At 33.5% G+C, this 57,671-nt stretch carries 57 protein-coding genes and 1 pseudogene; 51 read left to right on the top strand and 7 right to left on the bottom strand.

All coding sequences use genetic code 11. The features are described 5' to 3' along the window. Window positions 1-23 precede the first annotated feature (23 nt). The 5 genes from K9V48_RS05660 (at window position 24) to K9V48_RS05640 (ending at window position 6,345) form a co-directional block, all read left to right on the top strand. Window positions 24-980 (top strand): ROK family glucokinase, encoded by a 957-nt coding sequence (locus K9V48_RS05660; RefSeq protein ID WP_224137635.1) that lies wholly within the window; start codon window positions 24-26, stop codon window positions 978-980. Between the two features lie 460 nt (window positions 981-1,440). Continuing rightward, window positions 1,441-3,345 carry an LTA synthase family protein gene (locus tag K9V48_RS05655; RefSeq protein WP_224137633.1) on the top strand — a complete coding sequence of 635 codons (1,905 nt, stop codon included), beginning with the start codon at window positions 1,441-1,443 and terminating at the stop codon, window positions 3,343-3,345. A 157-nt stretch (window positions 3,346-3,502) separates the two neighbouring features. Continuing rightward, entirely contained in the window at window positions 3,503-4,627 is a 1,125-nt protein-coding gene (locus tag K9V48_RS05650) for a M14 family metallopeptidase (RefSeq protein ID WP_224137631.1), read from the top strand. Between the two features lie 278 nt (window positions 4,628-4,905). Beyond that, window positions 4,906-6,012: a YqgU-like beta propeller domain-containing protein gene (locus K9V48_RS05645; protein ID WP_224137630.1), complete on the top strand. Its 1,107-nt coding sequence runs from the start codon at window positions 4,906-4,908 to the stop codon at window positions 6,010-6,012. A 15-nt stretch (window positions 6,013-6,027) separates the two neighbouring features. After that, entirely contained in the window at window positions 6,028-6,345 is a 318-nt protein-coding gene (locus tag K9V48_RS05640; protein WP_224137628.1) for an MTH1187 family thiamine-binding protein, read from the top strand. Between the two features lie 106 nt (window positions 6,346-6,451). Here K9V48_RS05640 and K9V48_RS05635 read toward each other — a convergent pair whose 3' ends face one another. Further along, window positions 6,452-8,437, bottom strand: coding sequence for a methyl-accepting chemotaxis protein (locus K9V48_RS05635; protein WP_224137627.1), 1,986 nt, complete (start codon window positions 8,435-8,437; stop codon window positions 6,452-6,454). A 172-nt stretch (window positions 8,438-8,609) separates the two neighbouring features. After that, entirely contained in the window at window positions 8,610-8,783 is a 174-nt protein-coding gene (locus K9V48_RS05630; RefSeq protein ID WP_224137625.1) for a DUF2759 domain-containing protein, read from the bottom strand. Window positions 8,784-9,020: 237 nt separating this feature from the next. On the opposite strand from K9V48_RS05630, the gene K9V48_RS05625 reads away from it, so the two are divergent. Then, window positions 9,021-9,653 carry an MBL fold metallo-hydrolase gene (locus tag K9V48_RS05625; RefSeq protein ID WP_224137623.1) on the top strand — a complete coding sequence of 211 codons (633 nt, stop codon included), beginning with the start codon at window positions 9,021-9,023 and terminating at the stop codon, window positions 9,651-9,653. A 220-nt stretch (window positions 9,654-9,873) separates the two neighbouring features. On the opposite strand, the gene K9V48_RS05620 is transcribed toward K9V48_RS05625, so the two are convergent. Further along, entirely contained in the window at window positions 9,874-10,122 is a 249-nt protein-coding gene (locus tag K9V48_RS05620) for a DUF2626 domain-containing protein (protein ID WP_224137621.1), read from the bottom strand. Between the two features lie 592 nt (window positions 10,123-10,714). Here K9V48_RS05620 and comGA point away from each other — a divergent pair. The 8 genes from comGA to K9V48_RS05580 all read left to right on the top strand — a co-directional run bounded on the left by comGA (window position 10,715) and on the right by K9V48_RS05580 (window position 14,981). After that, window positions 10,715-11,782 carry a competence type IV pilus ATPase ComGA gene (gene comGA / locus K9V48_RS05615; RefSeq protein ID WP_224137760.1) on the top strand — a complete coding sequence of 356 codons (1,068 nt, stop codon included), beginning with the start codon at window positions 10,715-10,717 and terminating at the stop codon, window positions 11,780-11,782. Beyond that, window positions 11,772-12,806 carry a competence type IV pilus assembly protein ComGB gene (comGB, locus tag K9V48_RS05610; protein WP_224137619.1) on the top strand — a complete coding sequence of 345 codons (1,035 nt, stop codon included), beginning with the start codon at window positions 11,772-11,774 and terminating at the stop codon, window positions 12,804-12,806. Before comGA ends, comGB begins: the two co-directional genes overlap by 11 nt. Before the next feature lie 9 nt (window positions 12,807-12,815). Next, window positions 12,816-13,130, top strand: coding sequence for a competence type IV pilus major pilin ComGC (gene comGC / locus K9V48_RS05605; RefSeq protein WP_224137617.1), 315 nt, complete (start codon window positions 12,816-12,818; stop codon window positions 13,128-13,130). Then, window positions 13,108-13,560, top strand: coding sequence for a competence type IV pilus minor pilin ComGD (gene comGD, locus K9V48_RS05600; protein WP_224137610.1), 453 nt, complete (start codon window positions 13,108-13,110; stop codon window positions 13,558-13,560). The genes comGC and comGD overlap by 23 nt, the downstream gene beginning before the upstream one ends. Then, entirely contained in the window at window positions 13,547-13,876 is a 330-nt protein-coding gene (comGE, locus tag K9V48_RS05595; RefSeq protein WP_224137609.1) for a competence type IV pilus minor pilin ComGE, read from the top strand. Before comGD ends, comGE begins: the two co-directional genes overlap by 14 nt. After that, a complete protein-coding gene (gene comGF / locus K9V48_RS05590; protein WP_224137608.1) occupies window positions 13,797-14,300 on the top strand; it encodes a competence type IV pilus minor pilin ComGF in 504 nt (167 codons plus the stop codon). Before comGE ends, comGF begins: the two co-directional genes overlap by 80 nt. Continuing rightward, complete coding sequence (comGG, locus tag K9V48_RS05585; protein ID WP_224137607.1) at window positions 14,297-14,674, top strand: competence type IV pilus minor pilin ComGG; 378 nt, start codon at window positions 14,297-14,299, stop codon at window positions 14,672-14,674. The genes comGF and comGG overlap by 4 nt, the downstream gene beginning before the upstream one ends. A 115-nt stretch (window positions 14,675-14,789) precedes the next feature. Next, entirely contained in the window at window positions 14,790-14,981 is a 192-nt protein-coding gene (locus K9V48_RS05580) for a YqzE family protein (protein WP_224137606.1), read from the top strand. Between the two features lie 211 nt (window positions 14,982-15,192). Here K9V48_RS05580 and K9V48_RS05575 read toward each other — a convergent pair whose 3' ends face one another. Further along, complete coding sequence (locus K9V48_RS05575) at window positions 15,193-15,507, bottom strand: DUF3889 domain-containing protein (protein WP_224137605.1); 315 nt, start codon at window positions 15,505-15,507, stop codon at window positions 15,193-15,195. A 93-nt stretch (window positions 15,508-15,600) separates the two neighbouring features. On the opposite strand from K9V48_RS05575, the gene K9V48_RS05570 reads away from it, so the two are divergent. Then, a complete protein-coding gene (locus tag K9V48_RS05570) occupies window positions 15,601-15,840 on the top strand; it encodes a YxzE family protein (RefSeq protein ID WP_224137604.1) in 240 nt (79 codons plus the stop codon). Further along, window positions 15,837-16,436 carry a YgaN family protein gene (locus K9V48_RS05565; RefSeq protein WP_224137602.1) on the top strand — a complete coding sequence of 200 codons (600 nt, stop codon included), beginning with the start codon at window positions 15,837-15,839 and terminating at the stop codon, window positions 16,434-16,436. The genes K9V48_RS05570 and K9V48_RS05565 overlap by 4 nt, the downstream gene beginning before the upstream one ends. Window positions 16,437-16,466: 30 nt before the next feature. On the opposite strand, the gene K9V48_RS05560 is transcribed toward K9V48_RS05565, so the two are convergent. Together K9V48_RS05560 and K9V48_RS05555 are read right to left on the bottom strand one after the other, a co-directional pair. Further along, entirely contained in the window at window positions 16,467-16,604 is a 138-nt protein-coding gene (locus K9V48_RS05560; RefSeq protein WP_224137601.1) for an anti-repressor SinI family protein, read from the bottom strand. Then, window positions 16,597-16,980: a helix-turn-helix domain-containing protein gene (locus K9V48_RS05555; protein ID WP_224137599.1), complete on the bottom strand. Its 384-nt coding sequence runs from the start codon at window positions 16,978-16,980 to the stop codon at window positions 16,597-16,599. Before K9V48_RS05555 ends, K9V48_RS05560 begins: the two co-directional genes overlap by 8 nt. Window positions 16,981-17,519: 539 nt before the next feature. On the opposite strand from K9V48_RS05555, the gene K9V48_RS05550 reads away from it, so the two are divergent. The 23 genes from K9V48_RS05550 (at window position 17,520) to K9V48_RS05440 (ending at window position 40,754) form a co-directional block, all read left to right on the top strand. Continuing rightward, window positions 17,520-18,260, top strand: coding sequence for a YveK family protein (locus tag K9V48_RS05550; protein ID WP_224137597.1), 741 nt, complete (start codon window positions 17,520-17,522; stop codon window positions 18,258-18,260). Next, window positions 18,250-18,921: a CpsD/CapB family tyrosine-protein kinase gene (locus K9V48_RS05545; protein WP_263432735.1), complete on the top strand. Its 672-nt coding sequence runs from the start codon at window positions 18,250-18,252 to the stop codon at window positions 18,919-18,921. Before K9V48_RS05550 ends, K9V48_RS05545 begins: the two co-directional genes overlap by 11 nt. Before the next feature lie 245 nt (window positions 18,922-19,166). Then, window positions 19,167-19,325, top strand: a complete 159-nt coding sequence (locus tag K9V48_RS05540) for a hypothetical protein (protein ID WP_224137596.1) — start codon at window positions 19,167-19,169, stop codon at window positions 19,323-19,325. A gap of 18 nt (window positions 19,326-19,343) precedes the next feature. Further along, window positions 19,344-21,167, top strand: a complete 1,824-nt coding sequence (locus K9V48_RS05535) for a polysaccharide biosynthesis protein (protein WP_308012507.1) — start codon at window positions 19,344-19,346, stop codon at window positions 21,165-21,167. Window positions 21,168-21,187: 20 nt separating this feature from the next. Then, on the top strand, window positions 21,188-22,069 hold the full coding sequence (gene galU, locus K9V48_RS05530; RefSeq protein ID WP_308012506.1) for a UTP--glucose-1-phosphate uridylyltransferase GalU: 882 nt from the start codon (window positions 21,188-21,190) through the stop codon (window positions 22,067-22,069). A gap of 52 nt (window positions 22,070-22,121) precedes the next feature. Further along, window positions 22,122-23,276 carry a glycosyltransferase family 4 protein gene (locus K9V48_RS05525; protein ID WP_224137594.1) on the top strand — a complete coding sequence of 385 codons (1,155 nt, stop codon included), beginning with the start codon at window positions 22,122-22,124 and terminating at the stop codon, window positions 23,274-23,276. Next, complete coding sequence (locus K9V48_RS05520; RefSeq protein ID WP_224137593.1) at window positions 23,261-24,370, top strand: glycosyltransferase family 1 protein; 1,110 nt, start codon at window positions 23,261-23,263, stop codon at window positions 24,368-24,370. The genes K9V48_RS05525 and K9V48_RS05520 overlap by 16 nt, the downstream gene beginning before the upstream one ends. A 5-nt stretch (window positions 24,371-24,375) precedes the next feature. After that, window positions 24,376-25,257, top strand: a complete 882-nt coding sequence (locus K9V48_RS05515; protein ID WP_224137754.1) for a glycosyltransferase family 2 protein — start codon at window positions 24,376-24,378, stop codon at window positions 25,255-25,257. 29 nt (window positions 25,258-25,286) lie between these two features. Further along, window positions 25,287-26,357, top strand: coding sequence for an EpsG family protein (locus K9V48_RS05510; RefSeq protein WP_224137591.1), 1,071 nt, complete (start codon window positions 25,287-25,289; stop codon window positions 26,355-26,357). A gap of 11 nt (window positions 26,358-26,368) precedes the next feature. Then, entirely contained in the window at window positions 26,369-26,515 is a 147-nt protein-coding gene (locus tag K9V48_RS05505) for a YwzD family small protein (RefSeq protein ID WP_224137589.1), read from the top strand. 13 nt (window positions 26,516-26,528) lie between these two features. Further along, the gene (locus tag K9V48_RS05500) at window positions 26,529-27,137 is read left to right on the top strand and encodes a sugar transferase (protein WP_224137587.1); all 609 of its coding nucleotides are present in this window, start codon (window positions 26,529-26,531) and stop codon (window positions 27,135-27,137) included. A gap of 1 nt (window position 27,138) precedes the next feature. Further along, on the top strand, window positions 27,139-28,113 hold the full coding sequence (locus K9V48_RS05495) for an ATP-grasp domain-containing protein (RefSeq protein WP_224137753.1): 975 nt from the start codon (window positions 27,139-27,141) through the stop codon (window positions 28,111-28,113). Further along, window positions 28,103-28,819 carry an HAD family hydrolase gene (locus tag K9V48_RS05490; RefSeq protein ID WP_224137585.1) on the top strand — a complete coding sequence of 239 codons (717 nt, stop codon included), beginning with the start codon at window positions 28,103-28,105 and terminating at the stop codon, window positions 28,817-28,819. The genes K9V48_RS05495 and K9V48_RS05490 overlap by 11 nt, the downstream gene beginning before the upstream one ends. Continuing rightward, window positions 28,797-29,981, top strand: a complete 1,185-nt coding sequence (locus K9V48_RS05485; protein ID WP_263432734.1) for a DegT/DnrJ/EryC1/StrS family aminotransferase — start codon at window positions 28,797-28,799, stop codon at window positions 29,979-29,981. The genes K9V48_RS05490 and K9V48_RS05485 overlap by 23 nt, the downstream gene beginning before the upstream one ends. Window positions 29,982-30,030: 49 nt before the next feature. Next, the gene (locus K9V48_RS05480; RefSeq protein WP_224137583.1) at window positions 30,031-30,774 is read left to right on the top strand and encodes a glycosyltransferase family 32 protein; all 744 of its coding nucleotides are present in this window, start codon (window positions 30,031-30,033) and stop codon (window positions 30,772-30,774) included. A 9-nt stretch (window positions 30,775-30,783) separates the two neighbouring features. Continuing rightward, window positions 30,784-31,977 (top strand): glycosyltransferase, encoded by a 1,194-nt coding sequence (locus K9V48_RS05475; protein ID WP_224137581.1) that lies wholly within the window; start codon window positions 30,784-30,786, stop codon window positions 31,975-31,977. A 15-nt stretch (window positions 31,978-31,992) separates the two neighbouring features. Next, the gene (locus tag K9V48_RS05470) at window positions 31,993-33,030 is read left to right on the top strand and encodes a glycosyltransferase family 2 protein (protein ID WP_224137579.1); all 1,038 of its coding nucleotides are present in this window, start codon (window positions 31,993-31,995) and stop codon (window positions 33,028-33,030) included. Next, window positions 33,027-34,196 (top strand): glycosyltransferase, encoded by a 1,170-nt coding sequence (locus tag K9V48_RS05465; RefSeq protein WP_224137577.1) that lies wholly within the window; start codon window positions 33,027-33,029, stop codon window positions 34,194-34,196. Before K9V48_RS05470 ends, K9V48_RS05465 begins: the two co-directional genes overlap by 4 nt. Window positions 34,197-34,210: 14 nt before the next feature. Beyond that, window positions 34,211-35,329, top strand: coding sequence for a polysaccharide pyruvyl transferase family protein (locus K9V48_RS05460; protein ID WP_224137576.1), 1,119 nt, complete (start codon window positions 34,211-34,213; stop codon window positions 35,327-35,329). Continuing rightward, entirely contained in the window at window positions 35,326-36,528 is a 1,203-nt protein-coding gene (locus tag K9V48_RS05455; RefSeq protein WP_224137575.1) for a glycosyltransferase, read from the top strand. The genes K9V48_RS05460 and K9V48_RS05455 overlap by 4 nt, the downstream gene beginning before the upstream one ends. 182 nt (window positions 36,529-36,710) lie before the next feature. Then, window positions 36,711-38,252, top strand: a complete 1,542-nt coding sequence (locus K9V48_RS05450) for a lipopolysaccharide biosynthesis protein (RefSeq protein WP_224137573.1) — start codon at window positions 36,711-36,713, stop codon at window positions 38,250-38,252. Window positions 38,253-38,457: 205 nt separating this feature from the next. Next, window positions 38,458-39,546 carry an acyltransferase family protein gene (locus K9V48_RS05445; protein ID WP_224137571.1) on the top strand — a complete coding sequence of 363 codons (1,089 nt, stop codon included), beginning with the start codon at window positions 38,458-38,460 and terminating at the stop codon, window positions 39,544-39,546. A gap of 305 nt (window positions 39,547-39,851) precedes the next feature. Beyond that, window positions 39,852-40,754: a beta-1,6-N-acetylglucosaminyltransferase gene (locus tag K9V48_RS05440; RefSeq protein WP_224137569.1), complete on the top strand. Its 903-nt coding sequence runs from the start codon at window positions 39,852-39,854 to the stop codon at window positions 40,752-40,754. Window positions 40,755-41,291: 537 nt separating this feature from the next. Here the strand turns inward: K9V48_RS05440 and K9V48_RS05435 are convergent. Further along, window positions 41,292-43,442, bottom strand: a complete 2,151-nt coding sequence (locus K9V48_RS05435; RefSeq protein ID WP_224137567.1) for a right-handed parallel beta-helix repeat-containing protein — start codon at window positions 43,440-43,442, stop codon at window positions 41,292-41,294. 418 nt (window positions 43,443-43,860) lie between these two features. Here K9V48_RS05435 and galE point away from each other — a divergent pair, with 418 nt between their 5' ends. The 12 genes and pseudogenes from galE (at window position 43,861) to K9V48_RS05375 (ending at window position 56,929) form a co-directional block, all read left to right on the top strand. Next, a complete protein-coding gene (gene galE / locus K9V48_RS05430; RefSeq protein WP_224137565.1) occupies window positions 43,861-44,910 on the top strand; it encodes a UDP-glucose 4-epimerase GalE in 1,050 nt (349 codons plus the stop codon). Between the two features lie 279 nt (window positions 44,911-45,189). Beyond that, window positions 45,190-45,543, top strand: coding sequence for a DUF5658 family protein (locus K9V48_RS05425; RefSeq protein ID WP_224137563.1), 354 nt, complete (start codon window positions 45,190-45,192; stop codon window positions 45,541-45,543). Between the two features lie 834 nt (window positions 45,544-46,377). Then, window positions 46,378-48,321: an asparagine synthase-related protein gene (locus tag K9V48_RS05420; RefSeq protein WP_224137562.1), complete on the top strand. Its 1,944-nt coding sequence runs from the start codon at window positions 46,378-46,380 to the stop codon at window positions 48,319-48,321. A gap of 4 nt (window positions 48,322-48,325) precedes the next feature. Further along, complete coding sequence (locus tag K9V48_RS05415; protein ID WP_224137559.1) at window positions 48,326-48,451, top strand: paeninodin family lasso peptide; 126 nt, start codon at window positions 48,326-48,328, stop codon at window positions 48,449-48,451. 469 nt (window positions 48,452-48,920) lie between these two features. After that, window positions 48,921-50,867, top strand: coding sequence for an asparagine synthase-related protein (locus K9V48_RS05410; protein WP_224137557.1), 1,947 nt, complete (start codon window positions 48,921-48,923; stop codon window positions 50,865-50,867). Between the two features lie 21 nt (window positions 50,868-50,888). Then, window positions 50,889-50,975: pseudogene (locus tag K9V48_RS05405) on the top strand (paeninodin family lasso peptide); the annotation flags it as partial. 164 nt (window positions 50,976-51,139) lie between these two features. Continuing rightward, window positions 51,140-52,096: an HPr kinase/phosphorylase gene (locus K9V48_RS05400; protein ID WP_438803868.1), complete on the top strand. Its 957-nt coding sequence runs from the start codon at window positions 51,140-51,142 to the stop codon at window positions 52,094-52,096. Next, window positions 52,089-52,385, top strand: coding sequence for a lasso peptide biosynthesis PqqD family chaperone (locus K9V48_RS05395; RefSeq protein WP_224137553.1), 297 nt, complete (start codon window positions 52,089-52,091; stop codon window positions 52,383-52,385). The genes K9V48_RS05400 and K9V48_RS05395 overlap by 8 nt, the downstream gene beginning before the upstream one ends. Window positions 52,386-52,459: 74 nt before the next feature. Continuing rightward, entirely contained in the window at window positions 52,460-52,891 is a 432-nt protein-coding gene (locus K9V48_RS05390; protein WP_224137750.1) for a lasso peptide biosynthesis B2 protein, read from the top strand. Then, window positions 52,884-54,086, top strand: coding sequence for a nucleotidyltransferase domain-containing protein (locus K9V48_RS05385; RefSeq protein ID WP_224137552.1), 1,203 nt, complete (start codon window positions 52,884-52,886; stop codon window positions 54,084-54,086). Before K9V48_RS05390 ends, K9V48_RS05385 begins: the two co-directional genes overlap by 8 nt. Next, complete coding sequence (locus K9V48_RS05380) at window positions 54,083-55,882, top strand: ABC transporter ATP-binding protein (protein WP_224137551.1); 1,800 nt, start codon at window positions 54,083-54,085, stop codon at window positions 55,880-55,882. The genes K9V48_RS05385 and K9V48_RS05380 overlap by 4 nt, the downstream gene beginning before the upstream one ends. 72 nt (window positions 55,883-55,954) lie before the next feature. After that, window positions 55,955-56,929: a metallophosphoesterase gene (locus K9V48_RS05375; protein ID WP_224137549.1), complete on the top strand. Its 975-nt coding sequence runs from the start codon at window positions 55,955-55,957 to the stop codon at window positions 56,927-56,929. Window positions 56,930-57,671 lie beyond the last annotated feature (742 nt).

The raw sequence follows: 57,671 nt of genomic DNA, 5'->3' as shown, positions 1-57,671 counted from the left end.
AAGTGAGAGAAGGTTGATTATTAGTGAATGAGCAATGGCTAGTTGGTGTTGATTTAGGCGGAACAACGATTAAAATGGCGTTTATCGACTATTACGGTCATCTGAAAGAGAAATGGGAAATCCCAACTGATAAAACAGGAAAGGCAATTACAACTGATATTGCCAAAGCCATCGATGCAAAACTTTCTGAACTAGGATACACAAAAGATAAGCTCATTGGGATTGGAATGGGTGCACCAGGGCCTGTTAATACAGAAAGTGGACTCGTGTACAAAACGACAAACCTTGGTTGGACAAACTATCCGTTAAAAGACCATTTAGAGTTAGAAACCGGTTTGGCGGTTGTGGTTGATAATGATGCAAATATTGCGGCAATCGGTGAGATGTGGAAGGGCGCTGGAGATGGCGCGAAAGACTTGATTTGTGTAACACTAGGAACCGGTGTTGGTGGAGGACTTATTTCGAATGGTGAGGTTGTCCATGGTGTGAATGGCGCAGGCGGTGAAATTGGTCATATAACTGTGGTTCCAGAAGGTGGTGCTCCTTGTAATTGTGGAAAAACAGGATGTATTGAAACAATTGCTTCTGCAACAGGAATTGTAAGAGTTGCGAAAGAAAAGCTTGCTACAGCTGAAAAGACAAGTATGCTTCACTCTATTTCAGAGATTACCTCAAAGGATGTATTTGATGCAGCAGACAAAGGTGACTCCTTGGCAGAGGAAATTGTAGATTACGTTACTTTCCATCTCGGGTTAGCCCTTGCTCATATCTCAAATGGATTAAATCCAGAAAAAATTGTGATTGGTGGCGGAGTTTCAAAAGCGGGAAATCATTTGGTCACGAAAGTAGAGCACTATTTTAAACGGTTTGCCTTTCCGAGGGTAGCTGAAGGTGCTACAATTACGATTGCCACTCTCGGAAATGATGCTGGTGTCATCGGTGGAGCGTGGTTAGTTAAAACAAAGTTAGCAAAGAAATAAACGTTGTTTCATTTCATATAGAAAACTCAATAATACGTACTTCTTAAGTTTGTAGCGAATGCCATACGCTACAAACTTTTTTATTTTATAGCGCGTACTATAAAATTTTTGTACTGTGGCTAAGCGCACGCCATCCAGCGCTTAGCCCATCGGCGTCATGCGCGTCTTATGTCTGCCTTAGGATGATCAAGGAGCTTGTGCTTTTGTTATGTAATATTCTGAATTTTAGAACTTCTATAAAATACGGAACTTTTTAACGTTTCATACGTCTAATAATAAGACGATCAGAATAAACTTAAAACTATAATTTTAACAGTCTATTGTTAGGGGAATATTAATAATGATTGATTTTTTGTAAAAGAAGTATTAAGATATGATTTAGTTATCACGGTATTAACTAATAAATGGAATTATAGAGAAATAATAGCGTTATTGGCACAAGGGGTGGGGAGGTAAATTCATGGGCAAGAAATCTTTTTCGAAAATTTATTTTTTACTGTTAGCAACACTATTTATGTGGGTCAAAACTTATGTTGTCTATAAAACTAGCTTCGATATTAAAATTGAAAACTTTACACAAGAGGTTATTCTATTCATTAATCCAATCAGTTTCTTGTTATTTATTTTCGGAATCGGTTTATTTATGAAAGAAAAGAACAGAAACCGTTACATATTTGGCGTAAGTATTTTTGTAACCATCTTATTACTAGCAAATATGGTATTTTATCGCTTCTATAATGACTTTCTAACAATTCCAGTCTTATTTCAGACAAGCAATATGGGGGATTTAGGAAGTAGCATTGGGGGCTTATTCTTACCGAGCGATCTTTTAATGCTAGTTGATCTTGCTGTATTATATTGGTTATTAAAAAAACCAACCTTCAAGTCTTCATCTCGCTTAACAAGAAAAGAAAGATCAGCCTATTTCTTGTTAGTTGCAGCAATCTTTTTCTTTAACCTAGGATTAGCTGAAACAGAGCGACCACAATTATTAACTCGTACATTTGATCGTGAAATGCTTGTGAAAAACATCAGTATTTACAACTTTCATATTTATGACGGCTTTTTACAATCCAAAACATCTGCTCAACGTGCGTTAGCAGATAGCAATAGCTTAGTTGAAATTGAAAACTATGTGAATGCAAATCGTAAGGATCCTAAAGACGAATTATACGGAGTCGCAGAAGGCCGCAACGTGATCTTAGTTTCGTTAGAGTCATTACAATCCTTTCTGATAAATGAGAAGTTAAATGGGGAAGAAATTACGCCTTATTTAAATGATCTAATTGAGGAAAGCTATTACTTTGAGAACTTTTACCATCAAACAGGTCAAGGGAAAACCTCAGACTCAGAGTTTATCGTTGATAACTCCTTATATCCACTAGGCCGTGGAGCTGTTTACTTTACAAATAGTAGTAATGAATACAAAGCAACACCAGAGATTCTTAAAGATTATGGTTACTATTCAACAATCTTTCATGCAAATAATAAAAGCTTCTGGAACCGTGACATCATGTATGAGACATTAGGGTATGATCGTTTCTTTGATGTCAATTCGTATGAAGTAACAGAAGAAAATTCAATTGGTTGGGGTTTAAAGGATGTCGATTTCTTTGAACAAACTGTTCCAATTATGGATGAACTACCACAACCATTCTATACAAGACTAATCACACTAACTAATCACTTCCCATTTGAATTAGGGGAAGAGGATAAACTGATTGATGAGTTTGATTCAAACAGTAAAACATTAAATCAATATATCCCAACAGTTCGTTATTTAGATGAAAGTATCAAACATTTCTTTGAAAAATTAAAAGAAACCGACGTTTATGATAACTCGATTATTGTCTTATATGGCGACCATTATGGTATTTCTGAAAACCATAATGCAGCAATGGAGAAGTTCTTAGGGAAAGAGATTACACCTTTTGAAACGATTCAACTACAACGTGTTCCATTTATCGTTCATATTCCAGGTGTAACGGATAAAAATCCACAAACGTTCACAAAGGTTGCAGGCCAAATTGATATTAAGCCTACAATTATGAGTTTGCTTGGAATTGATACAAGTGAGCAAATTCAGTTTGGTACAGATGTTTTCTCCGATGATAAGCTTTCATTTACTGTATTAAGAGACGGAAGCTTTATTACAGAAAATAATGTCTATACTCGTGGTGTTTGCTATAACAAAGCTACGGGAACAGAAGTAGATCTAGCTGTTTGTGATCCATTTATGGAAAAAGCAAAGCAGGAACTTAGCTACTCAGATGAAATCATCTATGGTGACTTACTAAGGTTCTATGGCAATGAAGTAGAATCTGTAGACGGTCAAAAACAAGAAGTATCAACTGAAACACATTAACAACTAGAGCTGGCTCGAGTAAGGACATTTCCTTGACAAAGGGAGGTTTTTAGCGAGTCAGTTTTTTTGTCCGAAAATGACTCATCCATTATCGTAACAACAATTCACCGCTCACCACATATGCTATTAAGAAATGAGTGTTGGGAGGAATAAGATAATGAAGATTAGGACAAAAAAATCCATTTCATTAGATGAACTTGCGGCACAATTGAATATTCATAAAGAAATATTAATAGATTGCAACCTGCATGAAAAACTTGAAAGAGGATTAATTGAAGAAAATACACAATTAAATCTACCTTTTCATACGAATATCATGAATAAAAAGAGCGAAAGTGTCCATTTTTTGAACGATCAGAATTCTATGATACATGATCACATCCAACATGATACACTTCTAAAGACAAGGAAACCTTATGATTCCCAGATTCTTTACAAAGACATTGATAAGCTACTCATGATGTATCCATTTATTAAAAAAGAAATTATCGGATATAGTGTATTAGGGAATCCAATTATTGAATTAATAATTGGCAGAGGGATGAAAACGATTCATATGAATGGTTCTTTCCATGCGAATGAATGGATAACAACAAGTATCATGATGCATTGGCTTCAAAACTATCTCAATGCATTAGTAACAGGTGAACAGTTTGGCGGGTTTGATTGTATTTCTTTTTATCGAGATACGACAATCTCATTTGTTCCGATGGTAAATCCTGATGGTGTAGATCTAGTAGTAAATGGATTACCTGCTAACATCACTTACCATTCATTTCTTTTAGATATAAATGACCAGAGCCTTGATTTCTCCCAATGGAAAGCGAACATACGTGGAATTGATTTAAATAACCAGTATCCAGTTAATTGGGAAATTGAAAAAGAGCGGAAGATTCCAAAATCCCCAGCACCACGTGATTATCCAGGAGATGCGCCATTAACAGAACCAGAAGCGATAGCACTTGCTGAGCTCGTTAAGAAGCGTAATTTTGACCGGCTGCTTGCTTTTCATACCCAAGGGGAAGAAATATATTGGGGGTACTTAGGAAAAGAACCTGAAGAAGCAGAGCCAATTGTAAACGAATTCGAAAAAATGAGCGGATATCGAGCTGTTCGAGATATTGACAGCCATGCTGGATTTCGTGATTGGTATGTCAACGATTGGCGAAAACCGGGGTTTACAGTTGAATTAGGTAAAGGTGTAAATCCATTACCATTTTCTGACTTCGATGAGATCTATCGTAAAAGTAAGGGGATCTTTTTAGCTGCACTATATAAGTAGCGATTGTTAACAATTTGGAGCAAGATTTTGAAGGTTTTCTGGCACCTTCTCTTAAATATGAAAAGCTGAGATAAATGAAACAAAACCCATTTAAAAACGTATAACAAGTAGAGTGTTTTATTGAGAGAGACGAATTGAATTTTATCCCGCATTAACTGGCAGTTTTACCCCCACCTCTTGTTTAATGGATCAATGAACTAGGTGGGGGTAAAAGCTCGTAAAAGCTAAGGTAAGTCTCGCTTTATAAACAAAAAAGGGGCGGGGGGAAAAGAGAGTTGATGAGATTAACTAAATTTTTTTATTTTCTTATGTTAATCGTGCTTTTTGGTGCAGGTTGTAATCCATCTCATCAGCCAGAGCAAAATAGAGAATCTTCATCTATGAGCGATCATCAACTAACGGAAAGAAATTTCGTTGAAGAGGAGGTAAAATTGCCGCTAGAGTTAAATGAAGGTGTTTTTCATTCTGTTGCTGATTGGAAGGATGCCGACACGATCTTTTATATTACAAATGAGGCAGAAGGGTCTGTCGTTCATACATATAATCTATTCACAGGTGAGTCGTCATTATTTTTTGAAGCTGAGGCACCGATTGTCCAATTTGAAGCAAATGCAGAGCAGAATTTATTTCTTGTCCATACTAGTCCATCAAGCTATGAAGCGGAATTGATCATATTGGATTCAAAAGCAAATCGTACATTTAGCACGAAGATTGAATCGAATGAGTTAGAATATACATGGGACCAAAACAATCCTACTCAACTGTTTATTTCAAGCTTCAATGAAGATTGGTCATTCCAAACCTATATTATTAATGTTGCGGAAAAGACCATCGCGAATAATCAGATTGAAATGCCATTTATTCAATGGTTAAATGATGATGAACTATCTTATTTGAAATGGGATCAAGATGCACCTTCATTAACTGCACCACTATATATTTACAATCATGAAAACGACCAAGAAACGCTACTTGCCAATAATGTCGTGTCTAATACGAATTTTATGAATGAAATCTCAACAATTGAATTAGTTGACGAAGACGGAGCAGCTTCTGTAAAGTTTTATGATCTGATTGACAAAAAACTTCTAACAGAAATGCCTACACATCTAGTCGCGCAATATTCTGATTGGGCTATTCCATATCACGATATGAACGATAGAAAATCTATTTATTATATGTTTGAAGGAAATCAAGCTCAAAAAGCTTTTTCACTTATTTCGTTTGATCTTGAGACAAAGGAAAAGAAAACCATCATCGAAACGATTGAAAATCTACCATTCAAATTATCTCCAAACGGAGCATTCGCTTTATACGGTGCAAGATTTGAAAATCTTATTCAGTTAGAAGACAATACGATTATGCAACTTATTAAAATGAAGTAGAAAGGATGAAATCAAATGGCAATCGTAGATGTAACAGTCATTCCACTAGGAACTGAAAGTCCAAGCGTAAGTAAATATGTAGCAGACATCCAACATATCTTGAAAAAGTATGAAAATGAGGGTAAAATTACGTTTCAATTAACACCGATGAACACAATTATTGAAGGTGAACTGCCAACATTATTTGAAGTGATAGCAGCAATCCATGAAGCACCTTTTAATAAAGGAATTCAAAGGGTTGCAACAAATATTCGTATCGACGATCGACGTGATAAAAAGTCAACAATGGCAGGAAAACTTGAAAGTGTAAATAAACATCTAAACACAAATTAATAAAAAATGGCTGATTGGAATAAGTCCAATCAGCCATTTTGCTTATCCGCCCCAGCGATAAATGGGAAAGGGAAGGTTTGAATGCAAGCCTTCCCTTTTCAACAATTTACTTTGCTTCAATTTTGAATAAACTAATTTCATTTTGCAATTGTTTCGAAATATCTTGTAAATCAGTGGCAAGTTGACTTAGCTGTTCAATCGAAGCAGTTGTTTCTTCAATAGATGCAGATACTTCCTCCGTCCCAGCAGCAGTTTCTTGGCTAATCGCTGTTAGCTGTCCAGCTCTTGATCTGAACAAATGTGATTGACCATCAATGTGATCGACTACTTCTGAGATTGCTTCAAATTTGCTATAGGTTTCAGAAATAGTCTTGGTAATAGAGTGAAAAGCTTGCTCTGTATCAGTAACTGCATGATTTTGAGCGTGAATTTGTTTGTTTGTATGTTCAATTAATTGCACAGTGTTCATGGTATCTGATTGCATAAAACCGATTAATGAAGATATTTCTTTTAAGGAATTCTCCGTTTGCTCTGCAAGCTTCCGCACTTCATCTGCAACTACTGCAAAACCTTTCCCATGTTCACCTGCACGAGCGGCTTCAATCGCAGCATTTAAAGCTAATAAATTGGTTTGCCCAGCAATTGCGGTGATTTTATTAACAATCTCACTCACTTCTCGGGACCGTTTATCCAAGGATTGAACTGCTTGATCCATTTGCCCAGCTAAATCGCGTGTGATATCAAATTGATTTTTTAACTCCGTCACTTTGCCAATTCCCTGTTCAGAAACATGGAGCATTTGTTTGGAATCTTCTTGTATCATTTTCGTGTTTTTATCGAGTTCACTTACTTTTTCTGTTACATTCATAATGGCCGTTTCATTATCTTGAAGAATTTCAGCTTGGTCTGACGTCCCACCTGCAATTTGTTGGATTGTAATCGCAACTTCATTAGAAGCAGCTGTATTTTCTTCCGCGCTTGCTACAAGTGTCATTGATGAATCCGTCACTTTTTCGGAAATAGTCCGGATCGATCTGAGCATTCCTTGTAGTTTATGGACCATTCCATCAAAATTACGGGCGAGCTGACCAATCTCATCAGAACGGTTTATGTCTGATGTCATAGTTAAGTCACCATTCGCCATTTTCTGAACAGTCGTATTTAATCGACTAATTGGCTTCGTTATCGATTTTGCAATGAAGATTGATAATATGACAGCTAGGATTAGAATTGCCGCTAGTGTAGTTAAAATCGGCAATAGAGATGCGTTAGAACGGGATTCTGCTTCGCTACTGTCAAGTAACCCAACTATTTTCCATTGTGTAGTAGGATTCGTCGCATATCCAAAAATTCTGTCTTTTCCATCAAGGTTTCCAGTTAAAGATCCAGTTTCATTGATCATTTGTTGATAAATTTTTTCTCTGCTAAAATCCTGTGTTACTTTTGATTCATCTGGATGGGCAAGAATATGTCCGGTTTGATCGACGATAAAAGCAAAGCCTGTCTTTCCGAATTTTGTCTTATTAATTAGGTCGGTTAATGTCTGTATACTAATATCGATTCCCATCACTCCGATAAGAGTGTTATTGTCATAGACTGGCTTAGTCAGGGTAATAACCGTTTGGTTGGTGGCAGAATCGACATATGCTTCAGTCCAAGTGATTGCTTTATTTTCAACCGCTTCCTGATACCATGGTCGTTCTCTAGGATCAAAATCGGCGCCTAGATCGGCTTTGGGATAAATGGTGAGAGCACCGGCTTCTTCTGCAAAATAAGCACTAATAAATGCTTCATTAAATGTTTTTGATTCAACAAGTATTTTCATAAGCTCTTCTTGATCATTTATACCTGTTACGTTGCTTGAAATACGGTTAATTTCAGCCTCTGTTTCGTTGAAGAATAACTCAAACGTATCATTTAATGCAAGTGTGGATTTATTTACATTGGTTTCAAAATCCTTCGTTATAGCAGTAAAATTAAAATAATGGTTGACTGTTGTAAGCAGAAAACAACTTATTATGATAATGAGAATGAAAGGCAATAGTATCTGCCGTTGTAATGTTTTTTCGTACCAATGTTTACCTTTTTTCATACCGATATCTCCTTGAATAAAATAGTCTCTTAATATATCGGCATAATTTGATCAATCTTTAATTTGAATTTCGGTCGGACAGTGAAAAATCCCTTAGCAGATTAGCTAAGGGATCGTTTCATTTCCTAGTGTATACGTCCAATATTTGTAACAAGATGATTACGATAATCTGTTAATGCACTGTCGGGAAACCATTATTTAAGAGAGTCATGACTGTAAACCATCCAAATACAGTAAATGTTCCGAACGCAAATAATATACCGAGAATATTTTTTTCTTTTAGTGAACGAAAGAATCCAAAAATTGCAAGAATCGTAATAAGACTGAAAATAACCATTAAGCCCATTTAAAAGCCCCCTTACCTTATGTAGATCATTTTACTTGAATTGCAAAATAGATATGCAAGATACAAGCAAGTCCTTCTAATATTTTAAACGTTTTCATAATGTTTGTCGAGTTCAATTTCCAATTATATCTATATTATGACCAGTGAACGAAAAATGAATTCAAGGGATTAATGGTATCTAATGTCATTTGAGTAGTGTAAAATATAAGCAATGAAATGATATTTGGAGGAATAAACATGAAGTGGAGAAGATTACCATTAGGACCGATTCAAACAAACTGCTATTTATTTTCAAATGATGAGAAAGAATGCCTCGTCATCGATCCAGGTGGGGACGCAAACAAGTTAATTAGCATTCTACAGCAGCAACACTTAAAGCCGGTAGCAATCTTACTTACACACGCACATTTTGATCATATAGGTGCAGTAGATGAAATTCGTAACGAATGGAAGATTCCAGTATACGTACATAAAAATGAAAAGGATTGGCTTACAAATCCTTCGTTAAATGCCTCACAAAACTTTATGGGAGGTGCTGTCACAGTATCAGAAGCTGATGAATTAATTAAAAGTGAAGGAACACTTACGATTGGCAGCTTCTCATTACAGGTTTATGAAACACCAGGTCATTCTCCAGGAAGTGTATCGTATTACTCTGCGGAAGCAGGTCTTGTTTTCTCGGGAGATGCGTTATTTGCAGGGAGCATTGGCCGCACAGATTTACTAGATGGAAATCATGATCAGCTAATAAAAAGTATTCAAGATAAGCTCCTCACTTTACCTGAAGATACACTCGTATTGTCAGGTCATGGACCAGAAACGAGCATTGAAGCAGAGATGGAGAGAAATCCGTTTTTAAATGGCTTTTAAGAACAAAAGCGGAAGCGCCTTGATCAGCCTAAGGCAGGCATAAGACGCGCATGAATAGAAAAGGCGTTCTTTGCCTTCAATTTATGCGTGGCTTATGACCCCGAGGGGCTAGGCGTTGGAGCTGGATGTCATGCACTTATCCATAGTACAAGAATTTTATAGTAAGCTAAACAATCAAAAAAGCAGGTAGTCCCGATAAGGAACTACCTGCTTTTTTGAATTAATGCCCAACTGCCTGACCAGGAATCATCATAAATGTTGTCCAATACGTAAATCCGACAAAGAAAACCGTTAAGTAGGCACCGAAAATATAAATGTACATGCGTTCGGATAAATTTAAATAGGATAAAAAGACGAAAAATCCAGTTTGTCCGAAAAAGAGTAAGGAAGTAGTCTTCATGTCACCAAGATAAAACATAACAGCGAAGATTCCTGTCCAGAAACCTAGCACTCGGAACATTCGATCCATATGTATCCCTCCTTTATTGGCTCTGCAGCTGTATTATTGCCCTGTTATCAGGTTCAAATTACATCTTCGAAAAAAATGATAGCGTTTAATAAAATGGAATTGTCATAGAATTCCATCCCTCCCATTATTATAATGTACCCTTTGTCTACTTGTAAATAGCGTTTACATTTTACTATCAACAAACTCGGGAAATTGCTAAAGTAAAACTCATCTTTCTATAAAAGGGTAAAATTTGTTAACAGAAGTTCGTACATCAGTCCAAACCAACTCATTATACTTGGAATAGGATAGAAGAGAGAGAAATGTAGTTTACCTTATATGTTCAAATATTTCCACCCTACATGATAGCAATAGTCGAACAAGCTTCCAAACATGGAGGCGTTTGAACCTTTTCTTGTAATTGAGAAGGTTTTTTTATTTTGTTTAAAATCTAGCTTTTACATACCATTTACACCACAATTGTACCTCTTTTGAACATATTCCCGCCACATAATGAAAATATCCCCACACAAACCCTCAATTTCTCAAGGTGATAAACCTTCTAGCATTTTGTACAATGAGTTTGCATGAGTAATAGAGAGGAGATGAGATGATGCAGACGATTGAACAAATAAGTGAACGAATTATCGAAGAAGCTTGTGCATTACGTGCATCTGATATACACATTGTCCCAAAGGAACAAGAAACACTTATTCAATTCCGTGTGGATGATGACTTAATTGAAAAGCATTCGATGAAAAAGGAGGTTTGTGAACGAATTATCTCGCATTTGAAATTTCTTGCCTCGATGGATATTGGCGAGAGAAGGAGACCGCAAAACGGTGCACTTTCCATTTCAACGACAAATATTAATGTTCATTTACGATTATCAACACTACCGACCATTCATGAAGAAAGCCTTGTGATCCGAATTTTACCTCAAGAGAAAATTCCACCGATAACACAGCTATCACTCTTTCCTGCAACGACAAATAAGCTACTCTCAATCCTAAATCATTCACACGGTCTGATGATATTCACTGGTCCAACCGGCTCGGGCAAAACGACCACACTTTATTCTCTTATCCACTATGCCAAACGCCATTTTAATCGAAATATTATTACGTTAGAAGACCCTGTTGAAACAAAAAGTGAAGAGGTCATGCAGGTTCAGGTAAATGAGAAAGCTGGTATTACGTATGCTGCTGGGCTAAAGGCAATTTTAAGACATGATCCAGACATCATCATGGTAGGTGAAATTCGCGATCGAGAAACTGCCCAGATTGCGATACGAGCGAGCCTAACAGGACATTTAGTATTATCTACAATGCACACAAGAGATGCAAAAGGTGCGATTTACAGGTTACTCGAATTTGACGTTAGTCTATCCGAAATTGAACAAACATTGATTGCTGTGTCTGCTCAACGATTAGTACAGCTCAAATGCCCGTTTTGTGAAGGGGCATGTTCACCTTATTGTAAAAAGCTTAGGGAAAAAAGGCGTTTGAGCATTTATGAGTTACTTTATGGCAAAAATCTATCAGCTGTCGTGAAAGAAGCTAAGGGAGAAGCAGCGTCATATTATTATCCAACTTTAAAGGACGTGATAAAAAAAGGAATTGCGCTCGGGTATCTTTATCCTAATTCATACGATCGCTGGGTGTTCCATTATGAAGATTAATCAAAAATGGACTTTAAAGGATCAAGCAGCGATCTTAAAAAGGTTAAGCAGCATGCTTGAGAAAGGGTACACATTGAATGAGGCACTAAACTTCCTTTTCGTAAATGAAAAAGGGCGCAAAAAGGAAGATTTATTTGCATGTATGACATTGCTCTCATCAGGACATTCCTTTCGAAAAGCCCTTACAAATCTGCGTTTTCATCGGGATGTATTGAGTTATTTATACTTTGCTGAACAGCATGGTGATATGGAATTTGCCTTACGAGAAAGTAGCGAAATCCTTCACAAAAAAATGACTCAACTCGAAAAATTAACGAACCTTCTTCGCTATCCAGTCTTTCTAATCATCACTGTTAGTATTATTCTATCAATCGTCCAAGCCGTCATTACCCCACAGTTTCAACAACTGTACGATTCAATGAATATTGAAGCATCATTTTTCTCGCTTTTTTTACTTTTCGTTTTTACCACAATAAAGTGGCTGGGCATAGGAATTATTGTCTTCGCTGTCGTTGTTCTTTTCTATTATTTCGTTTCCTATAAGAAAAAAACGATTGATGCCCAAATGAGGGTATTACTCAAAATCCCGATTGTAAATAAAATTTTTATCATGTTCCATAGCTATTTTTTTGCGCTACAGCTCAGCAATTTGTTAAGAGGCGGAATGTCGACGTTTGAAAGCCTAAAAATATTTGAAACGCAAAACATTTTACCATTCTATCGAATTGAAGCATCACATTTAATTGAAAATTTACGAACAGGTGCACATCTTCACCAAATAATTGCAGACCGAGAATTTTATGAAAAAGAGCTTTCTCTTGTTATTCTCCATGGTCAAGCGAACGGGCAGCTAGCAAGGGAGCTATATATGTATAGTCAATTCGTGATTGAAAAACTTGAACATAAAATCGTTAAAGCGATGACAATTATCCAACCGACTATTTATTCATTTGTAGGAATCGTCATTTTATTCGTCTATTTATCGATGCTATTACCAATGTACAAAATGATGGAAAACCTATAGGAGGAGCCCATGAAAAATCAAAAAGGTTTTACTTTGATCGAAATGTTAATTGTTCTTTTAGTTATATCAGTCCTGTTGCTCATTACCATTCCGAATGTAACAAAACATAATGCAAGTATCCAAGAGAAGGGATGTGATGGATTAATTAATATGGTTCAAGCCCAAGTAACGGCTTATCAAATTGATAACAAAAAAGTTCCATCTGTCGAAGAGCTAGTGTCAGAAAAATATTTGCGTGCAACACCAGTTTGCCCTAATGGAAATGGTGTAGTGATTTCCACAGACGGTGAGGTTACTGAAGGTGGACCTGCATCAGAAGCATAAAAAAAATGGCTTTACACTGCTAGAATCACTACTCGTCCTATCAATCGTTAGTATTATGAGTTTAGTCCTCATTACAAATATCGTTCCGATTCATCAGAAAAAGGTGATTGAATCATTTTTAACTCAATTTGAAAAAGACCTCATGTACGCACAGCAATTCGCATTAGTAAATGAAGAGTCTGTTTACTTGTTAATTAACGCAAATCAGCAACAATACGATGTTAAATCAACTAGTAGAAGTACACCTTTTTTTAAAAGGAACTATTCTTCTGACATCGTGATTGAAGGTTCTGCTCTTTCGAATCGGATTATCTATAATAGCAACGGCTCGATTCAAAAAAGTGGAACGATCTATATCTATTATAAAAAAAGTACATACAAAGCGACTTTTTATCTGGGGAAAGGGAGGTTTAAGATTGAAAAATTGTAAAGGATTTGCTTTGGCAGAAACCATTGCTGCGTTCAGTATGTGGAGCATAATCGTTACGATCCTCATCCCTCAGCTCGTCCTCTTAACACAAGAAAGAATAAACACTCAACAATCAACCAACGCCTATAAAATTCTCTATGAAAAAACACAGCAAGTCATACTTGATGAAAAGCCAATGTTTGATGAAGAAATTGTCCATGAGAATGTAACTTACATGATCATTTGGGAGGAGGAAAATGACTATACAAAAGCTTGCTTGCAATGGACTAACCTGTATAAAAAAGAAGAATCAATTTGCTTTCTTTTATCAGAATGAACGTGGTTACACCTTGTTAAATTTACTGCTGTCCTTCTTGATCTATTCAATCATTATCTCTTCGCTCACAATGATTCTGCACTTCCTACTTGCAAATTCGCAACAACCGAATGATTTAAAGCCATATGAATGGGAGTTGTTTGTCATTCAATTGCATAGAGAAATGAAGGAATCGAGGAATATTACTGTCACTGAATCAGCACTTTCATTTACAAATAAACAGGGCCAGCTTGTCAATATTAATCGATACCAAAACCTAATTCGGAGACAAATAGGTGGACAAGGACATGAGATATTTTTACTAAAAGTGCAAAGTGTTTCATTTAAACAGGAGAGCTCAGGTGTTCGAATACACGTCGTAAGTGAAGCAGGAAAGGACTACAGTCACATGTTTCGAACCTTCAAGGACAGAACAGGCGTATGAAGAACGAAAAAGGATTTATTTTCCCAACAACAATGGTTATGGTTCTATTCTGCTTGTTAATTGTTGGACACATCGCAACGAATTTGATAAGTGATAAGCAATTTTATGCTGAAACAGAGCAATACTATTTACTAGAAAATTTAATGCAGCTTGCGGTCGATCAATCCCTAATGGAAATCAAAAGTGAAACAACGACAACAAATGAAACAACAAAAAATACCTTGAATGGAAGCTTCACATATACAATTAGAGAAAATCTTCCTAACATTTTTGAAGTACAGCTTTCATGTGCAACAAAGGAGAATAAGACATATACAGCATCATATCAATATGATAGTACATCAAATGAAATGATTTCATGGTCTGAGTATTAATCATTCTCATATCTTTCTTTTTAAGACACTTAGTAAAAAGCATTGAAAACTCGATTAAAATTGATCGTTATTGGAAATAATTAGTGGTAAGAATAATAATTGAGGTGTTTGTACCTTGTCAACAAATGATTATGTGAAATACGTGACACAACAAATCGTAAAGTATATGGATACACCAAAGGAAACCCGCAAACAGCAACGTGAAGAACGGAAGCAAGTTGAAACCTCTTCTTCGTACTACAGCAACAGGTGGTTAGGTATTATACCATTTTCAATTAAGCTCATAATGAATAAGCGGAAAAAATAACGTTTGAGTGCAGCACAATTTCTAATTATGAAATTGTGCTGTTTTTTTATCTTGCTAGCCGCCATTAGAGGAGAAAGGACGCCACTAATGGAATTCTCGCGTTATAAAAAATGCTGACCTATTTGATATTCATACATTAGTTGTGTAGAACATCAAACAGACCAGCATTTTTACGAATATCTCCGCAGCACTGTCTATTGTTATTTTCACTCTAAGCTTCCGGAATGACCTGAACCTTTTTAATCTCACCTGTAGAAGAATCAAAGGTAATGGTCGTATAAACGGCAAAATCCTCCATGCCTTCCCTTAATGTGAAACGGTATTGCTTAACGGTTATATCCTTCTTTTCCTGATCCCAAATTTTTTGGGAAAACAATACTTGTGAAAGAGGATAACGTTTTTTCGTTTCCTTTACAGCATAATCCTCCCAAGACTTTTGGGAAACAGCATGAACTTCAGGCGTAAATAAACCATGAGTAGCTGTAATACCGTATAATAAACTTAGTAGAAATATCCATTTTTTCACTGATGAACACCATCCTTATTAGTATTTATTACCAAAAGTAAGGAGGGTATACATTGTTTAAAAGCTTGAGAATATTTTTTAGGGGGAATCACAATGACTGGCATTATAATAACGTTCTTATTTATTATGGTACTTTTTATCATGATTGGAATCGGAATTAGCTCAAAGTCGAGGGGGAATGTAAAATCGCGAAAGGATCATTCGACTTTCATTCCACCATATATCATTGGGGATTCAGACCATAAGCATAGTCAGGATCACCATGATTCCAATGATTCATCGGGTGGTTTTGGTGACTCCAGTGGTGATGGAGGAGGAGGTGGAGGCGATTGAGAACATTATTATTCGTCCTTACTTTTTTGCTGATAGCAGGCTGTTCGAACGACGAAACAAGTTCATCAGATGTAGAGGCAATGAAAATTTCTCCTACTGAATATACAAAAAGAGAGACATTATTGATTGAAGGGCTAAGTGGCCAGGAAGTTTTAGGCTATGATGTATCAGCGATTCCAAGTGGTCATTTGTTCCATATCATTGTTGAACATTATCATGATGGAGTAAAACAAGAAAATGTTGCAGAAAGCGCTGATACAATTTTAGATGATCAAGAATTAAAATCAATCCTCTTAACAAGGGAAAAAACGGATAAGACTTTTTCAGTTAAAGCATTAACTTATTATGGCGATGGGTACAATAGAATGGCGTCAAATGGTGAATACGAAGAGGCTAACTCATCCGCAATTTTCGAAAAGCTTGAAGAGGAGGTCACCTTCAAGCTAAATGAACAAGTCATTATTGGCATGACAATTGAAGATGATGGCGATGAATTGACGAGTGGAGTATTACAAGAGGACGATCCAAGATTCCAAGAAAGTATCAGTAAGTACCAAGACGTCTTCGTTTATAAAATCTTCGTTTCAAAAGAATAACAAGAAGGTCGTCTGATGACGGCCTTCTTGTTATTTCAAAGCGTTTCCATTTTGAAGGAAGTGTTGAACCTCTTCAAAGGATAATCCAAGCTGTTTTGCTTCTATCATTAATTCGATCCATTCCTGATCTAAAAGGTTTGTTTGAGAGAACTCCGTGACTTCAATCATTTAGCTTATCCTCCTGGCTACGATTCGTAGAGTCTGGCTTTGCTTCCTTCCATTTTTTAAACTTTAAATAATCGCGAAATTCCTTAAAATCTTTTTTGCTCATTCCTTCATTAATGGCTTTGTTTAATAAATTGCTCCATTCATCATCAAAAACGAAATCCTTTGATTGTACGTCTGAAGACGAAGTCCCTAACAACCCTTCAACATCTGTTTCAAGTGATGAAGCGATCTTTTTTAAAAATTGAAGCGAAGGATTTTTTTGTACATCACGTTCAATGTAACTTAAATAAGATTTCGACACACCAGCTAACTCAGCTAATTCACTAATCGAATATCCTTTCTCCTGCCTCAACTCCCTTAAACGTTCTCCAACCATATACGGTCTCCTTATCTTCTAATACAAAAATATAGTTCCTCGCCATTCATTATATGAAACAATTCGTTCTTAATAAAATAATGAGAAGATATGAAAAGAAGAGGTATTAGGAGAAAAATAGGGGAAATTGTTCTTTTTAACGAAAAAACAACGGAATTTCAGAGTTTTTAAAAATAGGTAGAATAGCATATATTGGTAGAAGGTTAATTATTTGTTTGAAAGCATATAAAAGAACAATCTATTAGTCGTAAACACTGTGATACCAATATAAAACGATTAAGAGGTAGCTTTGTTTTTGCATAGTAAAATAGTATGGACTAGTATTCTATGCAAAAGACGTGAAAGTGAGCAATTGTTGATTTTATGTAAAAATTATTAACAATACGCAAAAAATATTGACTTGTTCTTTATAGTGAACTATTCTTGATTATAGAACGAAGAGCACCTTTTTAGGGGTTTAAATAAATGAATTGAATTTGGATTTCTAACGTTATTCGTTCTTTATCAAGAATAAACTTAATGAGTGGGTGAATAGTGTTATGTCTAGCTTTCATGAGCTTGAGGATAAACATTTAGGAGAACGTAAGCAAGCAAAGGAAATCAATTTAAAAGACATTGTTGAAGTATTAAAAAGATATGTATGGGCTATTGTACTAATCACAATCCTTGCAACATCAGCAGGAGCATTATACTCCAAGGCTACCTACGCTCCTATGTATCAATCAACAGCAAGAGTTATTATTGGAGCAGATAGTACATTAATTACAACATTAAAGGTAATCATCCAAGACACAACTGTTTTGGAAAAGGTTGTGAATAAGTTAGATTTACCATATCCTCCAGAAACCTTAAGTAGCAAAATAAGTGTTGGCAGTATCGAGAATTCTCAGGTTGTAACGATAACCGTATTTGATTCAAATCCAGAACAAGCAGCAATACTTGCAAATTCGGTAGCCCAAACATATAAAGAAGAAATACCAAGTATTATGAATTTCGAAGATGTAAGGTTATTATCTGATGCTAAGGTCGATCCAAACCCGATTAATCAGGATCAAAATCGGACAATCATTCTTTCATTAATAGGTGGGCTTGTCATTGGAATAGGGTTCGCATTTTTACTAGATTCGTTAAATGATAGTGTAAGAAAAGAGGATGAAGTCGAAGAATTATTAGGCATTCCAGTGTTAGGATCTGTCTCGAAAATGAAAAAGAAAAATATGCAAAAAAAGATAAAAAAGAAAACTAGTTTTGAAAATAGGAGTGGGACACTTGGTTCTTAATTTGAATTCAAAGAAGACTTTAAAGGAAATGACAAAGCGCCATTTTGTCTCACATACGAATCCCGATTCGCAAATCGCAGAGCAATTTCGGACAATCAGAACGAATATTCAATTTCTATCAGTTGACGGTTGTAAACATAAAATGTTAATTCTTACTTCACCATCATCTGGAGAAGGAAAGACAACGGCAGCCATAAATTTAGCAATCTCAATTTCTCAGCAAGGAGACAGAGTATTGTTAATTGATGCTAATTTACGAAGACCCACACTACATACATCATTCAACTTAAAAACCTCCTATGGTTTAACCGATATTTTAATGGGACGCAAAACATTAGAAGAATCCGTATTTCAAACTAAAATCGGAAGGTTAGAAGTTTTAACAAGCGGCTTAATACCTCCAAATCCAACAGAATTAATCGGTTCAAAGGCAATGAGTCAGTTTATTAATGAGATAAGAGATGAATATGATGTCATACTTTTCGATTGTCCACCAGTCTTAGAAACAACAGACACAAAGCTGTTAGCTGGACAATGCGATGGTGCCGTTTTAGTGTTAAACAGTGGTAAGACAGAACGTGAAAAGGCTGTTGAAGCAAAGCGCTTATTAAACCTAGTTAGGGCAAAGGTATTAGGCGTTATTTTGAACGAAAGAGAGTAACTTTTTAATCTTTTGTTCTTTATTAAGAATTTTTTGCGCGTAATAATTAATTTTAGGCGATATCTCCTTGCCTTTATCAATGGAGGTACTCGGCCATACTGTGGGTTGAAAGATGCCTTAGACGCGAGTCGTCAGGAGTGTGGTGTGAGGATGGGTTAAATGCCCATATTATTAAAATAATTACTTATATGTCTCGATTTGCGAGATATATAGGTAATTATTTTATAAAAAAGGAGCCTGAAACAATGAAGGAGTTTGATCAATTTCCAAAGGCCATGAAAAAACTAGTGCGATACATAAAACAAGATGCATCAATCGATCAACTTGAACAATTTAAAAAGGTACTAGACTACACGATTGAAAAACGGATGGTCATGTTAAAGAAACCATCAGAAAATCAATAAGAAAGGAGTGAAGAAGCGTTGTCCTACCATAGTAGAATGTGGCTGTTAATCCTATTAGATTCATGTATTGTCTTATCAACGATTTATTTTAGTCAAATGTTAATCAATCCAAATAGTTCAACTTTGACCATAACAATGCTGGTAAGTTCCATTTCTTTACTACTTGGTCATCATCTATTCTCTTTATTATATAAGCTTTATAAAAAAGCGTGGGAATATGCGAGCATTGGTGAACTGATTAGTATCTTTAAGGTTATCACATATACGATTATCGTGACAGCAGCTGTCCAACTACTTGTCATACAGCAGGTTCATGTTCGAATTTTAGCGATTACATGGATGATTCATTTACTTCTAATCGGTGGTTCACGGTTTTTTTGGAGAATATACCGAGATACATACTTAAAACATCCTGTTAATATGAAAAGGACGTTAATTGTAGGAGCTGGTTCTGCCGGAACGATGGTAGCAAGGCAGCTCATGAGTAGTCATGATGCAGAGCTGCAACCTATTGCCTTTATCGATGATAATGTAAAAAAACAGAAGCTAGATATTTTGGGGATACCGGTCATTGGTGGCGTAAATCAAATCGAACAGCTAACAAAAGAATATAATATCGCCAATATCGTGATAGCGATTCCTTCCTTAAGCAAAAAGCAGCTCAATCAAATTTTTAATGAATGTGCAAAAACATCAGCAAAAACGCAAATGATTCCGATGCTTGAAGACTTAATGACTGGCAAAGTGTCGGTCAATCAATTTAGAGATGTTCAAGTAGAAGATCTATTGGGACGAGAAACAATTGAACTAGATATGACGAGTATCAGTGATTATGTGACAGATAAAGTCGTGCTCGTTACCGGTGCAGGCGGTTCAATTGGTTCTGAAATTTGTCGGCAAATCTCTAAATTTCATCCGAAGAGATTAGTTTTACTAGGACACGGAGAAAACAGTATTTATTCGATCGAAATGGAATTAAAAGAAGCATTCAAAGATACTGAAATCGATATCATCACAGAAATTGCTGATCTCCAAGACTATGACAAACTGATGAATGTTATGACAATCTATCAACCAAATGTTATCTACCATGCGGCAGCGCATAAACATGTACCTCTAATGGAACGAAGTCCAGAGGAAGCAGTAAAGAACAATATGATTGGTACAAAGAATATTGCCGAGGTTGCAAGTATTCATGAGGTTGAAACGTTTGTGATGATTTCGACAGATAAAGCGGTAAATCCTACAAGTGTCATGGGTTCAACAAAGCGATTAGCAGAAATGCTTATCCAGCATTTTGATCAAATCAGTTCAACAAGATTTGTTGCCGTTCGATTTGGGAATGTGTTAGGAAGCAGAGGAAGTGTGATCCCACTTTTTAAAAAGCAAATCCAAAAAGGTGGACCAGTAACAGTTACTCACCCAGATATGGTCCGTTACTTTATGACGATTCCAGAAGCTTCTCGACTAGTCATTCAGGCTGGAGCATTAGCCAAGGGTGGAGAGATCTTTGTCCTTGATATGGGTGACCCAGTAAAAATCGTTGACCTTGCCAAAAATCTTATCAAACTCTCAGGTAACAATATTGATGAGATTGGCATTGAATTCACCGGGATGAGACCAGGTGAAAAACTTTTCGAGGAACTTCTTAAGAAAGACGAAATTCATGAAGAACAGATTTATCCTAAGATCTACATCGGTAAAACATCTGAGCTTTATATAGAAGAAATAGAAGACATTATTAACAACTTTAGATCGCTTGATCGTGATCATTTAAGAAAAATGGTAGTAGATCTAGCAAATGAACGAGTACCAAATGAGAAGAAATTAGTCTCAGTTTAAAAAGAGGGAGGATGTCAAAGGTGAAAGTAAGAAAAGCAATAATCCCTGCAGCTGGATTAGGAACAAGATTTTTACCAGCAACAAAGGCAATGCCAAAAGAAATGCTCCCAATCGTTGATAAACCAACGATTCAATATATTATTGAAGAAGCTGTTGAGTCAGGGATTGAAGATATCATTATTGTGACAGGAAAAGGAAAACGTGCAATTGAGGATCATTTTGATCACTCGTTTGAGTTAGAGCAGAACTTATTGGAAAAAGGGAAACTCGATCTATTAAACGAGGTCCAAAAGGCTTCTAAGCTAGTTGATATTCACTATATTCGTCAAAAGGAACCACGCGGATTAGGTCACGCGATTTGGTGTGCCCGTAAATTCATTGGGGATGAACCGTTTGCGGTATTACTAGGTGACGATATTGTTAGAGCTGAAAAACCTTGCTTAAAGCAAATGATTGAACAATACGAGCGCTATAATGCATCAATCATTGGTGTCCAAAATGTAAAAGACGAAGAAGTATCACGTTACGGAATTGTCGATGCAACAGAGATTGATGAGCGTTTCTACAATGTTAGCAATCTAGTAGAAAAACCAAAGCAAGAGGATGCACCTTCTAATCTAGCAATCATGGGTCGCTATATTTTAAGTCCGAAAATTTTCGACATCCTTTCTAAACAAAAGCCAGGTGCTGGTGGTGAGATTCAGCTAACAGATGCGATGGCTACACTTAACCAAATCGAGGCAATTTACGCCTACAATTTTGAAGGTAAACGCTATGATGTAGGCGAGAAGTTGGGATTCATTCAAACAACGATTGAGCTTGCTCTGCAGCGTGAGGACTTAAGGCACGAGCTACTAGACTTTTTAAATAAGGTAATAGAAAAAGAAGTAACTGAAATTTAACACCCTCACTATTAGGGTGTTTTTTTCATGCTTCAAAAAAGGGTGAAAATCCATGACAAATAAAGTGTTATTCTGTGCAACAGTTGACTACCATTTCAAAGCCTTTCATCTTCCAATTTTGAAATGGTTCAAAGAGAAGGGCTGGGAGGTTCATATTGCAGCAAGCGGAGAAATCGAGCTTCCGTACGTGGATCAGAAATATAATATACCGATTCAGCGCTCGCCATTTCAAGCAAAAAACGTTGCTGCTTATCAAGAGCTAAAGGCAATCATCGATAAAAATGATTATAAAATTATCCATTGTCATACACCAATGGGCGGTGTGCTTACAAGGCTAGCAGCAAAGCAAGCAAGAAAACATGGAACAAAGGTGTTTTACACAGCACATGGTTTTCATTTCTGTAAGGGAGGCCCAATTATGAACTGGCTTCTTTATTATCCGATTGAGAAGGTGCTCGCTAGATATACGGATTGCTTGATTACGATCAATGAAGAAGATTACAATTTAGCCATTTCACATCGATTTAGGGCTGGAGAGATTGAGCATGTTCACGGTGTCGGGGTAGATACGGAGCGGTTTAAGCCTATTGATAAAGAACTTAAGCATGAACGAAGAAAGCGGCTTGGATATAAAGAGGATGACTTCTTGATGTTTTACGCAGCTGAGTTTAACAAGAATAAGAATCAGCAATTTTTAATAAAGGCATTGGCTAAAATCAAGGACTCGATTCCAAATGCGCGACTCTTGTTAGCGGGAGAAGGAGTACTTCAAGATACTTGCAAGAAACTAGCATCTGAACTAGGTGTAGACCATATGGTGGAATTTTTAGGATATCGCAATGACATAGTAAACCTACTTCCGATGTGTGATGTTGCTGTGGCTTCAAGCTTACGGGAAGGATTACCTGTTAATATTATGGAAGCGATGGCGTGTGGGTTGCCTGTTGTTGCTACGGAGAATCGGGGACATAATGAACTTATTGTGAATCAATATAATGGTTGGACTGTTAGCCCTGGAAATATAAATGATATGGCTAAGAAAATTATACTTCTTGCAAATGAACAGCACCTCATCAAGACTTTAGGTGATAATGGTCGTGAAAGAATCGAAAAGACATATAGCGTCAATACGATATTAAATGAAAAGAGTCATTTATATGAGAGATTCATGAAAGAAATGGAGGGGATAAGTTGGGAAGCCCAATAAGAGTATTGCATGTGGTTGTAAATATGAATCGTGGTGGAGCAGAAACACTCATCATGAATTTATATCGCAACATCGATCGTTCGAAGGTACAATTCGACTTTTTGACATGTAATGAAGGAGTATTTGATCAGGAGATTTTAGAGTTGGGTGGAAAGATCCATCGGATCCCTTATATTACTGATGGCGGACATTTTCATTACATAAAGAATTTAAGTCAATTTTTCAAAGCAAATAATCAATACAAAATTGTCCACTCTCACATGGATAAAATGAGTGGCTTTGTTCTGAGGGCTGCTAAGAAAGCCGGGATTCCGGTTCGGATAGCGCATAGTCATAATACACAGAGTGAAGGTGGATTCGCTGCGAAGCTTTATAAAGAATATGCAGGTAGCAATATAGAAAAATCAGCGACTCACTTTTTAGCATGTTCAAAATTGGCTGCAGAATGGTTATTTAAAAACAAAGCTGATTCATCCAAGCTTTTGAAAAACGGGATCGAGACTGATAAATTTACATTTTCAAAGAACGTAAGAGACCAGATTCGAGATGAGCTCGGTGTAGAACATGACAGTTTAGTTTTAGGACATGTAGGTCGCTTTAATCAACAAAAAAATCATGCGTTTCTAATTGATATTTTTAATGAGTTAAATAAGGTGGTTCCTAAGTCTTATTTAGTTTTAGCTGGGGATGGAACTTTACGATCTGACATAGAAGAAAAAGTGAAAAAATTGAGATTAGAAGAGAAGGTAAAGTTTCTTGGCGTTCGTAGTGATATTAATAGTTTGTTACAAGCATTTGATCTATTTGTTTTTCCATCCTTTCATGAAGGCTTACCTGTAACTTTGATTGAGGCGCAGGGATCGGGATTACCGTGTTTGATTTCGGAAAATATTACAGAAGAAGTGGATATGAGGATGGATCTTGTAAAATTCTTACCTATCGATAATAAAAACGTATGGGTAGAAGAAATAAGGGAAATCTCAGCTAATGATGTAAGCCGAAATATTTCAAAGCAGGCTCTATCTAAACAAGGATATGATATAAAAAATACTGCTAATTTAATAAATGATTATTACTTGGGAATGGTGAGGTGAATTTGTTGAAGCAATTAACTGTATTCACTCCAACCTATAATAGGGCTTATTGTCTGCATGTTTGCTATGAGAGTTTAAAGTCTCAGACAAACAAAGAGTTCATATGGCTAATTATTGATGATGGATCTACTGATAACACACAGGAATTAGTTAATCAGTGGAAAAGAGAAGGCGTTGTGGAAATAAGGTATATAAAACAAGAAAATCAGGGAATGCACGGTGCTCATAATACAGCATATGAGCATATTGATACAGAATTAAATGTTTGTATTGATTCGGATGATTATATGCCGGTTGATGCTGTGGGAAAAATTCTCTCATTCTGGGAAGAGAATGGAAATGATCAGGTAAGTGGGATGATTGGTCTTGATGCATTTAAGAATGGAGAAGTTATAGGCACAAAAATGTCAGAGCATATTAACCAATCAACCCTTTTTGATCTTTACAATAAATTTGGTGTAACTGGAGACAAAAAGCTTGTTTATAGGTCTGAGTTAACGAAAAAATACCCATACCCTATCTTTGAAAATGAAAAATATGTTGGGTTAGCATATAAATACCATAAGTTAGACGAAGAATATCCAATGCTATTAATGAATGAAGTCCTTTGTATTGTTGAATATTTACCCGATGGTTCATCATTAAATATGCTAAAACAGTATCGAGTTAATCCAAAAGGTTTTGCGTTCTATCGTAAGGAGTTAATGAAGCTTTCATTTGCTGGAAAGAAATTTAAATTTAGGCAAGCTATTCATTATGTTTCTAGTAGCTTAATTTCTAAAAATAAAAGATTTATTAATGAATCACCTTTAAAAATGCTAACTTTGTTCGCAACACCACTAGGGTTTATCTTGTATTACTTGATCATGTCTAAAACGAAAACGTAATGGAATTAGTAAAATCGAAAGGATAAAAAATGACGGTATTATGGGCTACGCTTCTAATTGTTTTTGTTTTTGCTTTTTTATCAAGGTATATTCCAGTTAACCGAGCTGCACCTGATGAAACATTTATAAGACCTAATAAATTTATTATATTTTTGGTTTTAGCATGCTTAGTACTCGTATCGGGTTTAAGAAACACAATTGGTGATACTTATTTCTATATGCATGCATATGAAACAATTGATTTTACGTGGGAATACGCCTTAGAGAATAAAGATCCTGGATTTAGTGTTTTACAAATGTATTTAAAGAATATATCAAACGACCCACAAATTCTTTTATTTATAACAGCTTTGGTTACAAATTTATTAATTGTTATTACTCTATATAAATATTCAAAAATGATAGAAATAAGTTTTTATGTATTCATTACATCTGGAATGTTTATCGTATCAATGAATGGCATTCGTCAATTTCTTGCAGCTTCTTTAATATTTTGGGCAACAAAGTATTTGCTAACGGGTAAGTTTAAACAGTATTTTTTAGTAGTTCTTTTCGCCTCTACTTTTCACGAGAGTGCACTAATTCTATTGCCTATTTATTTTATTGTTCGAAGAGAAGCTTGGACGAAAGTTACATTTTTGTTATTGACGTTCGCAATATTAATTGTTGTAGGGTTTGATCAATTCTCTAAAGTATTGTTTTCTGCACTCGAAGATTCTCAATACGGAAATTATAGTAATTTTGCAGAAGGTGGAGCAAATAAAATCAGGGTACTTGTTGATGCCGTTCCTGTTGTAATAGCTTATCTTGGAAGACATAAATTAAGAGAACTTTGGCCCAAAAGTGACATTATTGTAAATATGTCAATTATAGGGTTACTATTTTCGATTATTGCAACACAAAATTGGATATTTGCAAGATTTAATATTTATTTCAGTTTATATAACTTAATCTTAATTTCTTGGATTATTTACTTATTTAAAGAGAATAGCAGAAAATTCGTTTATTATGGTTTATTAGTTTGTTATTTAATGTATTTTTATTATGAACAAGTAATATCATTGAATATGTATTATAGAAGTGATTATATTAATTTTTAAGAGGTAGTAAAATGAATTTTTATGGGAAGATAACTGAACAAAATTTACAAGAAATTCTAGAAAATGTTTATAAAAAAGGTCAAGAAACAGAAAACATCAGTGTTTTAGAACTAATTGAAGATATTAAACAGCAATTTATGTCGTACACCACTAAGTGAAAGGGAGGAAATAATGAAACGTTTTTTTGACTTAGTAGTTTCGGTAATTATACTAATTTTGCTTTCCCCAATTATGCTCTCAATAGCAATACTTGTAAGAATAAAATTAGGATCACCAATCTTCTTTAAACAACAACGACCTGGCTTACATAGTAAGCCTTTTTACTTTTATAAGTTTCGAACAATGACAAATGAAAAAAATAAAGATGGTGAGTTGTTAGCTGATCAATTCAGATTAACTTCATTTGGTAAGTTCTTAAGAAAATCTAGTTTAGATGAGTTTCCACAATTAATAAATGTAATAAAAGGTGATATTAGTTTAGTAGGCCCGAGACCATTATTAATGGACTATATACCACTATATACAAAAGAGCAGGCAAGGCGCCATCAGGTAAGACCAGGTATAACTGGCTGGGCACAAATAAATGGTCGTAATAGTATTTCTTGGGGAGAAAAATTTGAATTAGATGTGTGGTATGTTGAAAATCAAAGTTTTTTCCTAGATTTAAAGATTTTGTTTTTAACAATAAAAAAGGTAATAAAATCAGAAGGGATAAAGCATGGTGATCATGCAACAATGCCAGTTTTTAAAGGGAGTTTGAAAAATGAAAAAGAATACTGAGATGAATATATTATTTACAAGTTCCGGAAGAAGAGTTGCGCTATTAAACTATTTTAAACAGGTTTATCAACAGCAATATATAAATGGGAAAGTTATAACTGCAGATTTAAAAAATAATGCCCCATCTGCTTATTTTAGTGACAAGCATATGATTGTACCAAATATAAGCAGCCCTAACTATTTAGAGGAACTAATTAAAATTTGTAAGCAAGAATCGATACATTTAATCATACCTTTAATCGACACTGAATTAACCCTCTTAGCGAAAAATCGACACCTTTTTGAAGAAGCAGGTGTTAAGGTATTAGTTTCTAGTGTTGAATTAAACGAGATTGCATCTGATAAGAAAAAAACTTTTCAATTCTTTGTTGAAAATAGTATTCTAACTCCTAAAGTCTATACTAGTGAAGAACTTGAAGATAAAGCTTATAAGTTCCCTTTGCTTATTAAACCTCTTGATGGTAGTTCAAGTAAGGGTGTTACAAAAATTTATAATGAAAAAGAGCTTATTTTTTTTAGAGAGTATATTCCAAATGCTATGGTTCAGGAATATGTTGAGGGTACTGAATATACTGTTGACGTTATGGTTGATTTTAAAGGGAATATTAAGACGATTGTACCAAGGATGCGTATAGAAACGAGAGCAGGTGAAGTGAGTAAAGGAGTAACTGAGAAGGATACTACGATCATTAATGCTGTTGAGGAAGTAGTAAATTTATTACCACAACCAGCTGGTTGTTTAACTTTGCAGTGTTTTAAGAAGAGTAATGGAGAAATAACATTTATTGAAATTAATCCTAGGTTTGGTGGTGGAATTCCATTATCTATTCAAGCTGGTGCAAATTTTCCATTATGGACCATTCAAGCATCAAAAGGAGAAATTTTTAATGTTCAAGATTATTCTTGGCAAGAAAATTTAACAATGCTCAGATTTGATGAAGCTGTCTATACAGAGAGTATTCAATATGCCAATTAAAGCTATAGTCTTTGATATGGATGATACTCTTTATTATGAAAGTGATTATGTAAGAAGCGGGATGCAAGAATTGGAAAAATGGATTATTGAGAACTATAATATTGGTGGATTTTACGAAGTTGCAATGACCTTTTTTGAAACAGGAGAAAAGAAATACATATTTAATAAAACTCTTGATCTATTAAAGATTCCATACAATGAAAAATTAATTCAGAGTATGATTAATTTATATCGTTCTCATAAACCATCAATACAATTATTAAAAGATTCCAAATGGGTATTAGATAATTTGGATGAAAATGTAAAAATTGGTCTGATATCTGATGGATACTTTGGTGCACAAACAAACAAGGTTCATTCATTAGGAATAGAAGAAAAGTTTCATTCGATTATTTTAACAGACCAATTTGGAAGGAACCATTGGAAACCAAGTCATAAGCCATATGAACAAACTTGTTTAAATTTACAAGTGTCTCATCATGAATGTGTATATATAGGCGACAATGTATCTAAAGATTTTATAACAGCGAAGAAACTTGGTTGGAAAACAGTGCATATTGAAAGAGAAATTGGAATCTATGCAAATATTACTGAAAAACAGGAATTTATGGCACATTATCAAATCAATAATTTGAAAGAATTATCAGCCATACGGGAATTTCAACATCTTTTTATTACTCAATATGAAGAAGCTTTCAACTCTTAAGGAGGGGAACATTATTAAGAAGAGAATATATTTATCTGCTCCTCATATGAGCGGAAAGGAAATAAATTATATCAATGAAGCATTTGAAACAAATTGGATCGCACCATTAGGACCAAACGTTGATGCCTTTGAAAAAGAAATAGCAAATTATGTAGGAGTCAGTGAAGCTGTTGCCGTTAGTTCGGGTACTGCAGCAATTCATCTGGCTCTTTCTTTATTAGATGTAAAAAAAGGGGATCAAGTATTTTGTTCTTCTCTGACTTTTGTCGCAAGTGCGAACCCTATACTTTATCAGGGGGCTGAACCAGTATTCATTGATTCAGAGCCTGAAACATGGAACATGTCACCACAAGCACTTGAGATAGCATTTAAAGAAGCATTTATAGATGGTAGGATGCCTAAAGCAGTAATAGTTGTTAATTTATACGGCCAAAGTGCAAAAATGGATGAAATCGTTTCTTTATGTAATCAATATGATGTACCGATAATTGAGGATGCAGCCGAATCTCTCGGCTCTACTTATAAAGGTAAAGCGAGTGGAACATTTGGCAAGTTTGGTGTTTTTTCATTTAATGGGAATAAAATTATCACAACTTCTAGTGGAGGTATGCTTGTATCTAATGATGTTGAAGCTTTAAAGAAAGCAAGGTTTTTAGCTACTCAAGCAAAGGATCCAGCTCTCCATTATCAACATAGTACAATTGGTTTTAATTATCGAATGAGCAATATACTTGCTGGTATTGGTAGGGCACAATTAGAGGTATTGGAAGAGAGAGTACAAGCTAGAAGGTTACTATTTGATCGGTACACTCAAGAGTTAAGTTCTATACCTGGGATTAAATTTATGCCTGAATTAAACCAGACACAATCTAACCGATGGCTTACAGTATTAACCATTGAAGAAAAAGTAACGGGAACTTCAATACATTCAATATTAAATACTTTGGCTGAAGAAAATATAGAAGCCCGTCCTGTTTGGAAACCCCTACATATGCAACCTTTATTTGAAGGGGTTAAATACTATTCTCACAGTGAAAATATTAATGTGTCAGAACATTTGTTCAATACAGGATTGTGCCTTCCTTCAGGATCAAATATGACGGAAGAAGATCAAATGAGAGTCATAAAATGCGTTAAAGAATTAATAAAAATAGAAGTATAATTTCAGCTATTATTTCTAGGTTCATAATTGAAGGGAGGTTGAGAATAAAATGAATACAAATACTAGTAAGATCCCTAAAATTATTCATTACTGCTGGTTCGGAGGTAAAGAAAAGCCTGATATTGTAAAAGAATGTATAGCAAGCTGGAAAAAGCATTTATCTGGTTATGAAATTAGAGAATGGAATGAAAACAACTTTGATATAAACAGCAATTTATATGTAAAAGAGGCTTATGAATCTGGGAAGTTTGCTTTCGTAAGTGATTATGCAAGAGTATATGCTTTATATAACTTTGGTGGAATATACCTAGATACTGATGTAGAGGTATTTAAACCATTTGATGATCTATTGCATCATATGTCATTTTGGGGTTTTGAACAAGAAAACTATATTGCTACAAGTACGATAGGTGCAGAGAAGGACAATAAACTAATTAAGTTATTTTTAAATTCATATAAAGAAAAGAATTTTATTAAAGAAAATGGTAGTTACGATGATTTAACCAATGTAGCTATTGTATCTGAGATACTGAAAAACAAAGGTTTAAAAATGAACGGACACTATCAAGAGATAGAAGATATAGGAGTATTTTATCCTCAAACATACTTTTCTCCATATGATTATATAAACTGTAGGAAGTTTATCACTAAAAATACGTATGCGATGCATCACTTCTATAAAAGCTGGTTACCACCAAAGGCTAGGTTTAAAAGTAATGTAAAAACAATAGCAGCTAAAGTAATAGGTGGAGAAAACATAGCAAAACTTAGAAAAATAGTTTCAAAAGTTTAGGAGGCAGAAATGAAAAATATATTGATAGCCTCTTTTGATATGGAAGTTGGAGGAGTCGAAAGAAGTCTTATTAGCATGCTTAACAACTTTGATTACGCAAATTACGCTGTTGATTTGATGTTATACAGACATCAAGGTGATTTTCTGAATTTAGTTTCTAATAAAGTAAATTTATTAGACGAAATTCCGCAATACACTACTTTTAGAAAATCAATAGGAGAAACTTTAAAAAATAAACAGTATAGCATAGGGCTATCACGAATTTTTTCCAAGATAAATGCTGACTTTTTAGGGAAAATAAAAGGATTATCAGAGCCCGGTTATTATCAAATGCAGCTAATGTGGAAGTTTGCTTTACCATATCTTCCTGAAGTGAATAAACAATACGATGTAGCGATTAGTTATCTGTGGCCACATTATTTTGTTGCTGAAAAAGTTAAGGCGAAAAAGAAAATCGCATGGATTCATACAGATTTTTCAAAGGTTGAAACAGATATTAAAATGGACTTGAAAATGTGGAAGAAATTCGATTATATAGTGGCTGTTTCAGAAGCATGTAAAACTTCATTTTTGAATAAATATGGGGAATTAGAAAATAAGGTTATTGTAATCGAAAATATAACATCACCAGAATTCATTAGAGAGATGGCTAATGAAAAAGTTGAAAACCCATTGGTGCAGGACAATAGATTTAAAATTGTTACAGTGGCCAGATTATCTCATGCCAAAGGAATCGATAATGCAGTAAAAGCTTTAAAGATCTTGAAAGAAAAAGGGTATGATGAAATTGCTTGGTATGTAGTGGGATATGGCGGCGACGAATCTATGATCAAAGATCTGATAAAAGAATCTAAACTAGAGAATAGCTTTATTTTATTAGGGAAAAAAACTAATCCATATCCATATATAAAAAAAGCAGATCTATATGTACAACCCTCTAGATACGAGGGAAAGGCAGTTACTGTGGGTGAAGCTCAAATTCTTTCAAAACCTGTAATGATTACGAACTATACAACCGCAAATAGCCAGGTGAAAGATGGAATTGACGGATGTATTACAGAGTTATCCGTTGAAGGAATAACAACAGGAATTGAAAGATTGTATAAGGACTCAGGAAAAAGAAAGACCTTAATTAATAACTGTAAAAATACAGATTATAGTAATAATTATGAATTAGAAAAGTTATATCAAATTGTTAATTAATAAAGGGAGGTAAGGATGGTTCCGATAGTAAGTATCATAGTGCCAGTTTATAATTGTGAGAATTATATCTCTACTTGTTTAGAAAGCATACTAAATCAAACATATTCAAAAATTGAAATTATTATTGTCAATGACGGATCAATTGATAAAAGTGAACAAATTATTATGGAATATAAAGAAAAAGATAACCGTATTATTTATTTATATCAGGAAAATAGTGGACCATCTGAAGCCAGAAATAAGGGGATTCTAACATCAACAGGTGAGTATTTAGTTTTTATAGATTCCGATGATACAGTAGATAAGCATTATATTGAACTATTATTAAAAGAAACGATAAGCTCAGACGCTGATTTAGTCTGTTGTGGTTATAAAGATCATTCTAAATATGGGATAAAAAATCATACAGATTTTAATTTTAACGATAGTGTTTCGTTACATTCTTTTATGGAAATGGTCTGTAATGGTACAGGAGGAGTCCTTTGGAGTAAGATATTTAAAAACGAAATTATCGTCAAGTATAATTTAAAAATGGATAAAAATATTTTTATGTCAGAGGACTTAGTTTTTGTTCTCCAATATGTATCTCATTGCAAGGTATTTGCTGCAATAAAAGAGTATTTATATAATTACAATAGACTGAATCAGGGAAGCATTAGTTCAAACATCTCAATAAATTATATAAATAATAATATTATGGTTTGTAAATACCTTGAAAAAATATTTCGTTCGGTTAAATTAGATGAACAAAAAAGTAAGCAAATAATTATAAAACGTATTCAAGATTTTATACTAAGTATCGTAGAACAGCAAAGTAATAATGTGAAAAAAATAGGAATTAAAAAAGTTAGTCAAAATGTAAAGGAATTGCTTTCTATACCTTATATTGTGAAATATAAAGGTGAATTTAGAAGTACTAGTATGTACTATAAACCTTATTTATTTTTAATAAAAAATAAATTTTATAAATCATGTATTATTTACGGTCTTTATTTAAATATGCTAAGAATTCTAAAAAGGAAATTAATATTTAGAAAGCAAGTGAGTATATGAATAAAAAGCTCTTGTTTGTTATTGATTCACTAACGATTGGAGGAGCAGAAAAAAGTTTAGTGTCGTTATTAAATTTAATTGATGCCTCTAAATACGATATAGATTTATTGCTAATTAAAAGAGGTGGAGATCTAGAAAAATATCTTCCATCAAATATAAATATTTTACCAGTACCTAAATATTTTAGTTCTATAGGAAACAATTTCACATTTAAAAACCTTTACTATAGATCCAAGACTTCTTTAAATTTAAGAGTAAATAATTATAAAAAAAACGTATTACATAGTGAGCAGGTTGTATATAAAAGTATAAACAAGAATATTAGGCCACTAAATAAAATGTATGATGTTGCAATAGCATATAGTCAAGGAATGCCTACTTATTTAACAGCGAATAAGGTTAAAGCATCAAAAAAATTAGCATGGATTAATACTGATTATGTCAATACTTTGTATGATAAAGATTTTGATTATAAGTCATACAGTAAAATAGATAATATTATTGCTGTTTCTGAACATACAAAAAATTCAGTGTCTCAGCTTAGAGAAGAATATAAGGATAAAGTTGATCTAATTTTAGATATAGTTGATCCAAATATGATTTATAAAATGTCTCTTGAAGAAGATGCTGGAGAATTTGATAAGTCGTTAGTTAATATTTTAACAGTAGGACGGTTAGTAACAGCAAAGGGCTATGAAAAAGCTATTGAGGTAGCAAAATTACTAAAGAATTCAGGATATAAATTTAGATGGTTTAGTGTTGGAGAAGGTCCTGAAAGAAATAAACTTCAAAAATTGATAGAGGAATATGAATTAAATGACTATTTTATTTTGCTGGGGAAAAAAATTAATCCGTACATTTATATGAGAAAGTGTGATATCTATGTACAAACATCATTAAAAGAAGGATTTGGTCTTACAGTAAGTGAAGCTAAAATTTTAAAGAGGCCGATTGTATGCACCAGCTTTCCTACAGCAAAAGAAATCATTCAACATGAAGTAGATGGTTTAATTGTTAAACATGATATAGAGAGTATATTTAACGGTGTTAAAAAGTATTTGGATGAAAAGGTTTTTAGAGAAAAGGTTTTGAAAAAACTAGAATCAACAGAACCATATAGTTCCGTTAATCAGATAAATAATTTTTACAATTTAATTGAAAGTTAAAGATGGTGATAGAAATGAAGAAAATTTTTGTAGATATTTATTTACAATTTAATTTAGGAGACGATTTATTTTTAGATATCCTTGCAAAGAAATTCCCTAATAGTGAGTTTACAATAAATTATTTAGGAAATAATTACGATCAATTTATTTCCCAATATAATAATGTTAAGAGAAGGAAATATTCACTAATAAATAAAATAGGGCAGCGACTTAAAATCTCTGATTCAATCACTAATTATGATACAGTTGCTATAGATCATGATGCGTTATTATTTATTGGTGGTTCTATTTTTAGAGAAGAAGATTATCATCATACACTGTATCAAGATCGGATTAAAATGATTAAGGAATTTAAGAATCGAGGGAAATCAGTATTTATTCTTGGATCAAATTTTGGACCTTTTAAGTCAGCAGAGTTTCTCAATGATTACAAAGAGTTATTTAAACTTTGTGACGATGTTTGTTTTAGAGATTTATATTCATTTAAGTTATTTAAAAGCCTACCTCAAGTTAGGCATGCTCCAGATATTGTGTTTCAGATGGAAATAAATGATTATAAGACTAATACAGATCAAAAAAGGATTGGATTTTCAATAATTGATGTAAGACATAAAAAAGGTTTATCGAAATACCATAATGACTATATTAGTAGTACAGTAAAGTCGATTGAATCTTTTGTAAGTAAGGGATATGAATGCTGTTTAATGTCTTTTTGTGAACAAGAGGGAGATTTACAAGTGATCAATGAAATTAAATCTATTCTTTCCACTGAAACATTAAACAAAGTATTTATATATGAATACAAAGGGAAATTAAAAGAAGCTATTGCTCTTATAGCTTCTTTTAATTTGTTTATTGCAGCTAGATTTCACGCTAATATTCTAGCCTTATTACTTGGAATCGGATTAATGCCAATCATATATAGCGATAAAACCACTAATATGTTTAAGGATATTAATCTTATAGATGTTCTGGTAAATATGAATGAACTTTACTTACAATTTGATGAAAATACATTTAATAGGTCATTAAATAATAAAATAGACTTGGAAATGATCTCGAATGATGCTAAAAATCAGTTTTCAAAGCTTAGTAAATTTCTAAATCAAGATAATATTAGAGGGATTATATGAAAAAGAAAATCATTTTTATGATAATTAATATGAATGTAGGTGGAACTGAAAAGGCTTTGCTTAACATGATTGCGGAGATTCCGAAAGGAAAATATGAAATTACTATATTAATGTTAGAGAAATATGGAGATTTTCTAAGTTCTATTCCATCTGAAGTTAAGGTAGAATATTTAAATCATTATCAGAATATGAAAGACATACTTAACAATCCACCACATAAAACTGCTTTGCAGTTGTTAAAATTGGGGAAATTGATAAATGCTTTTAATATATTTCTTTTTCATTTACTTTCAAAGGCTTGTAAAGACAGAAGTATTTTCTTTAAGTATATTTTGAATAATTATCCTGAAATTGAAAAGGAATATGATATTGCGGTAGCTTATGCTGGACCAATGGAATTCATCAGCTATTTTGTTACAAACAAAATAAAAGCAAAAAAGAGAATACAATGGATTCACTTTGATGTTACAAAAATAGGATTTGATAAGCATTTTGCATCAAAAAATTACAAAAGATTTGATAAGATTTTTGTTGTATCTGAGGAAGCAAGAAAAAAGTTAATTAGTTTAGTTCCAATTGTAAAAGAAAATTCAGAAGTATTTCATAACATTGTTTCATCTAAAGTTATTCAAAGGCAAGCGAAAGAAGGTATTGGATTCGACGATGATTTTGATGGTATAAGAATTTTGACAATTGGTAGGTTAACGATGGAAAAAGGGCAGGATTTGGCTATTTCTGTAATGGCAAGATTAATTAACGAGGGTTTTAATGTGAAATGGTACTGTGTGGGAGAAGGCAACGCTAGAGAAAGTTATGAAAAATTAATTGATAAGTATTCTCTAAACGATAAATTTATTTTATTAGGATCTGATTCAAATCCATATCCATATCTAGAGCAAAGTGATATATATGTTCAGCCATCTAGGTATGAAGGATATTGTATTACATTAATAGAGGCAAGATGTTTACATAAGCCAATTGTAACTACTGATGTAAATGGTGCCAGGGAACAGATTAATAATGGAAAAACAGGGTTAATAGTAAATATTGAAGAAAATGATCTCTATTATGCTGTTAAAAAATTAATAATCAATCCTGATTTACGTGCTAAATTTACCTGTAATCTAGCTAAAGAAAAATTTGATACTTTTGAAATAAAAAAGTTTATTGAATTTTCAAATCATATTAGAATTTCTTAGAGTTTGACTAAATCATAGAATTGAAAAGCATTTAATAATCTTAGACAATTTTTATACAGAGATACATTATGTGAAAAGTTTAGAAGTAATTTTAAATGAAAATATGTTACTTCTATATCAGAGATAAAATTCATTATACGATTGATTATGTTAAAAGATAGATATGAAAGGTAGTTACAATAATGAAAAGTCAGCTTAAGGCAGGTGCAATATTATCATATTTAGCGTTGTTTATTAGTAGTGCTATATCAATAATTTACACTCCAGTAATGTTAAAACTTCTTGGTCAATCAGAGTATGGCTTATTTAGTTTAGCTACAGCAGCAGTAAGTTACGTTGGAGTGTTAAATTTTGGATTAGGTAATGCAGTAATTAAATACACTGCAAAGTATAAAGTACTTAAGGATGAATTAGAGATTTCAAATTTATACGGACTGTTTTGTATAATGTATGGAATATTAGGAATTCTAGCTTTAGTTTTAGGTACAATCTTAACATTAAATTCACATTTAATTTTTTCGAACTCACTAAGCATAGATGAGATTAATCAACTAAAAATAATAATGGGTATAACCGTAATAAATATATCTTTAGGGATAGGTTTTGGTTTTTTTAGTGTTATTTCGCTGGCACATGAAAAATTTATTTTTCAAAAGGTTTTGGGGATAGTGAGTTCTATTATCAGTCCTATGATAATGTTACCTTTATTATTAATGGGATATGGGTCTATATCTATGGCTGTAGTAACTACTATTCTAAATTTTATAACTATTTTAATAAATATTTTTTATTGCTTTAAAATTTTGAAAATTAAAATAAAGTTCAAAAAATTTGAAACAGTATTATTAAAAGAAATACTAGTGTTTTCTTTTTTTATATTTTTAAATTTAATAATAGATAAAATATATTGGTCAACTGATCAAATTATATTAGGCATTTATAGCGGTACAGTTGCAGTTTCTATATATACAATAGGTGCATCTTTTTCAGGCTATTTTTCTGGTTTTTCAGCGGCAATATCCAATGTGTTTTTAAGTAAAGTTTCAGGAATGGTTGCAAAAGAAGTATCTGATAAAGAAATATCAGATTTATTTATCAGAATAGGAAGACTTCAATATATTGTGATTTCATTTGCTTTAAGTGGGTTTATTGTTTTTGGACATGAATTTATTTTTTTATGGGTTGGAAAGGATTATAACGATTCTTTTATTATAGCAATTTTAATTTTAGTTCCAATGATAGTACCTCTTATACAAGGAATGGGAGGATTAATACTACAAGCAAAAAATATGCAAAAATTTAAAACCATTGTTTATGCTACCGTAGCTATAGCAAATGTTTTTCTCAGCATTATTTTTGTGCAATGGTGGGGTGCTATTGGCGCTGCACTTGCTACTGCTTTAGCATTTACTATTGGAAATATAATTATTATGAATTTTTATTATTGGAAAAAGATAAATATTGATATACTTAAGTTTTGGAAAAATATTATTTATATGAGCATTCCATTTGCAGTAAGTTTAGTGTTTAGAGTAACAATAATTAATATAGTACCTGCTGGAAATTGGAATGTTTTCTTGATAAAAATTATTATATTTATCATAATATATACCTGTATATTGTGGTTTACAGGTATGAATAAATATGAAAAAAATATATTTATTGGACTAGTTAATAATATAATACAGAGATATAAAAAAGGTAGATTTTATAAAGTTAGTTGAGGATATTGATAATAAAAGTAAGTTTATTTAATTAATATTAAGTGTAGAAAAAAATTGTATAAAATTTTATATTTTTGTGTTTCAGAATGTATGCAAAAAATACTGCATATAAAATGCTCTTATAACGTAATATTCTCTGTTAATCTTAGTATTGATGGATGAATTCAGGTAATTAATGTACAAGTCCGAAAGGAGTCCAACTATTTTGGAAATCTCCAAAAAAGATATGAAGGTATTAAAAGGAGTAGCAATATTATTTATGCTACTCCTTCATTTGTTTGGTAGGAAAGAGGTTAATGGATTATATGAGACATTTCCTTTATTTAACGGGGTGCCTTTAATCTATTATTTTGGTGTATTTGGTGATGCATGTGTGCCTATTTATTGTTTTGCAAGTGGTTATGGTTTATATATGGTTATGTGTAAGCATCAGATGTATATCAAAAGGAAGAATTTTCTCCGTGTTTTTAAATTATTGATTAATTATTGGATCATTCTTTTAATATTTGTAATAATTGGTTTCTTTGTTGGAAAGATAGATATTATATTAGGTAGTTTAACAGAATTTCTTCTGAATTTCTTCGTAATATCAAACTCGTATAATGGAGCATGGTGGTTTTTGCAGACGTATATTATTCTTGTTCTATTATCACCAATATTCACTAAATTAATAAAAAAATATAATTCTATTAGCTTATTTATTTTTTCAGGAATTATATATTTCTTGAGTTATGTTCAACGTATAAAACATGTCTTTGACTTTGGAGATAGCACAGTAATAAATTTATTTGTAACTGCTCTAGTATTAGTAGGTACATCACAATTTCCTTTTATTGTAGGTTCTATTTTTGCTAAGGAAAAGATCTATTCAAAACTTTACAGTAAGTACAATCATTTAACCCATAAAAATTTATTTTGTGTACTCGGTATATTTTTATTAGTTATAATTCATGCCATTTATGAGTCAATGTTTATTGCTCCATTAACAGCTATAGCTTTTATATGCTTCTTTAATCTTATGGATAAAACAATCTTCATTCAAAAAGTCTTAACTTTTTTTGGAAATCATTCAACGAATATCTGGTTGACTCATATGTTCTTTTATATAACATTTCTTTCAGAATTAATCTTTGCACCTAGATACCCAGTGTTAATCCTTTTCTGGTTATTACTACTTTGTCTATTTACATCATATATCATTAATTTAATCTACCATCCGATTCTTCAATTTATTGACAAAAAAGTATTTTTAGACCGTAATGATTTAAATATTGTAAGTAATAAAGCAACCTAATTATTAAACCGTGTGTCCTTTCTATTAGTTATTATGATTTTTATATTTTAGTCTAAGTAGTATTAGTTATAAATAACATGTGGAGGACGTAATTATGGTGTAAATTAGCACTTTGGTTAACATCTTTCCCTAGCTATATAAAGGGGTAATTTTCAGGTTGCCTTTGAAAAGAGGTTCTATCTATTAAGAAACACTACTGTAATTTTTTAACGATATTGTTTCTTATTAACAAAGATATAAAATTTCTTGAATTTATTTTATAAATAGAATTTTACAACATATGAAGTAGAGGAGAATATAAGAAAATGAATTCTATTGTTCCACGTACAGCATATATCTTACAAATTCATAAAAACCCTAATCAAGTAAATAAATTTATCAACCAGATTATTACAGAAGAGCAAGCTGATGTATTTATACATATAGATAAACAAAATTATAATGAAATTAATGAAAAAATTTTAAAAAGCCCCAATGTTAAAGTTCTGAAAGAAAGTATAAACGTAAGATGGGGTGATATAAGTCAGATAGATGCTACGGTGCTATTATTAAAGAATGTATTTGATACTCAAAAAAAATATGATTTTGTTTGCTTCAGAAGTGGTCAAGACTTATTAGTGAAAAACGGATTTAAGGAGTATTTATTGAATAATAAAAATAAAATATTTATGACAGCAAGTCATATTAAAAGAAGTAGTTTAGATGCTTCTTTTCTGGATGTTTCTTGGCCAAGGTTGACAAGGAAACAATATAATACGTTTAATCCTTTCAGGATTTTAAGAAGAGTTATCATGGGTTTATATGGTAAAGGATTGAATATATTTCCTAATCCTTATAAATTGCCAGAAAATTTCTCTTTTTATCATGGTTCGCAATGGTTTTGCATTCCAATTGGTGTTGTAAAATATATTATTGAGTTTTTAGATCAGAATAAATGGTATTATCTTGCTTTCGAAAATGCATTGTGTCCAGATGAATGGTTTTTTCAAACTTTAATAATGAATTCGACTTATAAAGATTTAGTAGAAAATAATAATTTGTTATATATAAAATGGGGTGAGACTTTTAAAACCAGAAATCACCCAAAGATTTTAACAATGAATGATATTGATTCAATAGAGAGTTCGAATCAATATTTCGCAAGAAAATTTGATGAAAATGTCGATAAATCTGTATTAGAATATTATACAGATAGAGTCAGGATGTAGGCTATCTTTGTTTAAAGTAATGAAAAGCGTCTATTGACTTACTTAGAACTGAAAACAGAAAATTAGAAGTAAAAAACTTCTGAACTAGCATACATTGCAGTTCACAAGGCGTTTTCGTTTTGTAAGGGCATATTAAAGTAATACCTAAAAGGAAGGCCAATGGATTGTATGATCCGTCTCAAATAATTAACGAAATACCTTAAATTTTTTATCTTGTGATAATTCTGTGATGCATATGTTCCTTGTTATCTTTTTTTAGTGGCTATGAATTAACCCTAATTGTAGAAAAGGAAAAGAAGTTTAACATTTAAAGTAAATTCTTTGCTACTTGAGTCAATCCCATAATTGCTAAATTAGCAGATAAACACGAATAATAGAAAAATAAAATCCGATAACGTTCACTTTTTAGTGAACGTTGATATTAATAATGATTATTACATTCTCTTTTTGCTGTGGAATTATGACTTGTGAAATTGATTCACTTCTCACATTAAATAAAAATAGATTTAGAATTCTTAGTAAACAAAAGATATCCAATTACAATTGATCTTTTACATTATTTGTATATATTATATCTGAATTTATTTTAATATTGTTTTGATCAACAATAGTTGTTTTCGGTATTACTATCGTTGAGCCACTTTTCCTATAAGCACCCTCTATTGTAATGGTTCCTTTCGTGTTAGTATTCGAAGTTTTAGTAGTGAGAATTGTATTATTAGAAAGATTCAAATGATTTTCTGTGAATATTCTTAATGTGTACAAGGAACCAATTGAAATGCCTTTGTCAATAACATGAAAAATATTATTAAAAATCTCCACTCTTGGTATATAAAGAAAGGCAATGCCAGGTCCTCTAGCTTCGTGAGTATATGTTGAGTTTGGTGCATCCCAAATTATTTTGTTATTCTTAAAACTATGTGTAATATAACCTGTTTCATTTGCTAATTTTTCTGTTCCGTTAATGTCGCCACCGTCAAACCTAAATGATTGATTTTTGAAAATTGAATCCTCAACTTTCATAGATTCAGATACCATCATGCGGCTATAATTAGTAGTATTCCCACTATGATTAAATTCGCATTTATTTACAATTAAATTTTTAGTTCCAACGTAATGCCCACCACTTGTTTCTCTTGTTATAAACTTTACATTGGATAATATTACATTTTCACTGGAATTATAAGAAGCAGAAGATGTACCTTTAGATCTTCTAATATCAAATAAAGAATTATAGATCTCTACATTTTTTCCAGAAAATCCAAATGCAGCATTTTTATCTGGGTCATCAAAAGTAAGTTTGCAATTGATAACTTTTGCTGTTTCCCCTCCTAATGAAAGGCTTGATTTAGAGAAAACACAATTTTCTAATGTAGTATTACCAGCTAAGATCGAGACAGATTCCCCAAATACAGAATCATTTCTAAATGTACAAAATGTTCCATCCACTTCAACTCCACTAGTTATAGATCTACCAGAGATTCCACCATAATACATATTATTCAAAGAAAAATAATCGTCTCCACTACCAGAAAAAACAAATAATCCTCTAAATTTATTATTTTCTACATGTACGCCTCTTGTGCTTACACAAACAAATGCTCCTGCTCTATTATCATAGATATTACAGTTTCTAATTGTGATTTTTTGATTCGTCATGTATCCATCTTCAACATCTATTCCATATCCTGGATTGGTACCTGAAGATTTACTCAAAGGATTGCTATTATTATAAATTTCACAACTATCAAATGTTACAAATCTTCCACCATTAATTGATGCACCGAGTCTTCTATTTTTATGTGATTTACAATTTGAAAAATTTATATACTGCGGAATTTTAGCGCACATGACATAATGTAAATTTCCACTCATTAAATCATAGTTCTGTAAGAATGAAAATCTGACTTTTGCTGTACCCACGGGTAATGAATCTAAATAGATAAATTCATAAGAACGAGTATTTCTAAAACCAAGATAGGTATCATCAGATTTGTAAAAATGCACTTTTATTACAGTTTTATTAAGATTACTCCCAGTACCATACCCACCATATCCATCACCAGCGTAATAAAAGTATCCAACAGATTTTACTAAGTTTCCAGTTATATCAAAATATTTAGAAACTGTAGTATAGTTGGTCTTTGTGTTATCGATATTTCCTTGACTATTAATGTCACCCTTTGCAAAATGTGCCGGATGCTGAGCTCCACCTATTGCAGAAAAATCCATTGAAGTTACAAATCCATCTCCAGTGCATTCATATGCTTCACAATCCTTTATTGAAATGTTATAACATGAATTTTTACATTCAATACCATGTCCCCATTCATGAGTGCCACCACTTGAATAATTATGAGTTTCTCTATCACCTTTTACTGTAGCACCTTCAATTGTGACGTTTTTAATTCCATCACAAGTAAGAATAGAATAGACAGTTAGATTATTTGACTCTTTAATGAACAAACAATCATAAAATTTATAATGTGTGTTACTTTGCAGTAATACAGAAGAATTTTTATCAATAAGATACTGACCTTTTGGTAATACAACAGTATAAAGATTATTATCCCTTGCCCATAAGAATGCACTATTAATACCATTCGTCGTATTCAAAGCATCTGTTCCATCATTCTTAATACCCCAGCGATCAAGTTCTACTACATAGGTTGCATTAGAACTAACCATAAAAAATATCATTCCTCCTATTGTTAAATAATATTACGTACTTTATTAAATTCTAGTAATTTTCAAAATGCTTGGACAATATGGTAATAAAACAAATAAGTGCATATTAAAACTAACAATATCTCATTGTTTCATCGGGATTTACAATTTAATATTTTGAAACAGTTGAATAATAATTAGCAGGAGTGTAATATGAAAGTAGGTTCTTTATAAAGAACGATAAACTCTTTTAATCTGACAATATTTTAATCTCATAGGTATAATAGGCTGACTTTATCTAGTTGAAGGTGTATGGAGTAGATATCGATTAAATTCATTCATATGTTACTGCTATGAAATTCTTTATTAAGAATAGTGTCAGATTTTTCCTACTACTCAATCATCAATACTAAAAATTAATCTTTCGGAGGTTAAATCTATGTCAATCCTAATCACAGGCGGAGCAGGTTATATCGGCTCCCACACATGCGTAGAATTATTAAACGCAGGATATGAAATTGTAGTACTTGATAATTTATCTAATAGTAAAGTAGATTCGCTTGATCGTATTAGAGAAATTACCTCAAAGGACTTTAAATTTTATCAAACAGATTTGCTGAACAAAGGTGAATTAGAAACCATTTTTTCTGAAAACCAAATAGAAGCTGTTATCCATTTCGCAGGATTAAAGGCTGTTGGAGAATCAGTTTCGATTCCATTGCATTATTATCACAACAATATTACTGGAACTCTAATCCTTTGTGAAGTAATGGAGCAATTCGGCGTCCATAACATGGTCTTTAGTTCATCAGCAACCGTATATGGAATGCAAGAACAGGTCCCTCTTTCTGAAGAATTACCTCTTCAAGCAACGAATCCATATGGAAGAACAAAGCTGATGATTGAGGAAATATTACGTGATGTATATTTTGCTAATAAAAATTGGAGTGTCGCTTTGTTGCGTTACTTTAATCCGGTAGGAGCTCATTCTAGTGGACGTATCGGTGAAGATCCTAATGGGATTCCCAATAATCTTGTACCGTACATAACTCAAGTAGCTGTAGGGAAATTGTCTGAGCTTAGAGTTTTCGGGAATGATTATGCTACTCATGATGGTACAGGGGTTAGAGATTATATCCATGTCGTCGATCTTGCTGCTGGCCATTTAAAAGCTCTTGAAAAAGTCATGGCTTCGTCGGGTGTAAGTGCCTATAATCTTGGGACGGGTACAGGGTATAGTGTCAAGGATATGATCCATGCTTTTGAAAAAGTGACTGGTAGAACAATCCCTTATCAAATTATTGACCGGAGACCTGGAGATATAGGAATTAGCTATGCAGATCCTTCAAAAGCGGAAAAAGAATTAAACTGGACTGCTTATAAGGGGCTTGAAGAAATGTGTTCAGATTCATGGCGTTGGCAATCGAAGAATCCAAATGGATATGAGGTAGAAGATAAAGAACAACAGGAACTAAGTGTTACACAATAATATGAAATCATTAAATGATTGCTCATTTTTAACTCAATTTATCTAAAAACGAAAATTCAGGACAAAAGATCTAGTGAATAATGTGAAAAACAGTTGCGTTCGTTAAAAATGTATAGTATCGTTCTTTATATAGAATATTTTATAAATTATTTCTCTTCTAAAAAATATAATACACATTATGTTTCCGATAGAGATCTATAGTGTTGGAGATAATTGATTATGCATACTGATTCTTTATTAAGAACTAAAAGAAGAGAACAACATTTTTAACATCGTTTATTGAAAATTTCATTTTTCGGTTATTATCTAGTTTTCATAAATATCATTGATGGGATTTTATCCTATATTGGTTTAAAGCTAGATTTAATTGAAGAGGTTAACATGATTATGAATTGGTTATATGATCAGAACCCAATTTATTTCCTAATGATTAAAATGTTACTTTCTCTTCTATTATATTTGCTTGTTATTTTCAGAAAAATTCCAGCGAACAGTTGGATCTATATGTTGCTGGTATTTGGAGCAGTTGTCTATACAATCATCCTTTTCTTTCATGGGGTGTGGTTGTATGTTGCGTATGCCTCAACAGGGGAGGGAGATTATTGTATAGAAAACAATGCTTACGCTGTATGAACTTATCATACAGTAGTTCTAATCTGGATAAGTGGCAGTGTCCGTATTGTGCAAATGATCTAACAGATTTTAAAGCAAAAGTGGTAAATCATGCGGTGAATTTATCATCAATAGATGAGAAGCTGAATCAGCAAAGAGGATTAGAGACTTACCGACAAATACATAATTCTCTGAGTCAAAGGGTTTAATAGGAAGGTATTGGAGTTTTATTAAATGGGTGCGGCTTTATCAAGAATTAGATTAATATAGTAAAAATGTTGGTGGGCGAGATTACGTAGATTACCTATTATTTCTAGAGTCGCATTTCCAATTTTAAATAAAATTTTTTCTAAAAGTAAAGATATTCACTTTCCTCCGCATATTAATCAAGAATTTGCCGAGCGTACAGGAGTTTTCAAAAAACTTAACGAGTATGGTATAGATCATACTGGATGGTTAAGGGCATCAAATATATATGAGGATAGAACAATATACCTATTTTTAAATATCCATTTTTCGTTCTATACTCCTCAAATTATTTCTTTTTAAAATAGATTTTAAAAAAATCCCTGAAATTTCATTAAAAAGTAAATTAATTTCTTTCACTTACTTTCTTTGTCCGTAGCCAATACTGAAATTCCCTGAAATCCGATATTTTACATGTTTTAATGACTTTAATATTAAAAATTTTACGACAAAATCTCTCATTTTCTTACCATTCGACAAAAAAGTAAGTAATTTAATGTAGAAACTATCAGTCTATAGTTCAGTTTCCTTAATCGTTCTTAAATGAGAACATATATGTAGATAAAACAGACCAAAAGAAACACTTATTCATGCGTAGGAGAGGGAAAGATGAGTGCAATAGTTGGAGTTTACCATTTAAATGATGAACCAATAGATATAGAACAAGGCAGAAATGTAATGAAGGCTTTGCAGAAGTTTCCCGCCGACGAAGTTCGAACATGGCATAAGGAAAATGTTTTTCTTGGTTGCCATGCCCAATGGATTACACCTGAATCAGTTGGAGAGCAATTGCCTTTTTATGATTATGAAAAACAATTGGCGATAACTGCAGATGCGATCATTGACAACCGTCATGAATTATTTGAGAAATTACAAGTCGATTTTTCTCAAAGAAAAGATACACCTGATAGCATGTTAATTTTACTTGCCTATGAAAAATGGGGAGAAGAAGCACCAAAGTATTTAGAAGGTGATTTTGCCTTTATGATTTGGGATGAAAGGCAGCGTCAGTTTTTTGGTGCTAGGGACTTTTCAGGTACTAGAACGCTATATTTTTATAAAAATGAGCAGAAATTTGCCTTCAGTACATTAATCGAACCGCTTTTTTCTTTACCTTATATTGATAAAACACTTAATGAGCAGTGGCTTGCTGAGTTTATTGCTATCCCTGTTACGACGGACTCAGTATCAATTAATGAAACTGTTTATAAAAATATTAAACAGATTCCTCCCTCTCATACGATGAAAGTCGCAAATGGTAGAGTTGAGTTTTCTAGATATTCTAACTTGATTGCAGGAGAAAAGCTAAAGTTAAAATCAAATCTAGAATATGAAGAGGCCTTCCATGAGGTGTTTCAAAAAGCGGTAACTGCAAGGATGCGTACTCGTAAACAAGTTGGAGCGCACTTAAGCGGCGGTTTGGATTCTGGTTCTGTGGTTAGTTTTGCAGCAAAATCTCTGCAAGATAGGAACAAAGAAATACAAACTTATAGTTATGTTCCTGTTGATGACTTTGTAGATTGGACACACAGATATAGGGTTGCGAATGAGCGTCCGTTAATTGAATCAACTGTTAACTATGTTGGTAATATCTCTAATCAGTATTTGAGTTTTCCAGAAATGAGTCCCTTTTCAGAAATAGATAACTGGATTGAAACGATGGAAATGCCCTATAAATTTTTTGAAAATGCTTTCTGGCTCAAGGGAATTTATGAGCAAGCTGATCAAGATGGGGTTGGCATCCTTTTAAACGGTCAAAGAGGTAATTGGACAATCTCTTGGGGGCATCCGCTAGATTATTATGCAATCCTTTTGAAACGGCTTAATTTCCTGCGTTTATATCGAGAGGTAAATTTATATAGTAAAAACATTGGAGTCAAAAAATCCCGAACGATGAAATTCGTAAGCAAAAAAGCATTTCCTGCGATTTCGCGTCTGTTTACACCTAAAGAACAATACCATTTTCCTGAATGGATTAATCCTGAATTTGCAAGGAGGACAAATGTATTCGAAAGGCTTGAAGAACATGGGATTGATATAATAGGTGCTTCTGTTACTGATGTCTATCAAATTAGAAAAAATCAGTTTAATCGACTGCATTTCTGGGGGTTAAATGGCACGATCGGAACAAAATTATCTCTTCGTCATTCCTTATGGGAACGTGATCCTACGAACGATATAAATGTCATTCAATTTTGTTTATCAGTTCCAGAGGATCAATATGTTCAAAATGGTATTGATCGAGCGCTCATTCGGCGATCAACTAAAAATTTATTACCAGATAATATAAGACTGAACCAACGATCTAGAGGAATTCAAGGCGCTGATGGTGTTCATCGTATGAAATATTCTTGGCAACCATTTATTGAAGAATGTCAACGGCTTTCAACGGATGATATTATCTCTGATTTCATAGACGTGAATGTGATTAAAGATTCAATAGAAAAGATTAAGAACCAACCTAAGTCTGAATATGTATTCGATTTTGAATTTAGGATTTTAATGCGCAGTTTAATTCTTTATCGATTCCTAAAAAAAATTGAAGGGAGGTGAGTTTATGAAAAAAGAGTGGAAAACACCAGAGTTAGAAGTGCTAAATATCAATATGACTATGGCTGGTCCTGGAATTAAAACTCCAGATGCAGTACAACCGGATATTGATGAAACTATTCATCATAGCTAATTATTTACATGTATTTCAAACGCCCTTATACAATCTTTGTATAAGGGCTATAACAATGATAAATTGCTTTTGCAAAAAATAAGATAGCGAATCGTTTCTTAGTTAGCAGATTGATCTAAATTTACGATGCTAAGATGCTTTGCTGGATTAATAGAAAGGTCCACAAATTATACATCCACTTACACATTTTATCTCTTCATTTCTACTCCTATCAAACTTCGAATCACTAGAATTTTTAAAGATATGATATGTAATTTCAGTTCGTAACTAGACACTGGTTTGTTCTTTTTAGAGATTGACACTAATTTTAAAAGATGGTATTTTTGACTTAGGGATGTTCTTTATAAAGAATATTGTTCAATGATTAATCTAGTGCAATTTGATTATAAGTACACGCGTTTGTTCTTTATAATGAATTTATAATTAACTCTGTTTATCAACAACAAAAGGTAATTGGCTGGAGGATCAAATGAGTGCAATAGTAGGGATTACAAATTCAAATCAAGAGCCAATAGACCTTGATCATATGAAAAACTTGATGAATGCATTTAACCATTATCCTGCAGATGATCGTAAATCATGGCAAAAAGATCGTGTGTTCTTAGGCTGCCATGCTCAATGGATTACTCCAGAATCAATAGGTGAAAAGATACCTTACTATGATTATGGCAGACAATTAACCATTACTTCTGATGCGATCATCGATAACCGCAATGAATTATTTGATCGATTACAGGTGGATCAATCACAAAGGAAATCTATGTCCGATAGTCAATTAATTTTACTCGCGTACTCAAAATGGGGAGAAGACGTTCCAAAGCATCTAATCGGTGATTTCGCTTTTATGATTTGGGATGAAAAAAAGCGAAAACTCTTTGGCGCTCGAGATTTTTCAGGGGCTCGGACCCTTTACTATTACAGTGATCAAAATCGTTTTGCATTTTCTACAACTATCGAACCATTATTTACATTACCCTATATTGAAAAAAGTCTAAATGAGGAGTGGTTAGCCGAATTCTTAGCGATACCAGGCATGGTTGAAGCGGCTGATATGACAACAACAGTATATAAGTCTATCAAACAACTTCCACCCTCACATAGTATCACAATCGAACAGAATAAGTTTTCCATTTCAAGGTATGACACAATTGATCATTCTAACAAAATAAAACTCAATTCTAATGAAGAATATGAAGAAGCCTTTCAAGAGGTTTTTCAAGCAGCTGTGACATCTAGACTTCGTACTCATGGAGAAGTAGGTTCACAATTGAGTGGAGGTTTAGATTCAGGAACAGTTGTTAGCTTTGCTGCTAGATCATTACAAGAAGATAATAAACGATTACATACCTTTAGTTATATCCCTGAAGATGATTTTATTGATTGGACTCCTAGATCTTATCTACCAGATGAAAGGCCATTTATAAAAGAAACGGTAGAATATGTTGGAAATATTTCAGACAACTATTTGGATTTCAAAGGTAGAAATTCCTTATCTGAAATCGATGACTTACTTGAGATTATGGAAATGCCTTATAAATTCTTTGAAAATTCATTTTGGCTTAAAGGAATAAATGAAACTGCTCAAAAGCAAGGAATTAAAATCCTTTTAAATGGAGCGAGAGGAAATCATTCGATCTCTTTCGGTTCATGGAATTTAACAATCAACTATTATACGACACTATTAAAACAGTTACGGTGGATTCATCTTTATCGCGAACTGGATTTATATTGCTTTCATTATCGAACAGGAAAAAAAGCTATGCTTCCAATCATCTTAAAAAAAGCTTTTCCACAGATAACGAATTTAATAGAAAAGAATGAGCAGATTCAATATGAAGCTCCAATGTTAATCAATCCATTATTAGCTCAGAAAACAAACATTTTTACAAAACTTCAAGAGTCCGGATTAGATATGAGTGGTTATATTGAAAACGAATTTGAATTTAGAAGAAATCATTTTACACAGCTCTACTCTTGGAATAAAACAGGAACGATTGGAACGAAATTATCGTTGAGATACTCTCTTTGGGACCGTGATCCAACAAATGATTTACGTGTCATACGATTTTGCTTAGCTATACCTGAAGAGCAATACGTTCAAGGAGGGATAGAACGGTCGTTAATAAGACGCGCAACAAAAGGGATACTTCCAGAAAATGTTAGATTAAATCAAAAAATTCGCGGAATACAAGCAGCAGATGTGATTCATCGAATGTCATCAAGTTGGGGAGTTTTTATAGAGGAATTACAACAGTTAACGAATGATTCTAAAGTTGCAGATCTATTAAATATAAAATCGATAAAAGACGCGATTTCAAGAATTGGAAAGGAACCTCGACCTGAATTTGTTTTTGATGATGATTTTAGATTATTAACACGCAGTTTAATCGTATACAGGTTTTTAAGTAAGTTCTGATGGAAGAAAGGGGGTGAGAATGTGAAAAAAAGTTGGAAAACTCCAGTATTGGAAGTCCTTGATATTAATTTAACAATGGGTGGACCTGGAAATGCCATACCGGATAGCTATTGTACGAATAATCAAAATCATGAAACTCATGACGGCATGTCAAATAATAGTTGCAAGAAACCTAGTTTAGGTGGTCTCGACAGTTAACTTTTAGTATTTTGTATGAAGTAGCCCTTATACCTTAAACAAGTATAAGGGGCTAATTAATTGATCTATTTGTTATGGGGGAAAGTCGGTTGAAAACATATATTGCCAACAAACATCGCTTCAAAGCTTTTGGATTAAATGTATTAAGTGAAATTTATTTACCGGAATTACCTCAATCCCATTTTGAAGGTGATGTCGCGGATATACTCATCAAAAAAGCAGATCTTTCTTTATTATGGGAAGAACTAGCTGGTGAAAACAAATATTTTGTTATTAATAAAGATTTAATCATGTTTCGACTACCTGACATGGCGATTTATTTGATTCAAAAAGGAAACGAAATCTATTATTCTCCAATCGGCAATGCGAATGAAGATCAAATCCGTCTCTATCTCCTTGGAACCTGTATGGGTGCACTCTTAATGCAAAGGATGATTCTTCCATTACACGGAAGTGCATTAGAAATTGATGGTAAAGCGTACGCAATTGTAGGTGATTCAGGTGCAGGCAAATCAACTCTTGCTTCTGCCTTTTTAAAGTTGGGATACCAACTCATTAGTGATGATGTCATACCGGTCACTCTTAATGAAGAAAATATCCCAATGGTAACACCAGCTTATCCACAACAAAAGTTATGGATAGAAAGCTTAAATCAATTTGGAATAGAATCTATTGACTATAAGCCAATCTTCAATAGAGAAACCAAATTTGCGATTCCAGTTTCAAATCAATTTGCTTCCAAGCCACTGCCACTTGCAGGTGTATTTGAACTAGTGAAAACAGAAGATGCCGAGATTGAATTAAACCCTGTTCAAAAGTTACAGCGATTAAACACATTATTTAATCATACGTATCGTAATTTCTTCATTTCTCCATTAGGCTTAATGGATTGGCATTTTAGCACAACTGCAAAAATATGTGAACATATCGATATTTATCAATTGCGGCGCCCGATATCTCGATTTACAGCACATGAGTTAACAGATTTGATTTTAGCTTCATTAAATAAGGAGGAAAAAGTATATGGTTAAAACACTACATATTTCAACAGGGCACATTGTTACTCAAGGTGAAGGAAATATCGTAAGTGATATGGATGGGGAAAAAGTGATGTTAAGTATTGAAAATGGAAAGTACTACAATTTGGGCGAAATGGGTGGTGTAATATGGGACCTAATAAAAATACCTACCTCAATCAATCAATTGGTCAATACTTTACTCTCTCAATACGAGGTCAAGAAAAGTGAATGTGAGGAACAGGTCATGACCTTTTTAAACATGTTACATGACGAAGGGTTAATTAAGGTTGAAGAAGCGTAATTTTGTTAAACAGCTAGTTTATTTTTCTTAAAGGGGAAAGTGAGATCTTGAATAAATTAAGGATTTTTTTAGTGATGGATTGGAAATCGAAGTGGCTTTTACTGGAATCGTTTTTCTATTTAGGTCTTGGTCGATATCTTAAAAGTATCCCATTTTCTAAAGTGGCACCTACATTAGGGCAGCATATGGAAGAAACGACGTTTGATTCATCGGCTTCGAATCGGAAAGTCTTAGCCAGTGTCTCGCAAGCTGTCCATATCATGAGTAGGTATACGATTTGGGAAAGCCAGTGCCTTGTGAAAGCCATTGCGGCAATGAAAATGTTAGAAAAGCGCCAAATTGAAAGCACTCTTTATTTAGGAACAGCTAGAGATGAGTCTGGTGAATTAATTGCCCATGCTTGGTTGCGCAGTGGACCTTATTATATAACGGGCTATGAAGAAATGGCGAGGTTTACGGTTGTCGGGAAATTTGCTAAGAAAATTGGAGGAAATCACAATGGTTGACCAATTCAATCTTAATCTAGCAAATGTACCTAGGGAATTAAGGTTAATTCTTGAATTGCTAAAGAAAGATAACCGTGAATTTATTGAAGCGAATAGCTCAGAACTAGTTGTTGGCATAGATTGGGATCTCTTTATTAAGCAAGCAATTCATCATCGGGTGTATCCTGTACTACATACTAAATGTAAAGAAATCAGCGGAAATCTAATTCCTCCAAACGTCATTCAAAAGCTATCACTAGAGTATAAGCGTAATACATTTAACATGTTGCAATTAAGTGCCGAAATGGAGCGAGTTAGTAAAATTTTCACAGAGAATCATATCCGTCTTCTTTTCCTAAAGGGACCAGTGATTGCTCATGACTTGTATGGTGATATTTCTCAGCGGACATCTAGTGATTTAGATTTTCTAATTCCAATTAATGAGCTCGAAAAAGCAGAGGAAATCATTGAAAACCTTGGTTATGAAAAGGACGATTATTTTACATCAGTGCTAAACGATTGGAAATGGCGACATCATCATGTGACGTATTTCCATCCTCAAAAACGAATGAAACTTGAAATTCATTGGAAACTAAATCCTGGTCTGGGGTTTGAACCTAGTTTCGAAGAATTGTGGTCACGAAAACGGAAAAGTAATCTCACAACAAATCCAGTATATTTGTTAGGGAAAGAAGACTTATTTTTCTTCCTCGCTTCACATGGGGCTCGTCATGGTTGGTCAAGACTTCGCTGGTTGTTAGATATTCACCAAATGACAGGGCAAGACATCGATTGGGGAAAGACGAACATGTTATTAAAAGTCTATCATTCTCATCGCGTTGGGGCACAGGCACTTGTCTTATCGACAAAGCTGTTACATTCAAAAATATCAGATACGATGGAGCCGATACTTGATAACAAGCATTCTTTCAGATTGGCACAGGATGCGATTTTTTATTTTGAACGTATGGTTAATTTACATACAGATCCTGTTCTTGAAGATATATCTAAGTATCATGCACGTCATTTAGTATCACTAATGTCCTCGAGGCAAAAAGTACTGTTTGTATTAAGTTGTTTACATCCATTACCAGAGGATGCCGAGACATTGCCATTACCAAAACTGCTGCACTTTTTATATTTTCCGTTACGTCCGTTTATTTGGGCTTTGAGAAAGAAGAAGAAGCACTCATACCCTAGGGGGAACGAATCTTGACACACGTAATTTACTTTTTAAAGCAGATCCATTCGTATGCTGGAAATAAGCTTTATATAAATTTACTAGCAATGATATTTATCAGTTTGCTAGATGGCATTGGAATTTTATTGTTAATTCCAATGATAAGTATGAGCGGGATTGTGAACCTAGATGCAGGTGATACACCTGTTTCTGGAATTTTTTCTTTTTTACAAGACATTCCAAATACATTAGGCTTACCTATCATTCTAGCCATTTATGTGTTAATCGTTATTGGGCAAAATGTAATCCAACGCCAAATTACCATTCAAAATACTAAGATTCAACATGGTTTTTTCCGTCACTTACGTGTAGAAACGTATGGATCTTTGTTGCATGCAAATTGGGATTTCTTCATAAGACATCGAAAATCAGATCTTATTAATTTATTAACAGCAGAGATTGCTCGTTCGAGTGCAGGAACACATTCATTTTTGCAATTTATGGCCTCACTTATCTTTACCTTCATTCAAATTGGTCTTGCCTTTTGGTTGTCACCGAATATAACGGTTTTCGTTTTACTTTGTGGTTTAGTTCTTATCTTTTTTAATCGTAAGTTTTTAAAAAGATCCTTTGCACTGGGGAATCGAAATTACACGTTAGGAAGAGATTACCTAGCAGGTGTAACCGATCAAATTAATGGGATTAAAGATATAAAAAGTAATACGTTAGAACAGTCAAGAATGGACTGGTTTCGTACAATTACCAAAGGGATGCAGGATGAACAAATTGAATATACGAATTTGAAAACGACTTCACAAATGTATTATAAGATAGCTTCTGCGGTATTAATTGCTGCGTTTATCTTTATTGCGGTAAATATGTTTAATGCTCAGTCTGGTCAGTTGATGCTAATCATCATTATTTTTTCGAGATTATGGCCAAGAGTTGCTGGTATTCAAGGTTCGTTGGAGCAAATTGCCACAACACTCCCATCATTCAAAGCGGTGAAGGCTTTGCAAGACGAATGTAGAAATGCACAGGAATTTACTCTGGAGGAAAACGATGAGTTACATCCAATTCAAATTACCCAGGAAATTGAATGTCAAAATGTGTTCTTTCGTTATAATCAACAAGGTTCGGCTTCATATGCTTTAGAGGATATTAATCTTGTGATACCTGCTAATAAAATGACTGCTTTTGTCGGTCGATCTGGAGCGGGAAAAAGCACATTAATCGATTTATTAATGGGGCTAAACCAACCGGAAAAAGGGCAAGTATTAATTGATGGAAAACCGATTACGAGTGAAAATCTATTATCTTTGCGCAGGGCAATTAGTTATGTCCCACAAGATCCGTTTCTCTTTAACGCGAGTATAAGGGAAAATCTGAAATTAGTTGTCCCAGAGGCTACAGAAGAACAAATGTGGGAGGCTTTGGACTTTTCATCTGCGGCAGAGTTTGTTGAAAAGCTTCCGCAAGGTTTAGATACACTTATTGGAGATAGAGGAATCCGACTTTCTGGAGGAGAACGGCAACGAATTGTTCTGGCACGAGCAATCTTACGGAACCCGTCAATTCTTGTTCTCGATGAAGCGACAAGCGCACTAGACACAGAAAATGAGGCGAAGATCCAGCAAGCGATCGATCGACTTAAGGGAAGGATGACCATTGTTGTGATTGCCCATCGCTTATCAACGATACGTAATGCGGATCAAGTTGTTGTACTGGATCAGGGGATGATTATTCAAAAAGGGGAATTCGGTCAGCTTGCAAAAGATAAACGAAGTGTCTTTGGGCATTTATTAAGTAATCAAATGGAAGTAAGCTTATAACACTCACTATGTGTATTGGTGGGTGTTTTCTTTTAAGTAAATAGTTTGCACAAAACATATGGAGAGATGTTAATGAGAAAAGCAGGGGGTAGAGTTTTGGTAGGGCTTTTGTTATTTCTTGTTGTCCTCATCATTTACACAATTTGGGACAATAACCGAATAAAAGTGGTAGAGCAAGATATCGCGATTAACAATTTACCGGATGAGGTAGACGGATTTAAAATCTTACAAGTAACCGATTTGCATGAAAAACAATTTGGAGAAAATCAGGGAAAATTAATCGAGAAAATTAATGCAATTGACTATGATGTCATTGTCTTTACTGGTGATATGCTAATTAGTGGAACTAGTAATAATTATGCACCTATTTATTCTTTATTAGAAGGTATCGATAACAAGGAACATGCATTATTTGTTCCGGGTAATTCGGATCCGAGAACTTATGTGTATGACGAGGATATGAATTTGAAAAAACATGAATTTATCGAGGGGATGGAAAAAAGAGGTGTAAAGCTGCTAGAATCAATTCGTACAGTTGAAACGGAATCTACTGACATCCATTTTGTTGATTTTGAATTATCTATTTTGGATCCTCAAAAGCAGGCGGCAATACCAACTAATGCTAGGATAGCGAAATACGTGCAACATCGGAATCAATTGCGAAATGAAATGTCAAAACTAGATGCAGCAAATGATTCGGATGTCGTCATCGCATTAAATCACTATCCAATCGTTGATGCTCGAATTGACCAAATAATGAATAATCCTGCTAATCTATTTAGAAAATATGATTTAATCATGGCGGGGCATTACCACGGTGGACAAATTAGACTACCATTTATCGGTGCACTGTTTGTTCCAGAACCATATTATGAAAACGGTGGACTTTTCCCGCCACAAGACAGAGTGAAGGGGTTATGGGAGTACAAGCAAACGAAACAATATGTAAGTGCTGGTTTAGGGAGCAGTAAAACGATTTCCTTTTTAAAGTTCCGCTTGTTTAACACGCCCGAAATTAACGTCTTAAAATTGAAAAGGAAAGAGTAATGATTTAATTTTGTTGTGATTAATCATCAGATGTTTCAGCAAAAGATATTCTTCTACCGTTAATATAATTTGAATTTACAAAAAATCCCTTTCGGTGAAAAGAAATTTTTGATTAAGCTATAGATAACTGAATTTTGGCTATAGGAAAGCAGAACTACCGCATTTTAAGGTTTCTCGTTTAACATTTCTATTGTTTGTCCATGTTCTGAAGCATATGATAGACAATGGTAAGCATTCGGTGTCCGATGGCAACGAGTGCTTTTTGCTATTAAAACAGCTAGTCAAGATGCAATCAAGATCAAGTAAGAGTTATTATGAAGAATATAGGAATCAGCTTAGAAGAAATCGTAAATGAAGTATTAGCGCTCTAGATCGGAAGGTTCTTTAGTATTACTGATTTTTAAGGAGTAGTAGCTCTCGGGAAGCGATAACGACAACTCAACAACAAACGATATTGCTAAAAATGTGAACATGGTCAATAAAGGTCTCGGTCAGCTAATCCTTTTAACTATTGAAGCTGCAAAGCACCTACTTATCAAATGTTCAGTAAGATTTCAAACTGAATAAGTCATGTTCTTTTTGGCTGTTTTAGTAAACTTTGTTGTTTTAAACTTGCTTGATTTCTAATTCAACTTTTCGAAATGATGTATCGTCCATAATCATGATTTATTGTCAGAACTTGAGATTTTTTGTCCAAGCTCAAGGTTTTATTGTCTGGTTTTGAATTTTATTGTCCGAAATC

This window comes from Metabacillus rhizolycopersici (assembly GCF_020075705.1).
This window is presented reverse-complemented; position numbering and strand designations above follow the sequence as displayed.

Excerpts from the sequence above, each read along its gene's own strand:
- K9V48_RS05640 (WP_224137628.1), top strand. The coding sequence starts at position 6,028 with ATGGCAATCGTAGATGTAACAGTCATTCCACTAGGAACTGAAAGTCCA.
- K9V48_RS05455 (WP_224137575.1), top strand. The coding sequence starts at position 35,326 with ATGAAAAAGAAAATCATTTTTATGATAATTAATATGAATGTAGGTGGA.
- K9V48_RS05420 (WP_224137562.1), top strand. The coding sequence starts at position 46,378 with ATGAGTGCAATAGTTGGAGTTTACCATTTAAATGATGAACCAATAGAT.
- comGA (WP_224137760.1), top strand. The coding sequence starts at position 10,715 with ATGCAGACGATTGAACAAATAAGTGAACGAATTATCGAAGAAGCTTGT.
- K9V48_RS05510 (WP_224137591.1), top strand. The coding sequence starts at position 25,287 with ATGACGGTATTATGGGCTACGCTTCTAATTGTTTTTGTTTTTGCTTTT.
- comGC (WP_224137617.1), top strand. The coding sequence starts at position 12,816 with ATGAAAAATCAAAAAGGTTTTACTTTGATCGAAATGTTAATTGTTCTT.
- K9V48_RS05525 (WP_224137594.1), top strand. The coding sequence starts at position 22,122 with ATGACAAATAAAGTGTTATTCTGTGCAACAGTTGACTACCATTTCAAA.
- K9V48_RS05635 (WP_224137627.1), bottom strand. The coding sequence starts at position 8,437 with ATGAAAAAAGGTAAACATTGGTACGAAAAAACATTACAACGGCAGATA.
- K9V48_RS05465 (WP_224137577.1), top strand. The coding sequence starts at position 33,027 with ATGAATAAAAAGCTCTTGTTTGTTATTGATTCACTAACGATTGGAGGA.
- K9V48_RS05630 (WP_224137625.1), bottom strand. The coding sequence starts at position 8,783 with ATGGGCTTAATGGTTATTTTCAGTCTTATTACGATTCTTGCAATTTTT.
- K9V48_RS05450 (WP_224137573.1), top strand. The coding sequence starts at position 36,711 with ATGAAAAGTCAGCTTAAGGCAGGTGCAATATTATCATATTTAGCGTTG.
- K9V48_RS05475 (WP_224137581.1), top strand. The coding sequence starts at position 30,784 with ATGAAAAATATATTGATAGCCTCTTTTGATATGGAAGTTGGAGGAGTC.
- K9V48_RS05655 (WP_224137633.1), top strand. The coding sequence starts at position 1,441 with ATGGGCAAGAAATCTTTTTCGAAAATTTATTTTTTACTGTTAGCAACA.
- K9V48_RS05410 (WP_224137557.1), top strand. The coding sequence starts at position 48,921 with ATGAGTGCAATAGTAGGGATTACAAATTCAAATCAAGAGCCAATAGAC.
- K9V48_RS05490 (WP_224137585.1), top strand. The coding sequence starts at position 28,103 with ATGCCAATTAAAGCTATAGTCTTTGATATGGATGATACTCTTTATTAT.
- K9V48_RS05550 (WP_224137597.1), top strand. The coding sequence starts at position 17,520 with ATGTCTAGCTTTCATGAGCTTGAGGATAAACATTTAGGAGAACGTAAG.
- comGF (WP_224137608.1), top strand. The coding sequence starts at position 13,797 with ATGACTATACAAAAGCTTGCTTGCAATGGACTAACCTGTATAAAAAAG.
- K9V48_RS05390 (WP_224137750.1), top strand. The coding sequence starts at position 52,460 with ATGGATTGGAAATCGAAGTGGCTTTTACTGGAATCGTTTTTCTATTTA.
- K9V48_RS05480 (WP_224137583.1), top strand. The coding sequence starts at position 30,031 with ATGAATACAAATACTAGTAAGATCCCTAAAATTATTCATTACTGCTGG.
- K9V48_RS05495 (WP_224137753.1), top strand. The coding sequence starts at position 27,139 with ATGAATATATTATTTACAAGTTCCGGAAGAAGAGTTGCGCTATTAAAC.
- K9V48_RS05440 (WP_224137569.1), top strand. The coding sequence starts at position 39,852 with ATGAATTCTATTGTTCCACGTACAGCATATATCTTACAAATTCATAAA.
- K9V48_RS05485 (WP_263432734.1), top strand. The coding sequence starts at position 28,797 with ATGAAGAAGCTTTCAACTCTTAAGGAGGGGAACATTATTAAGAAGAGA.
- K9V48_RS05395 (WP_224137553.1), top strand. The coding sequence starts at position 52,089 with ATGGTTAAAACACTACATATTTCAACAGGGCACATTGTTACTCAAGGT.
- K9V48_RS05470 (WP_224137579.1), top strand. The coding sequence starts at position 31,993 with ATGGTTCCGATAGTAAGTATCATAGTGCCAGTTTATAATTGTGAGAAT.
- K9V48_RS05375 (WP_224137549.1), top strand. The coding sequence starts at position 55,955 with ATGAGAAAAGCAGGGGGTAGAGTTTTGGTAGGGCTTTTGTTATTTCTT.
- K9V48_RS05620 (WP_224137621.1), bottom strand. The coding sequence starts at position 10,122 with ATGGATCGAATGTTCCGAGTGCTAGGTTTCTGGACAGGAATCTTCGCT.
- K9V48_RS05500 (WP_224137587.1), top strand. The coding sequence starts at position 26,529 with ATGAAACGTTTTTTTGACTTAGTAGTTTCGGTAATTATACTAATTTTG.
- galE (WP_224137565.1), top strand. The coding sequence starts at position 43,861 with ATGTCAATCCTAATCACAGGCGGAGCAGGTTATATCGGCTCCCACACA.
- K9V48_RS05650 (WP_224137631.1), top strand. The coding sequence starts at position 3,503 with ATGAAGATTAGGACAAAAAAATCCATTTCATTAGATGAACTTGCGGCA.
- K9V48_RS05540 (WP_224137596.1), top strand. The coding sequence starts at position 19,167 with ATGAAGGAGTTTGATCAATTTCCAAAGGCCATGAAAAAACTAGTGCGA.
- K9V48_RS05505 (WP_224137589.1), top strand. The coding sequence starts at position 26,369 with ATGAATTTTTATGGGAAGATAACTGAACAAAATTTACAAGAAATTCTA.
- comGG (WP_224137607.1), top strand. The coding sequence starts at position 14,297 with ATGAAGAACGAAAAAGGATTTATTTTCCCAACAACAATGGTTATGGTT.
- K9V48_RS05400 (WP_438803868.1), top strand. The coding sequence starts at position 51,140 with ATGGGGGAAAGTCGGTTGAAAACATATATTGCCAACAAACATCGCTTC.
- K9V48_RS05385 (WP_224137552.1), top strand. The coding sequence starts at position 52,884 with ATGGTTGACCAATTCAATCTTAATCTAGCAAATGTACCTAGGGAATTA.
- K9V48_RS05415 (WP_224137559.1), top strand. The coding sequence starts at position 48,326 with ATGAAAAAAGAGTGGAAAACACCAGAGTTAGAAGTGCTAAATATCAAT.
- K9V48_RS05625 (WP_224137623.1), top strand. The coding sequence starts at position 9,021 with ATGAAGTGGAGAAGATTACCATTAGGACCGATTCAAACAAACTGCTAT.
- K9V48_RS05645 (WP_224137630.1), top strand. The coding sequence starts at position 4,906 with ATGAGATTAACTAAATTTTTTTATTTTCTTATGTTAATCGTGCTTTTT.
- K9V48_RS05555 (WP_224137599.1), bottom strand. The coding sequence starts at position 16,980 with ATGGTTGGAGAACGTTTAAGGGAGTTGAGGCAGGAGAAAGGATATTCG.
- K9V48_RS05460 (WP_224137576.1), top strand. The coding sequence starts at position 34,211 with ATGAAGAAAATTTTTGTAGATATTTATTTACAATTTAATTTAGGAGAC.
- K9V48_RS05435 (WP_224137567.1), bottom strand. The coding sequence starts at position 43,442 with ATGGTTAGTTCTAATGCAACCTATGTAGTAGAACTTGATCGCTGGGGT.
- K9V48_RS05560 (WP_224137601.1), bottom strand. The coding sequence starts at position 16,604 with ATGATTGAAGTCACGGAGTTCTCTCAAACAAACCTTTTAGATCAGGAA.
- K9V48_RS05570 (WP_224137604.1), top strand. The coding sequence starts at position 15,601 with ATGACTGGCATTATAATAACGTTCTTATTTATTATGGTACTTTTTATC.
- comGB (WP_224137619.1), top strand. The coding sequence starts at position 11,772 with ATGAAGATTAATCAAAAATGGACTTTAAAGGATCAAGCAGCGATCTTA.